Genomic DNA, 57,671 nt, shown 5'->3' with positions numbered 1-57,671 from the left:
CATTTTTATCAACATAGGCTTTTAGTTCCTTCAGCCGAGATGCTGAGGGCTCAGTTTCAGGATTGATACCTGAAACTGATACTTGGTTCAAGCCATATTCAAGCGCTAAATAAGCGAAAGCCGCATGTTGTGTCACAAAGTTTTTTTGCTTAGCATTTGATAAACCATCTTTGTAAGCTTGATCTAAGGCTTTTAACTTGGTTAAATAGCTTTCCGAATTTTTAGTGAAACTATCTTTTTTCTGAGGAAACTTTTTAATCAGTTGATCTCGGATTGTTTCAACTTCTTTGATGGCAAGACTTGGTGCTAACCAGACGTGGGGATCGTAGGCATGAGAATGACCTTCCTGCCCTGCCTCATCATCACCTTCATCTGATCCACCAAGCAATAAGATGCCTTCAGATGCTTTAATCACGTCAACGTTTTTCATGTCTTTAGTCGTTTTATGGACCCATGTTTCCAGATTTTCGTTATTATAAACGAAAGCATCCGAATTTTGGATAGCAGCAACATCCTTGGCTGATGGTTCAAAATCATGTGGTTCGACACCTGGTTTAACTAAAACTGTCACGTCTGCTTCTTTACCCACAACTTGTTCAGTAAATTCCTTCATCGGATAAAATGTTGTTACAATTTGCAATTTATCTGATTTTTTACTAGACTCATTGCCGCAAGCAAAGAGTGTCAACGCAGTTGTTGCGGCCAACACACCTAATAATAAATGTCTTTTCTTCTTCATTTTTCTCTTTCTTAATTTCATTTACCAGTTAATCATCTGTTCAAAAAATAAGCGAAAGCTAACTGATAACCTCCATATGATACCTTATGTATCCGTTAAATTAGTTTACTGGTTAAGTATATCACGACAAAAAAATAATGTCAACTGGTAAACATTATTTTTTTAAATTTGATTTATTTGAAGTCAATAGAAACTCACGAACTTGACTCATAAAGTAGAGAGAGCCAGTCAGGAGATAAATGTCATCTGCATGCCTAGGTGCCGTCACAAAATCTCGCCAGTCTTCTAACCAAGTGACATCAGAAATATCAGCCACATCGGCTGCTACAATCGTTTTTGGATAATCAAATGTCGTTAAGGTTAAGCTAACATTTGGAATCGTTTGTAGCAAGGCAATCATCTCATGAAAATCTTTACGTTGTAGGGCAGAAAAAAGAATATGAACTTTTTTCGAGCCATTAAACTCTGCTACCAATCGTTTAATGGCAGGTAGATTATGTGCACCATCTAAGATAAAACCATTCAAGTCTTCCATTCTGGCAGGCCAGAAGGCTTGTTTGAGCCCTTTTTTGATTTTTTCAGGTTCAATTATCAAACCTAATTTTCCTGCTAAAATCTCAAATACCTTGAGCGATAATGACGCATTGTCCTGTTGATATTGACCATGAAGACTTAAATCAAAAATTTGCCCTATCTCAGGGTGATAAATCGGTGCATTTTTCTCATATGCGACTGCCGCAATCACTTCATGGGCTTCCTCAGGAACACCCATGATATTTCCTACGACAACCGGTACATTTGGCTTTATAATGCCAGATTTTTCGCTAGCAATTTTAGCCAAAGTGTCTCCTAAAATATCTTGATGATCATAGCCAATCGTTGTGATCGCAGAAACTAACGGCGTGATAACGTTTGTCGAATCATAAAGTCCACCTAGGCCAACCTCAATCAAGGCAATGTCGACTGCTTGGTCAGCAAAGTAGTAAAAACCGATAGCCGTTAGGATTTCAAACTCTGTGATATTAACAAGATCAGGATTTTCATCCATCTTCAAAACTAGTGGCTTGATGACACCGACGATATGATTTAAATCGTCGTCAGAAATATAACGCCCATTAACCGCAATACGATCATTAAAAATTTCAATAAAGGGTGAGGTAAAAGTACCAACTTTCAAACCATACTGCTGGAGAATGTTTGACAAAAAAGTGACAGTTGAGCCTTTTCCATTGGTGCCTGCGACATGGACGGTCTTGATTTTGTTTTGGGGATTATCTAACTGCTCAAGTAAATAAATGATCCGTGATAGACCTGGTTTAATACCAAATTTGAGACGCGAATGAATCCAATCAATGCTTGCATTACTCACTTTTTTCGATGTCCTCTTTCAATTCCTCTAGGTTTAACTTGGCAAATAAATATTTCCGGTCTTGTACTGGAAAGCGCTGATCTAACTGATCCACAGCACCAACTTCAACAATCCCTTCAGAAATCACATAATCTATAACGTGACCACCAAAGGTATGATCATCTGTAATAAAATGCAAATGATAGCCAGCGACACTCACACCGTGAAACATTTCAGGTGTCCAAATCCCAACAATTGTCCCTGTCACATTGTCAACGGTGTATTCTGGTTGTCTTGTCGCGACATCTGCAAATCGTGCGCCTTCTTTGGCTTTAGGAATCATGCGGACGTGCATTTTTGCAAAAGTCCCGTGAATCTTGATAGAGCGAAATAAATTGGCGCCATCGTAATAAGTTTCAATACGCGTTTGGAGCTCCTCATTACTTGCTTCAAAACGTTGTTTAAAAATAACTTCTGCTTGGTGGAAAACAACCGCCGCATAAGGTACTTTAACATCAGTGCCTACTTCTGTAATTGTTTTATCGCCTCGCGCTTGGTAGGCTTTTCCGTCAAGTACAATCAGCTCACCATCTATTTCATCTAGCGTGCCAATTCCTAAATCACCTTGTTCCAGCAATTCACCAATCGTCAGACTACCCTCGAAAAGACCACTCATCAAAGCGGAAAGGGTATTATATTGAAAAAGTTTTATCGGTTCAGACATATTTCTTATTTTCCTTAGTAAGAACTTCTAGCAAACTTATTATATACTTGTTTAGCTAAAAAAGTGTATGCTTTAAATGGTTAAATGAGTATAGTAACGCCTAGAAGTTTATGACTTGCATCGCAATGCTTGTCAGTATCATGTTTATTTACGAAAAACTTGTGAATGCTCACAAGTTTAAGACTTATTTTACCATATTTATCAATAAAATTCATCAGGCAATATCGTTTCCCCTAATTTAATATTATCTTTATAGTCAATAGGTACATCAATCACGACTGGACCTGTTGTGTGCTCTATTTCTAATAATGCTTTCGCTAAATCTGCTTTGTTTGTCACGCGAATTCCTTTTGCCCCAAATGCTTCAGCATATTTAACAAAATCAACTGGGCCAAAGTCCACACCTGATGCACGGCCATATTTCATTACTTCTTGAAATTCAACCATGTTATAATGGCCGTCGTTCCATATGATATGAATTAAGGGTAAATTCAAGCGTACTGCTGTTTCAAGCTCCTGTGCTGAAAATAGGAAACCGCCATCACCTGAAATTGAGTAAACTTTCTTACCAGGGCGTAAAAGTGCTGCAGAGATACCCCATGGTAGTGCGACACCGAGCGTCTGCATCCCATTTGAAAAGAGGAGATGACGTGGTTCATAAGATTTGAAGTTCCGTGCCATCCAGATATAGTGGCTACCAACATCGACAGTCACCGTTTCATCATCCTTAACAGTATCTTGTAGTACATCAATGAAATCAAGTGGATGCACAAGATTAGGGTCAGCATTGCGGTCAAACTCATTTTTAGATAGCAGTTCATGCAAGCCATCCAGATAGTCAATACTGCCCTCCGGAATCTTATACCCCCGAATTGCAGGAATCAAATTTTCCAAAGTCTGTGCAATGTCACCAATCAACTCACGTTCAGGTTGATAATAAGTATCAATTTCAGCCAAAGCCTTGTCAATGACAATCACACGACTATCAATTTCAGCATTCCAGTTACGTGCTTCATACTCAATCGGATCGTAGCCAATTGCGATAACCAGATCAGATTTTTTAAGGAGCATATCACCCGGCTGATTTCGGAAAAGTCCGACACGACCAAAGAAATTATGAACCAAATCACGCGAAATTACACCTGCACCTTGGAAAGTTTCAACAACTGGAATATTCACATATTGTAATAGCTCACGAATCGCGTGCGTCACACTAGCAGATGATGAACCGCTACCCAGAAGAAAAACAGGCAAGACCGCATTTTTAATCGCCTGTGCCAGATAATTAATATCATCAATCGACGCATTCCCAAGTTTTGGCTCGTGCAAAGGCTTAATCGCCTTAACGTTCACCTTACTATCGACAACATCTTGGGGAATGGAGATGAAACTTGCGCCTGGTTTGCCCGCTTTTGATAAGCGATAGGCATTAGCCACAATTTCTGATAGGGTGTCTGCATCTTGGACCTCTGCCGAGTATTTGGTAATCGGTTCGAAAAGTGCCGCATTATTCATAGACTGGTGGGTCCGTTTCAAGAGGTCACCTCGCTTCACTTGTCCACCAAGCGCAAGTACCGCATCGCCTTCTGCAGTTGCTGTTACAAGACCAGTCGCTAAGTTTGACGCCCCAGGACCAGAAGTTGCAATCACAACACCCGGCTCACCTGTAATCCGACCAACAGCCTGCGCCATAAAGGCTGCATTTTGCTCATGGCGTGCGACAATCAGCTCAGGTCCTTTATCAACCAAAGTATCAAAAACCTTATCAATTTTAGCACCTGGAATCCCAAAAATGTATTTCACTTCATGATTAATAAGTGAGTCTACAATTAAATCTGCACCAAATTTTTCTTCTGTCATTTTTTAAATACGTTCCTTCTTGAAAGTTTAACTTCACAATGATTATTGTAGCAAAAAAGGCGTTAAAACGCCATTATCATAACTCATTAAATAAAGCTTGTGAATTTTCATCGTCAGGAACAAGCGATAGATATTTGCTTAGACTTGTCTTGGCATCATCTGTCCGACCATTTCGAATTAACATTTGGGTATAATCCAATAAAAACTCAGGATTGTCAGCCAAGACGCTCTGACTAATCTCGTCATAAATCGTCAATGATTTTTCGTCTTGGTCAAGTTCACGATAGGCTTTAGCAATATTCCATTTCGCTAAGACATGTTCTTCATCAAGCAGAGGTTCAAGCGCGATAACCGCTTCAAAATCATCTTGCGCCATGTAAAGATTGCTCAAAAGAAAGATTGTCTCATCATGTAAATCTGGTAAATCAAGTGCTTGCGTCAAATACTTTTCCGAATTTTCTAAATCGTGTAAGGCATAGGCAATTCGGCTAGTTAAGTGAATCAAAGGCACATCTGTTGGGTTCTTACTCAAGCCATCTTTAGCTACCGCAAAAGCAGCCTCAAAGTCATTATCTTCAATCAAGGCTTGTGCATATGGATAGGCATAGCCATCAAAATCAGGTGCTAAAGCATCTAATTGTTTAAAATAGTCAATAGCACGTGTGACTTCCCCAGTTGCAAAATTGATTTGTGCGAGCTCAAACAAGACATTATCATCATGATCGATTTCGAGTGACTTTTCTAGGAATTTTGTGGCATTTTCAAACTCCCCCAAAGAGGCATAAGCTGTGCCAATCCGCTGGTAGGTTGATATTTTGGTAAGTTCTAAAATCTGCCGTTGACTGAGTTTCGCAAAATGCGTAATCGCCTCACGCCATTTCCCTTGGTTATAGTAAAGCTCACCAATGGCAAATGTTACCAACGGAGAATCTGTCAGACTTGCCGCTTCCAATAATTTCTCAAGTGCTGCTTCCCAGACACCATCTGCCTGGTAAAGGTCAGCAATCATGACAAGCGCTGCGACATAGTTATCATCTGTTGCCTCTATTTTATAAAGCAATTCGAGCGCATCATCCAAATCGCCATCATCGAATTTCATTTCAGCAAGGTTGAGTAAAATATCTGTATTATCCGCATCTACAGTTGTAATTTTTTCATAAACCTGACGGCTTTCGTCCATGAAACCCATCATCGACAAATATTCGGCTAAATCGGTTAGCAAATCAAGACCATCAGTCTCAATCGCTTCCGCTAACTCTTTTGCCATATCTTCAAATTGACCTGCGTGAAGTAAGTCAACAACTTTTTCAGAATGCGTCATTATTTTTATCTTTCTAAATAAAATTCAAATCGTTCGCCGACATATTGAGATAACACATACTCAAAAGGCGTTTCATCGCTATTGGCAAAATAAGAAACCTGTGTCAAAGCCAAAATCGCTGAACTTTGTTTAATTGACAAGAAGTTGGCAATTTCTTTATTCACAATCTTAGCCGAAATAATTTGCTCACTTCGACCGATTTTTTTGCCAGCATTTGCCAAGGTGTCATAAAAATGATTGGCAATATCATTTTTTGCAAAATCTTCAATCAAACGATATGGAATACTCGCCACCTCGTAACAAATCGGCAACTCATCTGCATAACGAATTCGCTCCATACGGATAATTTGAGCGCCTTTTTTAAGCTGCAATTTATCACACTCAACTTCATTTGCCTTCGTTTTTTGATAGCTCAAAACCTTTGAGCTCGGTGTCTTACCTAAATTTTGAATAATCTCAGTGAAACTGGTCGTCCCACGCATTTTCTCACGAACACGATCACTCGCTACAAAAGTACCAGAGCCAACATAACGGGTTAAAATTCCTTCTTCAACCAGACTAGTCACGGCTTGGCGCAAAGTCATCCGAGACACACCAAATTGCTCCGCCATCACACGTTCGCTCGGCAAACGTTGTCCAACTTCAAAAACCCCTGTCTCAATTTGATGCTTAATTTCATCATGTATCCGTATATAAATTGCGGTCACTTCGTCTTCTCCTTCTTAACCGTAGCCGTTTTATCTTGACCATTAACTTGCTGTGATTTTTTCACCTTGCCTCGACTGATTTTTTTGATTGTCACCTTAGGCGCATCATGAATAAAAGCACTATTGACAAGCGTTGCCACAACCACTCCAAAAAAAGTATCCAAAACCCGACTAATCGCATAACCCACATAGGCATTTTCCGGAATGGTTAAGGCAATAATCAATAAAGTCGCGTTCGCACCTACTAGACCTGGGTGAAGATTAAATCCATCCATGATAACAATGTTGACTAGCACAAATAAAGGTATGAGAATAATTTGTACGACAAAGTTTTGATGACTCAGCAAATAAAAAAAGTAATAAACAATCGCAAGTGAACCACCTAACGTGGCGCCAATAAATCTCGCCTTAGATGCTTTAACCGTTGCCGAATAGGAATCTCTTACGGCAATAATTGCTGAAATCCCCGCCACCATCGCTGCCGACTGCCCACGATGAAACAAATGTGTAAAAACTAATATGATTAAAATAGCAATAGCTGTTTTAATCGTTCTAAGACCCAGACGAAAACGCCCAAACTGAAATGACATGATATCCCTTTCACTAGTCAGTAACTTATATTCAATTAACCATAAAAAATCCACAACTTTTAAGATTTTTTTGAAGCATTCTTGCTATATTTTCTGATGCATCACTTTTTTAATTTCCAATAGAGCTTGAATAATTTCTTTCTTCTTTATATCATCTAAATAATACACAGGAACACTCACGCTGACTGCCCCATAAGTATGACCTCGACTTGTAAAAGCAACACCTGTACAGTATATGCCCGGTTCATTTTCTTCTTTGTCGAAAGCGACTCCTTCTTGTCGTATAGCGTGAATATCTGACATCAAGTCTTCTAATGTGGTACGTGTTTTATCTGTCCATTGAACAAGATGTGTTCGATTGACATATGCTGTAATCTCTTCGTCTGATTTTTCTGCTAAGACGGCCTTCCCCATGGCGCTTGAATACAACGGCACTTGATCACCTACACGACTTTTCAGAGTGACTGCGACTTTTGCCTCCTTTTTAACGATATAAATCATCTTATCGTCTTGTTCAATCCCAACATGTATCGTCTGACCTGTTAATTCATGCAATTGCTTCAAGTAAGGTTCTAACACCTTCTCAAAACTATAATTGGAAATGGCATGATTACCGTAACCGATTAATCTTGCACCGATATCGAATCTCTGAGATACTTGATCACGAGAAACTAAATTTAACATCTGCATAGTGGTTAAAAGCTTAGAAGTCGTGCTTTTTGTCATCGCTGTTTTTTTAGCAATTTCAGTCGTTGTCAATGGCAGTTTGGCATCTCTTAATATGTCTAATATACCAACAGCCTTGACTAGCACACCACCATAAAGTTTTTCATCCTTCATTTTATCACCCTCTTTCTTATTATAAACTATTCCTTTAATTTTGGGGAGATTTTATATAAAAACTAACTTATGGATACGTTTTCTTATAAAAAAACTGAACAAATCTCATCTAAGAATTTGTTCAGTTATTTTGATCAGTTATAATGTGTATTTTGGTTTTAACCTTCCTTAATATTTTCAATTAAGTTATTATAAATTTTCACCCATGATGCCTGTCCAGCATACTTATCTTGCATATCTTGCGTAAATTGTTTGAATAACACTTTTATCTTTTCTGATTGATTGGATAATAAATTTTCAATTCCTGCATACGCTTGACCGACACGATAACTTTCCCATTCATTGTATGTTAAAGATTTAACCCTATCATCTGCAATTATAACCGAAAAAGTATCTGTTGTCAGAACCTTAACAATTTCTTTTTCAACATTTTGTTCAACAGTATAAGACAAATCCAACTCCTGTAATTGTGGTATGTCCTTGATAACCCATTCCTTATCAAGTAATTGACCGACTGTTACAGAAACAAATTTATCCGCTTGTTCGTTATAAATAACAATTTTTTGTTTCATATGATTGCTCCTTTATATTTAATGAATAAACAAACTCAAAATCAAAACGACGCTGAGACCAACAACTGAGTTGGCAAGCTCTAGTCCTCCCCAAGTTTTAAAAGTATCTTTCATCGAGATACCAAAAGTTTCTTTGAACAAGAGGAAACCGCCATCATACATCATCGTCATAGTGTTACTACCACAAGCAACAGCAAGCGCCATTAAAGCGGGATTAATATTATTGGTGGCAATCATAGGTGCTACAATTCCCGCTGCCGTAATCGCTGCGACTGCACCCTGACCTGTTAAGATGCGAATAATTGCTGTGATTAGCCATGCAATTATTAATGGTGAAACTGGTAATTGACCAGCTAACTCGCTAATTTTATCGCCAACACCTGTGTCAATAATAACTTGTTTTAAGATACCTCCAGCAGAAATTACAATTAATACATCTGAGATAGAAGCGATTGATTGATTCATCATGCGCCCCATTTGTTCATTATTCATACCACGACGGTAACCTAGTAAGTACATGGCTGCCAGTGTCGCAAGCAACATAGAAATTTCAGCACTACCAATGAAATTACAAATTTTACCTAAATCTGTTTTTTCACCAACAGACATCTTCACAACAGAGGCAGTAATCATAAGGATAGCAGGAATCAAAGGAATCAAGATACTAATACCAAATGATGGCAAATCTTTTTTAGTACCAATTTCTTTTGGTTCAAGACTTTCACGCAATGGTAAGTGTTCAAGACCAGGTAAAATTTTAGGTAGTAACAAACCACCAACTGCAATCGCCGGAACCGCAACAATAAAGCCAAAGATATACATTTGAGTCATATCTACCCCAAATGCACTAACAAGCGCCACCGGTCCTGGTTGTGGTGGGAACAGACTATGTCCAACTGTTGCACCAATAACTGTTGGAATTACCAACTTCATATAAGGAATGTTTGCTTTTTTAGCAATATTGATAATCAACGGTACAGCAATCAAGAAAGCGACTTCATAAAACATTGCAATACCAAAAATCATGCCAATAAACATCAAACCGATTGGTAAATATCTCTTACCACATCTTGCGATAACTGTATCTGCGATTTTTTGACTTGCACCTGAGTCAGTCATAATTCTACCAATTACTGCGCCAAATATAATGATTAAAGCTAAGTGTCCAAGGATACTGCCTAATCCTGCCTGTATAACACTGACAATCTTTTCAATTGACATGCCTTCCATAAAGGCAACAAAGATTCCAACCATGATTAAGCTCAAAAGATTATGTAACTTATATTTCAAATTCAGAACCATCAAAATACCGATTCCGAGTAGTACCCAAAATAGTGATAGATATATTTCCATTTTTTGTTTATTCCCTTACTAGATAAATTTAATCTTTCCCCTGTTTAACAATAGCTTCCCAAAGCCCTTGTAAATAGCTTGCTCCAATAGCACGATCATAAAGCCCGTAACCTGGACGACCTTCTTCACCCCAAATCATACGACCATGATCAGGACGAATATAACCATCAAAACCGTTATCGTATAAGGCTTTTACAACAGCGTGCATATCAAGAGAACCTTCAGATGATAAATGTGGTGCTTCAAAATGATCTGTCTGATTCAAGAATTTAATATTACGGATATGTGCAAATGGAATGCGATCACGTTTCGCAAATTCCCCTACAATTGCAACGACATCATTAGCCGGATCTTCTCCAATTGATCCTGTACAGAATGTAATCCCATTATATGGATTATCAACTGAAGTCATCAACCAATCCAAATCTTCACGATTCTTCACGATTCTTGGTAAACCAAAAACTGAGTAGGGTGGATCATCAGGATGAATTGCCATTTTAACATCACATTCCTGACAAGTATCAATGATAGCACTCATGAAATACTTGAAATTCTCACGCAATTTTTCCTCATTTACGTCCTTATAAGCCTCAAATAGTTCCATGACATGAGCTAAACGTTCAGGTTCCCAACCTGGTAGAACGACACCATTACTTTTATTAAGGACTTCATTGACCATTTCTTGTGGTGTTTTTTCAATCCCTGCTTTTTCATATTTCATCGTATATGAACCATCCGGTAATTGAAAATGCAAATCTGTTTTTAGCCAGTCAAATATAGGCATAAAATTATAACAGATGACTTTAACACCAATTTCTGATAAATTTCGAATGGTTTGCTTGTAATTTTCAATATATTGATCTCGACTTGCTAAACCAATTTTAATATCATCATGAATATTCACTGATTCAATGACTTCAAGTGTCAAACCTGCTGACTCTACTTCATCTTTCAAAGTTTTTATTTTTTCTTTTGGCCATACCTCACCGACTGGTACATCATACAAGGCTCCTACGACACCTTGAACTCCTGGGATTTGACGAATTTGTTCCAATTTCACATGGTCTTGGTCACTACCGAACCAACGTAATGTCATTTGCATTTGATTTCTCCATTCTCATATTTATTTTGATAATTCACGATGCAAGATTTCACGTACTTGCCCACTACCTGCTACTAACTCGGTGAAGTAATTTTCAATTTTTTCACCAATACCAGCTTCATATAAATTGACACCAAAGATTCTATCGTTACTCAAAATTGGTTGTAAAATTTCATGAGCATTGACCTTTTGCCCTAATTTTACGCTTGCTAATTGAGCCTGTAAGTTTTCTAATAACGGATCTGGGCTAAGTGTCATAGCGTTGCCATCATCATCTACTGCTAACAAGTAACGCAACCATGCAGCTAAAGTCAGCGGAATAAAAGTCAACTCACTTGTTTCATAATTGTCACTTGACATGTAAGCCTTGATTGTTTCGCCATAGCGAATACTTACTTTTTGGGACGTATCAGAAGCGATACGTTGTGGTGTATCAGGGATATTAGGATTCACTAAACGTAAATTGATTACCTCATCAATAAATTGTTTAGGATCAATGATTTTGGGATTGACGACAACTGGTAAACCTTCTACATAACCGACACGCTTAACTAACTCTGATAAATCTTCATCTTGCATTTCTTTATAGATTTTATTGAAACCTAGTAGACAACCAAAGATAGCAAGCGATGTGTGCAGAGGATTTAAGCACGAGCACACTTTCATCAAATCTGCATTATTGACCGTCTCACGGTCAGCCAAATAAACACCTGCATCTTCTAATTTTGGTCGACCATTAGGAAATTTATCTTCAATGACAAGATAATGTGTTTCTTCAGTATTAACAAACGCAGCAAAGCTCGGATTGTCAACTGTCATCCCTGAAATCCCATCTTTTGTCAATTGATTGGCAATACTCGAACTTGGGAGTGGTGTAATCCTATCAATCATTGAGTAAGGAAAAGCGACACGCGATTCATCCGATAGATACCATAAGAAATCAACGTTCAAATTCCACTTATCAATCCAGCCTTGTATAATCACTAATAAACTATCTTTAAAACGTTGTCCGTTATGTGAAAAATTATCTGTTGATACTAGGGCCAATGGTGCCGCACTGCTCTTATAACGACAATACATCAAGTAGGCTAATTGCCCCATTGTTGTTTTTAATTGTCTGAAATTTGGACCAACTTCAATATCTGATTTTGCCTCTGGTGTCAAGTTTCCTTGAACATCTTTTACCGCATACCCTTTTTCTGTGATGGTCACCGTCACAAATTGCAATGACGGATTTTGAAACACTTCCTTCATACGTACTACACTATCATGGTTACTTGCATTAAAGTAATGCGCTTCTGCTGTTGAAGCAATGAGCTCTTTATCAACACTCCCATCTGCTTTTAAAATTACTGATAAAGTCTGATTATCATTGGCATGGTAGCCTTTTTCAATCAACTCTTTTCCAAATGTATCAAAAACAACAACACCGGTTTCTAATTCACCTGAATTAATCAAATCTTGTGCAATTTTGGCATGGAAACAGCGATACAAATTCCCACCGCCTAAATGTGCCCATTGCAGTCTCTCAACTGTCTTTTTGCGCATTAATACTTGGTCAAATTTTGGTAATTTAACTTGGTTTTCCTCCAAAACTGCTGTATTGCTCATCCATTTCCCACTCATCATCAATCATCCTTTCTTTTATCGGTTAATCACACCTGGTAAACTCGCCATGTAGGCTTTTACTTGCGACTCGGTAAATATTGCAACATCTCCATATACCGTGTGTTTTAGTATCGCATTGGCTGTTGCAAAATCAACAATATTTTGAGGTGTCTCTCCTTTTAACAAACCATGAATCACACCTGATGCATAACTATCTCCTGTCCCAATTCGGTCAACAACTTGATAAATTGCTTGTTTGGGGCTTTGGTACAATTTGCCTTGGGTATACACACTTCCTTGTAAGCGATATTCTTCAGCAGAAATTGTTTCACGATTAGTTGAAAGTAACATCTTCAAATTAGGGTATTTAGATAGTAAACGGCGGTAAGCGTCTTCTAAATCAGAAATGCTATCATCTTGAAAAATGGCACGAATATCTAAAATGCCTACAGATAGCACATCAATCATTGGTAATAATTTTTTTAGTTTATCAAAAGCTATTTGTTTGTTTGACCATAATTTCTCACGATAATTATTATCATAAATCACTGTGATTCCCCGTTTTTTAGCTAACTGAACCAATAGGATGGTTGTCTGATAAAGATTATCTGATAAGGCTGGCGTAATACCTGATATGAAAACAGCATCTTGTCCATCTAACGCTTTACTGAGTTCTTCTTTACTCACGCTAACTTGCGCAAAACTTGAATACTTTCTGTCATAGATGATGTTTGATGCACGATTACCTGCTCCCATCTCAACAAAATAAATGCCAACTCGTCCCTCGGCACTTTTCACCTGTGTTAAACTTACCTGATGTGATACTAAAAATTGTCGTGCTGCCTTACCAATATCATCTGTTGGTAAGGCGGTTAGAAACTGTGTATCATTTCCTAAGTGAGATAGACCAACTGCGACATTTACCTCACTGCCACCAAAATTACTTGTTAATCTTCCCTGATCTTGAATAAATTCAGATCGATTTGTTGCTAATCTTAATAGCAATTCTCCAAAACATAGAACTTTTGCCATCTTACTGTCCTACTGCTTGTAAGTAAGCTGACTTATAAGCCTTGGCTTTTTCTGTGATGCCCTCATAATCATGATTAGCAAGTGGTGCCATTAAATCTCCCCCTACACCTACTGCCACTACACCATTTGCAAACCATTCCGCAATATTATCCAAATTGACACCACCTGTTGGCATGATATTCACACGTGGTAATGGTGCTTTGATGTTTTTTACATAGCTAGGTGAGAAACTACTACCTGGAAACAACTTGATAATATCGACACCAAACTTAAGAGCAGTATGAATTTCAGTTGGTGTTAAGCAACCCGGTAAATATGGAATTTGGTAGAGATTACACATTTTAGCGCTTTCTTCATCAAAGCAAGGACTAACTACAAATTTTGCACCGGCATTAATCGCCTCAATTGTTGTCACTTCTTCTAATACTGTCCCAGCACCAATCACAATTTCTGGTTGATTTGCATAGTCAGCTACCAGGGTTCTGATTACCTCGCTTGCATCCGGTGTGGTATAAGTAACTTCAATACCTGTTAGACCACCAGCAATTGCTGCATGACAAGCTTCTATAGCTTCTTGTACTGAATCAGCACGAACAACTGCAATAACTCCAGCTTCTTTCAACTGACAAAGTGTCTTTTGTTTTCTCATAACGCCTCCTATTGTTTCTTATTAAGAAACTCGATTTCCTTTTTATAAAACAATTATACAGTAAACGCTTTCATTGTCAAGTGGTAAATTTATTTTTTTTCGATTTTTTATCATTTTCTTATGATATTAAATTAAATCATAACAAAATTAACGCCTTGAAAAATAAAATTTGCATTATGGTATTATAAATGATACAATAGTTTTGTATTGTGTTTTACGCAGTATAAATTTAAATATTGAGTAAAGTTGATGCATCAATTTTATATCATTAACAAGGAGAACAAACATGGCTAACATTAAATCTGCCATCAAACGTGCTGAGTTGAATATCATTCAAAATGAACGTAATTCTGCTCAAAAAGCTGCTTTGCGCACTTCAATCAAAAAATTTGAAGCTGCCGTTGCTGCTGGCTCTGATGATGCGCAAGCATTGTATGTCGCTGCATCTGCTGCAATCGACAAAGCTCATTCCAAAGGTTTAATCCATAAAAATAAAGCTAACCGTGATAAATCACGTTTAGCTAAAAAATTGGTGAAATAAGTTTTATTTCACGATTTTGGATTAAGATTAAGACAGATACTCTTTACAGAGTATCTTTTTTTGTGTTATTTTTATGCTAAAATATAAGTTATGGATATCGAACATTATAGAGATTTGGCACTTCAAAAACAAAAAGTACATCGCCAGTTTTTGACGTCACTTAAAAAGAAAACACCTAAAAATCTGGATAAATTAACCAAAGAACTTCACGATGAAGTCTTTACAGAAATTGACTGTACCCAGTGCGCCAATTGTTGCAAATCGCTTGGACCACTCTTTACAGAAAGTGACATTGAGCGAGTTGCGAAACGATTACGCATGAAATTGGCTAATTTTGAGTCAGAATACCTCCAAGTCGATGAAGACGGTGATAAAATCTTCCAATGCATGCCCTGTCCCTTTTTAGGCTCTGATAATCTTTGTGATGTCTATGACGTCAGACCCAAAGCCTGTCGGGAGTTCCCGCATACAGATCGCAAAAAATTTCTTCAGATTAATCATCTGACGCTCAAGAATACCTTGATCTGTCCTGCGACTTATCTGTTTGTTGAGAAGTTGCGAGAACGATTAGCCTAAACTGCCCAAATCTTCAGGACATCTCTAAAAGTTCAGATTTATCCAAATCATGACTGGCGACATTCCTGACACTTCTCCTAGTTTTTCAACTGCTAAAAACTTGTTCAATCATTTAGACCGTAAGGATGAGCTCATGTTTGACATCAAACTAGAGCCAACATTTGATTTGAAATTGATATCAGAAATTCAAGCGAAACTATCCTTATTATCATAATTACCGTGGTTACGCGAAGTATCCTTACTATATTTCAGAAAAACACTAATTTTTATGCCACACATTTAGTCCCACCACCACTTTCAAACATCATAAAAACTCCTAGATTCTATCACTAAAATCTAGGAGTTTTCAATAGCAAATCAACCTATCAAGACTGCCCAAAAAACAGCTCAAAATCCTGCTCTGTCAGTCCAATCATAGGATCAATCGTCGTAACATTATCCTCTGTCAAAATATAGGATTCAGGCGCTGTTACATTTTCTGAGACAACCTCTTCTACGACTAATGAAGGTTCAACGGTTTCAGCAGCCTGATCACCATGCACCTCAGACTCAGGCACTTCTATGCCAAAACGCTCAACCAGATAGGTCTTGCGATTAGCACCTTGACGGGCGACGGCTGTCTGGAAACTCCTACTGTCACCAAGCAAAATCAAAGACTGCTTGGCACGCGTAATGGCGGTATAAAGGAGATTGCGCTCCAACATCCGGCTATAACTCGACACCATAGGCACGATGACACTCGGAAACTCGCTCCCCTGCGACTTGTGAATCGACATCGCGTAGGCAAGCGTAATCTTGTACCATTCGCCCCTCGGATAAATAACCTCATTACCATCAAAACTCATGACGATCTCGTCCTGCTTGGACTCGGTATACTTGGCAGGCACAAGATCGGTAATTTCACCGATATCGCCGTTAAAGACATCTAGCGCTGCTTCATTGACCAGATGCAGCACCTTATCCCCTTGCCGAAAAACAGTCTCCTGAAAAGCAAATTCCAAGCGCTCCTCTAGCGGATTAAATAATTCTTGCAGGACCTTATTGACATGATTAATTCCCGCAATGCCCTTATACATCGGAATCAGCACTTGTAAATCAAAGGGATCATTCCCACGTTTCAGCCAAGCGCTGGCAATCTGCCCAATGTAGTTTGGAATATTAGCCGCGTTACTCTCGATATAAGAACGATCTGGCTTCTTAGCCGTAAAATCAGGCGGGAGCTGACCATCTTTGATGCCGTGTGCCAGATTGGTAATGGTCGAGCCTTCACCCTGTCTAAAAATTTTGTCCAGTTTCACCGATGCAAAATCAGGAATCTTCAACAAATCTGCAAAAACCTGTCCTGGTCCAACAGACGGAAGTTGGTCGGCATCGCCAACTAGGATGACCGTCATGGACGGCGGAATAGCAGCAAATAATTTATTAGCAAGCCAGGTATCCACCATCGAAAATTCATCGACGATTAACAGGCTTCCTGACAAATCATTGCCAAAATCGTCTTCTAAATCATCCGAGTTCAGTCCCAACTGCCGATGAATGGTCGCCGCAGGTAAGCTAGTCAGCTCATTCATCCGACGTGCTGCACGACCAGTTGGCGCAACCTGAACGATTGGAAAGACATCATCTGTATAATTGTCTGGATTCAAGTCTACTTTGTGCAAAGCTGCATAGGCACGGATAATGCCTTTAATGACCGTTGTTTTCCCGGTACCCGGACCACCTGTCAAAATGAAAAATTGATGCGTCAGCGCCTTATAAATGGCATCTTTTTGCAAACTATCATAACGAATGTCAAGTGCTGCTTCTACTTCTTGGATAATGGTATCAAACTTATCCGCGTCAACTGTCTCACTGATACGATTGGCTAATTTACTCAGTCTTTGATGAATACCATCCTCCGCAAAGTAAAGGGAATTCTCAAATATTTTAGTATCGTTAGCTTGAAGTTTGCCATCAGATAGGAGAAAATTAATATTTTCAACCACTTGATTCGGCAATATTTCAACATTTCGGGCTGATTCTAATAAATCAATCGTCTTTTCCAAGAGATCTCGCGCTTCAATATAAGTATCGCCAATTTCTAGCGAATTAGTCAGCACCGTATGAATCAAACCTGCCTGAATACGTGCATCACTTGTCGCTGAAATCCCTTCGTCTTCAGCAATTTTGTCTGCTTTTTTAAAGCCAATACCTTTGATTTCAAAAACAAGTTGATAGGGGTTATCCTTGATCACCTCTAGCGTATCTTCTTTGTAAAGCTCATAAATCTGGAAATTAATCTTACTTGGTAATTCATACTTAGCAAGTTTAGAGAGGATTTTTTCCATGCCATGATTCTCAGACAAGCGTTTAACGAAAGCTTTCAATTTCACATCTGTTAAAACGCCTGATAGGCGCTCTGGTTCATCTAAAATACCATCAATTGTGTTCTCTGGAAATATAGCAACAATTTTTTCCGCTGTTTTCTGACCAATCCCTGGAAAATGCTCACTCGATAAGTATTTAACGAGTCCTGCACCAGAGGTTGGGACATTTTTCTCATAAGTCGATACCTTTAACTGTTCGCCATATTTAGGGTGATTGGTTAATTCACCATAGAACTTATAGCTCTCTCCCTCAACTACATCTCCAATGATGCCATTGACCACAATTTCACTATCTGAAAAATCAGTATTAGTATCTGTCACTTCCAGCAAAAGAACCTTATAAAAATTCGACGGATTACTGAAGAAAATTGCTTCAATCGTTCCCGTAACATAAAGTTTATCTACCATGCTTTTCATTCCAATGGGTTAAGGTATATTTATCTCCGTCATAATCGACGATAGATAGGGTATTGTTATTCAAACCAACGCCACCAGGTCTTAATTCGCCAATGGGCGTACCTGTCAGCATTTTTATCGTGCTTGACAAAAAAGCACCGTGGCTGACAACCAAAACGTTTTCATAGTTTTGCTTACTCAACCAATCCATAAAACGGATAAAACGACGGTAAACATCTCCTAAGTTTTCAGCACCGATTGGGTTACCCCAAAACTGTTCTGGATGATGTCGAAACGCTGCCATATTTTCTGGATCTTTTTGATATGCTTCATCAATTAACATGCCCTCAAAAATACCGAGATTCCATTCGAATAACTCGGTTTTTTTGACAATATCCTGTGACTGATGATTATGCTCTGATAAAATCGTTGCTGTATCAATCGCACGTTTTGAAGGACTTGAAAAGATAGCATCAAACTGGATGTCTGACAAATAATCACCAAGTGCCGCAATTTCAACTAAGGCTTCTGGTAGTAAAGGGGAATCCCCTGTCATCCCTTGGAGTCTGCGCTCTTGGTTCCACTGTGTTTTACCATGACGTACAAAATAAATTTTCATTTTAATTTATCTTTCTCATAAGTGTGAACGAGTTCCAAGCCTTGGTAATGTTGCTGTCTCAAACATTCGTAAATGACGATAGCTGCAGCATTTGATAGATTCAGACTTCTAACGTGTTCATCATTCATTGGGATTCTCAAAGCTTTTTCTGGATGTTCACGCATGAAAGGTTCAGGTAGGCCAGTATCTTCTCTCCCTAGAAGGAAATAGTGATTTGACTGTTCAGTGTAAAGACCTTTTTCTGAGTAATCATGTTCTGCAAATTTCGTAATCAGATGTAATTGAGCAGCCTCATCCGCATTAAAACAAGTCATAAAAGCTTCTAAATCGTCGTGATATGTGATATCGACTTTATGCCAGTAGTCAAGTCCCGCACGCTTGAGGTTCTTGTCTGTAACCTCAAAACCAAAAGGACGAATCAGATGTAGGTGTGTGTTCGTCGCTGCGCAGGTTCTGGCAATATTCCCTGTATTAAAATGGATACGTGGTTCAAAAAGTACAATGTGATTTGTCATAATAGATATTATTATAGCAGATTTTGCCATTTTTTTCAGAAACTATCACAAATTGACGAAACAAAAAGTGATAAAAATGATAAAAACTTATTTGCATGAGCTCTAGACGTAAGAAATGAGCAAACCTTACGGTTGAAAACTGTACGATAACGAATAACTTCCACAAAACTTGTTTTTTGTGGAAGTTCACGGCAGAGGAAGTGAGCAAACCTTACGGTTGCGAACTGTGCGATAACGAATAAATCACGCAAAAACTTGTTTTTGTGAAAGTTCAAGGCAGCTGAACCGTAGCAACCTTGCAGTTGTGAGGTGAGAGCTAACGAATAAATCACGCAAAACCTTGTTTTTTGTGGAAGTTCAAGGCAGCTGAACCGTAGCAACCTTGCAGTTGTGAGGTGAGAGCTAACGAAGAAATTACGCAAAAACTTGTTTTTTGTGGAAGTTCAAGGCAGCTGAACCGTAGCAACCTTGCGGTTGTGAGGTGAGAGCTAACGAAGAAATTACGCAAAAACTTGTTTTTTGTGGAAGTTCAAGGCAGCTGAACCGTAGCAACCTTGCGGTTGTGAGGTGAGAGCTAACGAAGAAATTACGCAAAAACTTGTTTTTTGTGGAAGTTCAAGGCAGCTGAACCGTAGCAACCTTGCGGTTGTGAGGTGAGAGCTAACGAAGAAATTACGCAAAAACTTGTTTTTTGTGGAAGTTCAAGGCAGCTGAACCGTAGCAACCTTGCGGTTGTGAGGTGAGAGCTAACGAAGAAATTCCACAAAAAAAACTAGAGTGCTCGGAGTCAGTCTCAGCAAGCACCCTAGTCGGTAGTTGAGATTTGCTTTAATCATAACAGGTTTGATTGAAACAAATTTCTATAAGAACAATATTATCAATTTATTAAGTTTTTGTCAACCATTTTTACTTATTAATATGAATTTTATTTCTCCATATCCTCCAAGCCTACACCGATTCAGAGTGACTAAATCAAAAATCATTAAGTATAGTCGGCAACACCTAGTAAAATTGATAGATGTCTAATTATTAGTTTTTAGATTGATAGTCACCATAGCCACTTTGCTCCAAATCAGCATACACAGCATCCATATCAAGGTAATTTGACCAAGTTGAACCATATGTTTTAGACAAGTCAGAAAGAACGACAGCATCTTTATAAATTTTGACATTTTGATAGCCAAAATAGGTATAAATCTCTTTTGTCTCAACATCGCCCTTTTTCTTGTTGTCCCAAGTGTCATCTTTTACCCAAGTTTGTGTTTTTATGATTTTGTAAGTGATGACTAATGACAAGCGTGTTTCATCATCATAACTATCTTCAGAAACTTTGATAAAAGATTTTTGTGGTTCAATCTTATAAGTTAAGTCATAAGTGCCATATTCACCTGCAGGTTTATCTTTATAGTCTTCTTTTACTAAATCAGGAATTTTGCTGTATAGGGTATCAACTTTACTTATGTCATTGACATCTTTCAATCCAAAAACCTTGACTTCAATAGTTTTATCAGTGACGGCTTTGCCCTCTGTCAATAGTGTATCTATATAATCTTGCGTAAATTCAAATTCTAACTCATCACCGTTAGACAAGGTGCCTGATACATCATCTGAGATAATTTCAAATTTATTATCGTCATACTTGACACTACCATTACCATTATAACCAGAGAATGTGATTTTTCCTTTAGTTAAAGAGCTAGCTGATACTTTCTTAGTTTTTTTGAGGCCTTTAACTGTGTATGTTTTATCAACTGCTTTTAAAGGGGTTCCCTTTTCGGGTTTGATTTTAAAGATTACTTTATCGCCGTTTTTCAAATTTGAGCCGGCATCAAAGGTAATCTTTAAACCTTCAGTCCACTTCATCAGTTTTGTCGCTTTTGACCGATATTTAACGTTTGTTAAATAATTAGAAAGAGAATTCATGCTGATAAGTTGATGTGATTCAACTTTAGAAAATCCTGCTTTAACAGCCATTTTTTCTGCAATGACTTGATAGACTTTTTCTGAATTATAGCTTGCATGACCATACCCGTCATAGCCTGAGAAAGTTACTTTGATATCTTTTGTAACATCAACTGGTCTCGTTTTAACAAATCCAAAAATGCCAACAGCAACGACCAAGATAGCTACTATTGCAATGAGCAACTGAGTCGGAATTTTCTTCTTAGTCTCAGATTTACTAGGTTGTGACTCTTGCCCTTCTATTCTTTCAGGTGACACATGTGTCATATTCTCGATTTTTTCAGAAGTTTTCTCAACTGTTTTATCCGAAACTGGCACTTGTTTTTCTGGTGCAGTTTTAAATACCGTATCAGTATTCTCAGCAGTCAATCCAGCAATTTTCTTAATTTGTTTTGGATCAAAACCATTTTTTTTGGCCTGTAAAAATTCTTGAGGTGTCAATTCTCGACCAACAATCGCTTTAAAAAGTTTGGCGTATTTTTCTTTTTTCATTTTGTATTCCTCTCAAGTCATCATTCCTGATAATTTACATTGTAAATGCTGATTTAAAGATAATTGTTGTGAAAATCAATACGAGAATAAATGTCATCACACATATAATTGCGCCACATGCCATCAGTGCTAATAATTTCGCATAAAAATCATCAAGTTTTAAATTGTTCTTAGCTGTCAAAATGATATAGTACAAAGCAATACTCATGATAGATAATGCCAAGATAAAAACGATGTATGATAGCATATTTAAACGAATTAATGACAAAATAGAGGCAATGACAATTAAAAATGTGGCTGGTATAAATAAACTAGTGTATTTATCTGCAACATTTGAAAAAGTCAATGGTGATTTAAGGACTTTCAATGCTACCCAAGTTGCAAAAAATAAAGTCAAGATAAAGAGTGCTGCTACAAATAGCAAGCCAATAAATGTGCCAAAACCAATTGGATTCTTTGTACTAATACCAACAAAACTGCCAAATTCTGAAAAACTAGAATTGACAATCGTTTTTTCATAAAATGCATGCAAATTCAAGGTTGATGACAAGGATGCAAACAGAATAATAATGCCTAATGTCAAATAAGTATAAAGAGAATTAAAGCCACTTGCCTTACTCATCGGGTGTTTCATCGTCTCAAGTACCCAAGAAAAATAATTAGAGGCAACTTGTACGCCATCTGAAATGACCTGATTATCCTTCAATTTTTCGATTACTTCTTTTTCTTTTGACTTAAAATCAGCAGTTTTGTTTTCTGTTGCTGATGTAATACTTTCGTCATCAGAACTTTCGACTGATGTGACTGTTTTGCCTGATTCATTTCCTTCTTTTGAAACAGTTTCTTCAACTATCTCAGCTGCCTCAGCAATTTCATCATCTGAAAATTCACCTGCAACAAGTGCTTGGGCAATTTCTGCCTCATTCGGTATTCTTGAGTGAATAGCCTCAAAGTATTCAATCCAATCTGTTTTGTTCATATGACGCCTCCTTGACATTTCTTTTCGAAAATATAATCAATTAACAACAATATAAATCAATCGACTATTCTAATTATAGTCAATATTTAAACAAAATTCGAGTTTTTGTTGAAGTTAATTTTTGATTAACCTTATATGATAAAATTATAACACAAAAAGGCATTAAATGCCTTGTTTATATCTATAGAAATGATTGGTTAACTAATTAGTACAACATTTTAAAGCATCAAAAGCGATAAATCCTCAAAAAACGCTGGATATGAAGTTTGAATTGCCTCTGAACGTTCAAGAATTACATCGCCGTCAGCGACTAATAATGCCGCAACTGCTGCTGTCATACCAATGCGATGGTCACCTTGTGTATTAATTGTTGCACCGTTTAAGTTCGTTTTTCCTTTGATAATCATGCCATCATCAGTCGGTGTAATCTCAGCACCCATATCATTTAGCATATCAGCGACAACCTGAATTCTGTCAGTTTCCTTGACTTTCAATTCTTCTGCATCTCTAATCACTGTCGTACCATTAGCTTGCGTTGCAAGCAGGGCAATAACAGGTAATTCATCAATCAAACGTGGAATGATATCTCCTGAAATTTCGGTGGGGTTCAGCTGAGAAGTTCTGACTGTCAAAGTCGCTGATTTAGCAACTTCATCCACATCAGATATAGTCAAATCACCACCCATGGCTTGGATGACTTCGATGATACCCGTCCGTGTCTCGTTAATGCCAACATTCTCTAGCGTAATCTCACTGTTAGGTACAGTTAAACCAGCTACCAAGAAAAAGGCTGCACTTGAAATATCACCTGGGACTGTCACATCAGTCGCAGTAAAGCTTTGCCCACCTTTGATGCGAATTTCTTTACCGTTAACAGAAATGTCACCACCAAATTGTTGAATCATGTCCTCAGTATGGTTACGCGTCTTTTCTTTTTCAGTGATAATTGATTCACCATCTGCCTGCAAGGCTGCAAAAATCAAAGCAGACTTAACCTGAGCTGAAGCAACCGGTAAAGTATAGCTAATCGGTGTCAACTGATCAGAACCTGTGATTTTAAGCGGGGGTAGATCACGGTCGGTTTGCCCTGAAATATCTACTCCCATTTGGCGTAATGGTATCGTCACACGATCCATTGGTCGTTTTGAAAGTGAATCATCTCCGAACATCTCTGCAGAAAAAGGCTGTCCAGCCAAAACGCCTGAAATCAGTCGGATTGATGTACCAGAGTTTCCCATGTCTAACCGCTCTTGAGGCGCACGTAAACCATCAAAACCAACACCATGGACAACAACTTCACTACCTTTATCTTCAATGGTCACACCGAGTTCACGAAAAACAGCCATGGTCGAAAGGACATCCTCGCCACGTAAAATATCGTACACTCTGGTTGTACCTTTGGCAAGCGAGCCAAACATAATTGAGCGGTGGCTGATTGATTTATCGCCGGGTACTTTGAACTTGCCCTTAAGTCCCGTCGCATTTGTCTGCAATTTCACTGTTATCTCCTCTTTTTCCTTCTATTACTGGTAAACATCATAACTAGAATTTTCCAAAATCAGACGCTTAGCGGTTGTCTGGTCCTTTTCCGTCTTGAAAGTAATCTGCAAAACACCGTTAATTTCAACACGTGTTTCATTAATTTTGATATTGATAATGCTAAGATCGTGCCCCGCAAAATAACCCAAAACTTCGTGAATCACGTCCGATTTATCTGGCACACTAATAAAGAGGTCATAGAAGTTTTCCATCGCCCCTTTGTGAATGGGCATCTGAGCTCTGAGTTTGCGTGCATTATCAAAAAAGTTCCAAATTTCAGCACTCTGTCTTTGTAGTATCAACTGCTTAACATCTGCTAGTTTCTGACTAAATTGATCGATTTGGTAAACGATATGATCTGAATTTGACATTAAAATCTCAGTCCACATATCAGGCGAGCTTTCTGCAATCCGAGTCATGTCTCTAAAACCACCTGCCGCTAGATTTTCTGTAAAGGGCATGATTGCTGCAAAATCATGGGCATTATCTACTAAACTCGCTGCGACAACATGTGGGAAATGACTGGTAACCGCCGTCATCGCATCGTGCTCTTTTGCTGTGAGTTCGATAAATTTTGCCCGTGTGTTGACAAGGACTTCTTTAAGTTCTTCGACATCTGCTGGTTGTGATAAAGTAGATGTCGTTAAAATGTAATAGGCATTTTCAAATAAAAGTTCATCTGATGCGATGACACCTGATTTATGTGAGCCTGCCATAGGATGCCCACCGATAAATCGAATGGCTTTATCTTTAAAAATCTCTTCGGCAGCAGTTACAATTTCAAGTTTAGTCGAGCCAGAATCTGAAATCAGGACATTTTCTTTCAAGGGTAATGTTGCCAAAATTTTCAGAAACTGAATGGATAACTGAACAGGAAAGTTCAAGATAATGACATCCGCTTTGACAGCTAACGTAGCAAAATCATCTGATACTTCGTCCACAATCCGTTCTTGAATAGCAAAGTCTCGTGGTGCTTGACTCCGATTATAGGCCGCAACATGATAGTTTGGATGACCTGATTTGATTGTTCGTGCTAGTGAGCCACCAATAAGCCCTAAGCCTGCAATTAAAATATTTTTTTCTAGCATCTAGTTATCTCCACCATGAATTTTGGTACGGCCATGTGGCGTTTTTTCATTTAGTTTATCATTTGGTCTCAAAAGCCATGCTGAATGATGTTGCTCAAAGCCGATATGCGGATAATAATCCTCAGCTTTCTGAGCGCTTTCTATCCGAAATCGGTCTACAGTCAGCAAGTATGGTGCTGCGATAAAGGGCAATCACATCATCCATGTTTAAATCATTACCTATTTTGTAAGTAATCATCTTAAAATCCTTTGATATAGTCGTTATGACGTGCGATATTTTCTTTAAGTTCTGCCAAGTTATCAGAGGCAAATTTCTCTAATATTTCAGTTGCTAAAACCGTCGCAACGACGTGCTCCGCAACAACTGCTGCTGCCGGCACTGCGGTCGGGTCAGAACGCTCAACTTGTGCTTGATATGGCTCGTGGTTTTCGGTATCGACTGACATCAAGGGTTTGTAGAGTGTAGGAATGGGTTTCATGACCCCTCGGACGACGACCAATTCACCATTAGTCATACCTCCCTCAAAACCACCGAGGTTGTTTGATTTACGGGTATAGCCATCTGTTTCTGACCAAGCGATTTCATCCATAATTTTGCTACCTGGTTGATAGGCTGCTTGAAAGCCAACACCAAATTCAACGCCTTTAAAAGCATTGATAGAGACGACTGCTTGGGCAATTTTGGCATCTAATTTTCTATCCCATTGGACATATGAACCCAGACCGACTGGCAGGCCACCCGCAACAACTTCAACGACACCACCGATGGTATCACCGTCTTTTTTAGTTTTATCAACTAACGCTTTAATGTCTTGTTCACGCTCTGGATTGACGATAGAAACTTCTGATTCGCTAGCACGTTGACGTATTTCTGAAACCGTTAAGTTATCTGGTACATTGACTTCAATGCCACCAAAAACCGTCACATGACTGGCAACGTCAATATCAAGTTCAGCTAAAAGTCGTTTTGCCACAGCACCGATTGCCACGCGCATCGTTGTTTCACGCGCACTCGAGCGTTCTAGAACATTTCGTAAATCACTAAAGCGATATTTCATGCCACCGACCAAATCGGCATGCCCTGGACGTGGTTTAGTTAGTTTGCGTTGTGATTTAAACTTGTCTTCAACATCATCGGCACCCATGATGTTGGTCCAATTTTTAAAATCTTTATTGGCAACGTTTAAGGTGATTGGGCTGCCCATAGTCAGACCATGACGAACACCTGACGTAATCTCAACTTGATCGCTTTCAATGAGCATACGACCACCACGACCATAGCCACCTTGGCGACGTTTGAGCTCAATGTTAATATCTTCAGAACTCAAGGGTAGTCCTGCAGGTATTCCCTCAATAATAGCCGTTAAACGCGGCCCGTGACTTTCTCCAGCTGTAAAATATCTCATTATCGTTCTCCAATTTTCGCAATATTACTACAATTATAACAAAAAAGCAGCTCAAGTGCTACTTTTACTCATGAGACGATTAACAAATACTAGTATCTTCACCACTTGCAATCGTCTCTATTGCTCAAGTTTGATAATAGCTATTAATTTCGATATAGGACTCAGTAAGGTCACAGCCATATACTTTATGATGATGCTCTCCTGTGTTCATCTCAACTTTAATTTTGATGTTCTTCTCTTTTTTCAAATATAGTCGAATTTTTTCGATATTGTCAACTATTTCATTCTCGTTTTTAAATATCTGATATGTACCAAAATAAATGACAATATCTTTTTTACTTAGTAAAATGTCAGCTGTCTTTCCGATTGCCATGATAATTCTTCCCCAATTAGGGTCTCCACCGTATACAGCAGTTTTGACAAGCGGTGAATTGATAATTGATTTTCCAATTTTTTTCGCTTCCTCTTTAGAAATACATTTAGAAATTTCTACTTCAATTAAATGTTCTGCACCTTCCGCATCTTCTAAAATATTTTTAGCCAATTCTAAACATAATGCTGATAATTTTTCAGAAAAGACCTCTAAATCGACTTGAATGGCATTATTTGCCATTAAAACAACCGTATCACTTGTTGATGTATCTGTATCAACACTGATACTATTAAATGATTTGGAAACACTTACTGAAAGAAAATCGTCAATTTTATTTTCCGGAATTATCGCATCTGTCAAAATATACACTAGCATAGTTGCCATATTAGGTTCAATCATGCCGGATCCTTTAGCAATTCCTAAAATTGACGCATCACCCACTTTTCGGGATACAATTTTTAACTTATTATCTGTCGTCATGATAGCATTGGCAAAATCAAGCAGATTAGATTCGGATAATGACTCAGAAACATCCGCCATCCCATCAATAATTTTTTCAATTGGTAACTGCGGACCGATAATACCAGTTGAAGAAGGTAAAATATCAGCTGGTGAAATTTCAAGTTCCCTTGATAATTGTTTGACAATTTTATTGGCATTCTCATAGCCCTCTGCGCCAGTAGCGACATTGGCAACACCACTTGTCACAACTATCGCTTGTAAAACATGATCAGATACAGCTGCTTTACCGATAGGAATTGATTCTCCACAAAATTGATTTTTAGTGAACATAGCTGCTGAAGTACATTTTGTTTCTGAAAAAATAATACCTAAATCTTTCTTCGCTTTTTTTATCCCAACATGCTTACCTAAAAATTGGAAACCCTTTGGTATGTCATTGTTCATCTTCATTTTATTATGCCTCAATCTTTCATTTTATAAAATGCAATATCATCCTAATCAAGTAATGCTATACGAAAACATACCTACCTTTCATCTTTTTATAAGTATACTTTTAATAATGATACACCAAAACGAATAATTATGCAAATATTTTTAATAATTATTCATTTTGCTTTTCGCTTTAATAGCTAGCCTATTAGAACTGAATTAAAAAAACTCAAGGCAGCTAAACCTTGAGTATTTAATCAAAAACCATTTAAATGCAAAATGCAATTTAGCTCAGCCACTCAGGAACGTCAGTCATAGCAATTTCATTAATGAATGCTTCACCGATTTTTGGCACTAAAACTGTTTTAACTTTTGCGCCACGCGCTTTCTTATCTAAAGTGATAGCTTTAGCCAGACGCGTGATATCCCAACCATCAAAGGTGATTGGTAGATGGAACTTAATAACCATTTCTCGAATCTTTTCAGTCAAGCCTACTTCTACTAAGCCTTTAGCCTCCGCAATTTTAGTGATTTGAATCATGCCAATCGCAACGCCCTCACCATGCATGACCTTACCGTAACCGGCGGTTGCTTCAACAGCATGACCAATAGTATGTCCAAAATTCAGGTAGAGCCGCGTCCCATTATCTAACTCATCTTCTACGACAACTTTTCGTTTGACATCACAAGAATGGTAAATCAAGGCTTCAGCATGGTCTAAAAGATTATCAACCTCACCAGTCATCCCTTGCAAAATAGTCCAAAGTTCCGCATCTGCAATCAAACCACACTTAATGACCTCGCCCATGCCCTCATAGAGTTCACGTTTGCCTAACGTTGCCAAACAATCTGGGTCAATCAAAACGCCGTCAGGCTGCGTAAAAGTCCCTACCATATTTTTGGCATAACTAGTATTGACACCTGTTTTACCACCAACTGATGAATCCACTTGAGCAGTCAAACTGGTCGGAATTTGCAAGAAATGAATGCCACGCATATAAGTTGACGCCACAAATCCTGCCAAATCTCCGACAACACCACCACCAAGTGCCACAACACCATCAGAGCGTGTCATACCAAAATCCGCCAAAAACTGATAGGCTCTATCAACTGTCGTCAAGTTTTTAGATGCTTCACCCTCTAAGAAAGCAAAAACTGCAACTTCAAACCCTGCCGCCTCAAACGATAATTTAACTGTTTCAGCATACAATTTTCCGACATGGTTATCTGTGATGATAACCACTTTCTGCGGTTGCCAAAGTTTGGCTGCCCATTCCCCTGACTTTGATAAACTTGCGCGTTCAACGATAATATCATAGGGATGGTCAGGTAAATTCACATGTAATGTTTTCATAAATAGCGTTTCCTTTCAACTTCAACTTTCAGATAGAGGGGATGGCGCGGATTACCCGCTTTCGTCGGTGGCGCAAAATGAAAGACCTTAATGTCTTGCTCAGCTAACACCTTAAGAATCGCATCACGTCCCTGTTTAAGCGCCTCATACTTGAGATCACCCCAAGCACCCCACACTTCTTTAAGCTCATTTTTTATCAAAAACTCCTTGATTACTGCGACATTTTCCTGCGACAAAATGACATCAAATTCATCCAAATTCGCCGCATCCGTCGCACGCTCAGGGTAAGTGTTGAACACTACCCAGCCATCATAGCCCAACTTTTGACTCGCCGCAATCACCCGATTAACCGTTCTATCGCTCGTTTCATCTCGTGCTGCCGAAGGATTCATGCAAATAGCAACCAGAGGATTTTTCGATAATTTTCCTAAGCCGAAACGATAGGGTTTGTATGCTCTAGGTTCGACCCACGTCGGTGCTTGGTTTTCTGGATAGTTGACAACAATTGTTGTGACTTTTGATTTACCCATATATTTTTTCTTCCAATTTTTTCAAAATCATATCTGTCGGCATCTCCTGACCTGTCCAGAGTTTAAAGCTTTCTGCTGCCTGATATAAGAGCATACCTAAGCCATTAACAGTTGGATTACCTTGAGACTTGGCATAGGTCAGTAAGGGCGTCTCAATTGGCTGGTAAATCACGTCAGCCACTAGCATGTCCTTGGGTAATTGTAAGTCCATTGGGATAGGAAGACTCACACCATCCATGCCAAGACTCGTTGTATTGACTAACAAATCACCTGTCAATTCTGTTAAATCTGACAACGGTTTGAACACAATGTTTCCTGGATAATCAGAAAACAGCTCAGGTTTGTAGGTTCTGTTATAAACAGTGATTTGACCTGCACCTTGTACCGCTGCCTCTGCAATAATCGACCTTGCTGCACCACCAGCACCAATAACGGTGATAGTACTACCTTTGACCTTAAAGTTTTTCAGGGACTTAAAGAAACCTGCACCATCCGTTGACGTGCCGAAAAGCTTGCCATCTTGATTGACAATCGTATTGATGGCACCTGTCAGCTTTGCTACTTCAGATAGTTCATCCATATAGGGCACGGCTGCCTCTTTATAGGGCATAGATAAATTGACACCATACATATCAAGTGTCTTGATACTCCCAATGACAGAGCCTAAATCAGTTTCTGGTGTTTCGAAAGCAAGGTAAACACCATTTTCATCGACATGGTCAAAGGCCAAATTATGTATAAAAGGTGACAGCGAGTGCTTGATTGGGTTCGCAACCACCGCCGCAAGTTTTGTATAACCGTTAATCTCCATACAGCTATTCTAGCGTAATTTTCGCAATTTTTCAATAATTCACCAGTCTTTAGATAATAAAAAAAGCCAATCAAACACAAAAGTTAATTGGCTAGTTTGTATTAAAACAACGAGGTCGAATGCGCGTGGCTTAATTTACCACTATGAATTTTTGTCATGATTTGATTGACAGCATGTGGGCCTTCTTTAAAGCCTTCAACGATTAAACCGAGCTTGCCATCATAGTTGGCGGTATCTCCGATGGCATAGATATTTTCACAACTCGTTTGATAATGGCTATCAACCATGAAATGCTGACGTTTCATCTCAAGATTTACCGACCAAGCGCGGATATCTTTATTATTGCTGAGGAAACCATGCTGCACAATCAAATGGTCCACTTCCAACTCACGGTCATCAGATAACGCGATGCGCAAGCCCTCTTGATAATCTGAAATACTGCGAATGGTCACAGGCGTCACGACATGAACGTCAGAAGCATGCAATTTATCGACAGATGATTCATGCGCTCTAAAGGCATCCCGTCTGTGAATGAGGCTAACAGATGCTGCTACTTCAGAAAGCATCAAAGCCAAGTCAATGGCAGAGTCACCGCCACCTGCAACCGCAACTGTTTTTCCTGCATACTGCTGCTTATCGGTTACACTATATCCCAATTTAGTGTCATCAAACTCTGACGGTTCATCAGTTTTCAAAGGTTTTGGTGCAAATGAGCCATTGCCTGTTGCGATAATGACAGCTTTTGTTAAATAGCTAGACTTAGTCGTTGTCACTTGGTAAACGCCTTGATTTTCTGTCGGCGTGATGTCAACGACTTTCTCAGATAGGCGGATTGGTACACAAAATTGAGCGGTTTGCTTGACTAGATCAGCCACGAGCGTTTCAGCCTTGACTGCGAAATAGCCTGGCACATCATGTATCGTTTTTTCTGGATAGAGGGCGGTTAATTGACCGCCGGGTACTTCGAGTGAATCTATAATTTGGACTTTATTTTTACGCATACCGGCGTAGAAACCTGCGAATAAGCCACTAGGTCCTGCGCCAATAATCGTTATGTCATATATTTCTTTTGTCATTTTTGACCCCTTTTTGATATAAATGTCAAATATATTTTACCATATAAGGGGGTGGTCGTTGTTGTTATTTGTCTTGAAGATGTTTGTTAGGTACCTTTACTTCTTTTAGTTTTTGATAATTTTCTCATCAACTAAAACAACCTTAACTGCTCAGGCTCCGAATTAACCTGCTTATAACCAGCAACAATATCAGCCATCCGATACAAGATACCATACTTCTCACATTCCGCAGCAAAGAGTGCTTGTTTTCGCGCCATATCAGGCACATTGCACTGGTAGCGATTGCCATACATGGTGAAATATTCCCGCTCAAGCTCAGGGAAATATTGCGCCAATTTCTCAAAAAAATGATCCCGCTGAACATCTCGCAAAGTCACGCCAAACAGGCTATAAATAAACTTAGCACCGTGTTCATGGGCTAAGTTCACGATATTTATGATATTCTCATCGCTATCCGTGATCAAGGGTAGGACAGGCATGAGCAAGATGCCTGCAAAAATGCCATTATCGCTTAGCTTGCGAATCGCTGCAAAGCGTTTTGAGCTAAGGCTTGCTGACGGTTCAATTTTTCTGGCTAGGACATCATCACTGGCAGTGATAGACAGCTTGATAATACAGCTCGATTTTTCAGAAATGCGTTTCAGAATATCAATATCACGCGTGATCAAATCGCTTTTCGTTTCCAAGGAGACACCAAATCCATAGGTTTCAATTAGCTCTAAAGCGCCCCGTGTCACCTGTAATTTTTTCTCATAGGGATTGTAACTATCTGACATGGCGCCAAGCCCAATCACACCTTTAGGAATTTTTCGACCTAATTCCTTGGCTAAAATCCCTAGACCGTTTTCCTTGACCCGCACGCGATCAAAATCGTCAATAAAATATCTGGCACTCCGACTATCACAATAGATACAGCCATGATTGCAACCCTTATATAAGTTAATATTATAGTCAATGCCAAACCAGAGATTGCCGTCAAATTTCACCTTTTGTAAAATCGTTTTAGCTGGTATATAATCCATCTTGCCTTCCTACTGAATCGGGTGTCGAATAACCGTTTTTAATTTTTCAGGTGCTACTCTTCTGGGATCGCTCAGATAAATTTCATGGTGCCGTCGTGTTGCTGAAATGTCTACCCTATGACCAGATGCCACGATAAAGTCATCCAAAGTCTTTATCGTTGCAGGCTCGTCATCATAACTGCCAATGTGCATGATTTGCCCACACAAGCCCTCTGACAGCATTTCCAAGCGTGCCAGTGACACATCTAATGTCGGTTTCTTTTCCTGCACGATTTCACGAAAATGTTCAAAAACAGCCACCGTGACAAAATCAGGTTGGCGGATCATGGCAGTCCAGTTAAACTGATCTTTATCTAAATGACCTGAAAATGGACTGGCATCATTTGGCAGCCACCATAAGCCCTCAAGCGGCGCCACAACATAGTCAAAATAGCCGTCGGGTGCATCGTTTTGCTTGGGACTCATCTTAATCGTATAAGATAGGGCGTAGAGAAGGTCAAGCGCTTGTTTATAAGTAGCGCTCGTATTGGGATCGCCCTTGCCATTAACCATGATAAAAGGCATTTCTGGGACATCAATAATCGTCGGGCTAGTTTTGGCTTGATAAAATTCTTTTTGCGTTTTTTTAAAATCTACTTTTTCAACGGTCATTTGACTGTCCTCTATCGTTATTGATTGGCTTTGATCTGCTTTCTCAATTTCTTCATCGCCCAGTCATAATGGCTAGGGGCAGCGGATATAAAGTAAGCACCGAGTGAGGTCGTACCTGTCCAATCAAACATTTTCTTAGTGAAAAGTTCTTCATTTGAAAATGTGTCTGCCAAGGTCATCACGTCTTGATGACTTGCCTCAAATAATTGTTTAGCCTCATCAAGTGGTGTTGACTGGTGCTTTTCCCAAAATTCCTGATTCATCTGACCATAGGATTTCCAAGTATAGGGTGCTGGTAGAAAAGGTTCCGCCTTGCCATTTTGATTAGCAGTTACCCATTTTAAGAGCAACTGATGCCATTCATAGAGATGAATGAGCACATCTCTTAGATTTTTATCCCGCTGCCAATGCGCCTCTGTCATTTTTTCAGTGACTTCAAAATTAAATGTCTGGTTCTCATCTGGCAGGGTCTGCATCAATTTCTCTAATTTCAAAAACTGTGTGTTTCCCGCTTCAAGTAAGTCTGTCTTGCTTGTTGGTCTACTCATTATAATTTTCCTCCATTTTTTTAATCATTGTTAATAGCTCTTGTTTCAAGGCAAATGGTTCTATCACTTTCACTGCTTGTCCAAGTGATAAGATATAGCTATAGAGCCATTCTGTTTTTGGGAACATTCCTTCAATTAATAATGTCTTATCCGAATATTTTTGAATAGTATCTATCGGAAAATCGTCATAAATTCGATACCCTAGCTGTAAGGACACTAGCATTTTTAAATGGATCATTTCAGGCGTTTGCGGTTTCAAACTGTTAACGACTTGAACATCAGACGATCGATTTTCAACGGATTGTTCAGTTGTTTCAAGTTTGGTTATTCGACTAAGTTTAAATATCCGGACTTCTTGTTTATTTAAACAATAAGCTTTGAGGTACCAACCCATGCTTTTAAAAATGAGTTGTGTCGGTTCCACCGTCCTGAAATTCATCTCACCTTTTGAGTTATGGTAGTTAAAAGTTACTACTTTCTGACTTAGTATGGCCGTTTTTAACTGTTCAAAATCATGTGTGCTAAACCCGTACCAAGTGCTAAAATCAATCGCCAACCAAGGGGGATCTTGTATGCCAAATAGTGCTGTCAATTTGGCTAATGTCTCTTCATTTTTTGGATCAAAATTAATAGCACGTGTCGTTTGCAAGGCCTGTAAAATACTTTTTCTTTCATCGGTATCTAACAAAACTTTGCTCAAAACAAAATCAGATAAAAGACTGACGCCACCACGCTTACCTCGCTCAGTGTAGATTGGAATCCCTAGCTGGCTCATTCTATCAATATCGCGATAAATCGTGCGAATGGACACATTGAACTTTTCACTCAGCATTTTGGCTGTCATATGTTCATGATTTAACAAAAGATAAGTGATACCAAAGATACGATTAATCTGCATTATTTCCGCTTTCAAGCCGGTATAACTAGACAACACGGCATACTGTTTCACTTCTTATCATTATCTTATCATAGGATAAGTGACAAGGTATGTCATATTTGAAAAATCTTTTTTTATTCTCTTTATTCTAAGTATAATATGAAAGAAAACACCTGTCAACAAAAAAACTATCGCAAGATAGTTTTATCCTAAAATTATTTACCAAAGAAATCAGCAGCAATTTGTTGACCTTGGTCAATTTTAGCCCACTGCTGACTTTCAGTTAAGGCATTGCCATTATCACATGATGCAAAACCACATTGATGAGATAAAAAGAGTCTGTCTTTTGGAATGATTTGACTTGCTTTTTCAAGTAGGTCCAAAACACGTGTCTCATTATCTAAAGTTGCTGTTTTACTAGAAAGTAAACCTAGCACAACTTCCGTCTCAGTACGGTCTTTGAACACGTTGAGTGCTGAAAGATCCCCTGCTCGCTCATCATCCCACTCTAAAAAGAAACGGTCATACTTTTGCTGTCCTAAGAAAAGATTAGCGATCGTCTCATAAGAGCCTCCACCCATGTTACGAGAATCGTAATTGCCACGACAATTATGCGTCCAAACTTTGAGCCCGAGTCGATGACCATAGTCGATGACTTTATTATTAAGGTCAATGAATGTTTGCGCGAGGTTCTGGATACTCGCTTGGTCAATATGTCCACCAGTGAAAGGTGAGTTAGGATTATCTGTTGAGAACATCTCCCAGAGGCAGTCGTCGAACTGTATGATTTTGCCTCCGATTGTCGCATAGTCACTCAAAAATTCTTGGTAAGCGTTAGCTAAATCATGTTTAAAAATCTCAGCTTCCTGATAATAAGAGTCGTTAGACTGGTCAAGATTTTGCTCACGCGAAAACGACCATTCCCCGAAGATATGTGAGGGTGACGGAATACACAATTTTGTCGTCTGTTCCTCAGCATCTGCTTGGATTTCTTGGTAAATGTCGATGAAATGGTGGTTGTGACCGCTGAGTTTATCATCGAAAGCTAAGGCAATATCACGACGTGTTTCATAGGTCTGCGTTTCGTCGAAATCTCTGAAAAAATAGCCGTGTTCTGCGATTAAACGCCGCACACCTTTCAATCCCCAGACAAAATCTAAATGCCAGAGCGACTTTGAAAACTCACCGTCTGAAATAATGCTGAGCTTGTGGTCGATTTGTTTTTGAATGACATCTTGAATGGCTTGAGTTTCACAAGCTTGATAACCTTCAAAATCGTTATAGAACGGATATTGAATGTCATCACGTTTTTCGATTTGGCTCTTATAAGCCAACAAGTTTTGTGGCCTTAACAGACTGCCTACAATTTGAAATTTTTCACTCATTTTCTGATTCCCCTTTTTCCTGTTTTATTTTTGAAATGACCTAGTCAATCAGTCAACACAATTATTTTTTGGATAATTTTATTATAGGGTAAAATATGTCGGTTGTATAATACTGAAATGTTGACCAAAGATATAGTTATAGACTATATAAAAAACGGTTGATTATTGCTTTTGATATAGTTTATGCCAATAATAAAAAAACCATCTTGCGACAGTTTTTTGAGTCACTTAAACCCCAACTTCCATATCTTTTTTCATCTGTTTCTTAGCCGTCGCCATCATCAAGCGAATGCGGTTGAGTTGGTTGACAACAGAAACGGATGGATCATAGTCAATTGGTGTGATATTAGCTCGTGGGTATTGACGACGGAGTTCTTTGGTCATGCCTTTACCGACGATGTGGTTAGGCAGACAGCCAAAGGGTTGGAGACAAACGATGTTATCGACACCGTCTTGCAAGAGCTCAATCATCTCGCCAGTCAAGAACCAACCTTCGCCGGTATGATTCCCAATCGAAATAATTTTCTCTGTATCGGCAGCCAGTGCATCAATCGAATGAATCCCATCAAAGCGGCTTGACGCTTTCAAGGCTTTATTCATTGGTTTTTCAACCATTTGAATGATATTAATGAAGGCACGTGCGAAATACTTAGCTTTTTTACCCATGTCCAAATGATCTGACTTCCAAATCTGGTTATAAAGAGAATAGTTCATAAAGCCAATAATATCCGGCACGACAGCTTCTGCACCCTCTGCTTCGATGATGCTCACAATATCATTATTAGCCGTTTTCGAGTATTTCACAAGAATTTCACCCACAACACCGACACGCGGTTTTTGAATGTCTCGTAAAGGCGTTTCGTCAAATTCTCGTATGATTTGTTTCATGTTGCGATTAAACTCAAAAATCGAACCAGTCTTCATATTATGCTTGGCCTTAGCTAGCCACTTGGCATGTAGCGCATCAACTTGCCCCTTAGTCATTTCGTAAGGTCGCGTCCGATAGACAACGCGCTCAAATAAGTCACCATAAAGCGCACCAATGACTATGCGCACCATCAAAGGCACCGTCAGCTTGAAACCGTCCGACTTCTCAGTCCCCTTATTCCCCATCGACAAGGACACAACAGGCACCTGACCAAAACCTGCGTCTTTCAAGGCCTTGCGCAATAAAGGAATATAGTTGGTCGCCCGACAGCCGCCACCCGTCTGAGTCATCAAAACAGAGGTATTATCAACATCGTAGTCACCAGATTCCAGTGCATGAACCAACTGCCCGATGGAAATGATGGCAGGATAGCAAGAATCGTTGTTGACAAATTTGAGACCAGAGTTGATGGCTGATTTGTCTTCCGGCAAGAGCACCACATTGTAACCAGACTGTCTGAATGCCTCGTCTATTAACCCCTCTTGATGAATTGGTGATAGCATAGGCATCAAAAGTGTATGTGTCTTTTTCATCTCCTTAGTAAAGACAGGATGATGCGCTACAATTTCTGACATCTGTTCTTCAGATACCTCAGGCAACTGTCCACGTTTATCACGTTCATTGACCGCAGCCTTAAGTGACCGCAGACGAATTCGAACAGCCCCCATATTGGAGCCTTCGTCGATCTTCAAAACGGTATAGAGTTTATGGTGGGCTTGCATGATTTCTTCAACTTGGTCAGTCGTTACCGCATCTAAGCCACAGCCAAAACTGTTGAGCTGAACGAGTTCCAAATTTTTATTTTTGGCAACGACGCGAGCAGCGCCATACAGACGAGAATGGTAAACCCATTGATTGACCACACGTAACCCACCAACTTCTGATAAGTGCGCAATCGCATCCTCAGTCAAGACATGAAAGCCTTCCTGGGTAATGATATCTGCAATTCCATGATTAATTTCGGGGTCCAAATGATACGGACGGCCAGAAAGCACAATCGCTTTTTCGTGGTTGAGGTTAATCCGCATCATCAACTCTTCTGCTTGATTGCGAATGTCCGCTTTGAAGTCATCCATCACTTGGAAACCATGCGTAACCGCTGCTTTAACAGCATCAAAGGTCACATCAAAAGCAGCAAGCGCCTCATATAAGTTCTTCGCCATATTGTCAGCATCCGCTAGATTGATAAAGGGATGAATGTAGCCAACCTCACCATTACGAATTTCATCAATATTATTTTTGATGACTTCCGGATAAGACTGAACAATTGGACAGTTATAATGATTTTGCGCACTGGCATCTTCCTGACGTTCATATAAAACAGACGGATAGAAAATCGTTGGTACATCTTTTTGAATCAAGGTCATGATATGACCATGACTGAGTTTGGCAGGATAACAAACCGTATCAGATGGAATGGTTTCAATCCCTTTTTCGTAGAGTTCCTTATCAGATTTCGGTGACAAAACCACACGGAAACCTAAATCTGTCAGCATGGTATGCCATAATGGATAGTTTTCATACATGTTTAGGACACGAGGAATACCAATTTCACCATTGACAGCTTTTTTCTTGTTGAGTGATTTAAATTTGAAAAGTTTTTTATACTTGTAATCAACGAGATTGACTTTTTTTTCTGCTTTAGCAACCTTGATTTGCATGGCTTTTTCAGCACCACGCTCACAACGATTACCTGAGACAAATTTAGAACCATCATTAAAGACAGTCAAAGTCATCTTGCACATGTTCTCACACAAGCCGCAAGTTGTAAACTCTTTCATCGTTTTAAATTGCTCTAAGTCTGACAATGTCAAAATCGTAGACGGTGCTATGTCATCTAACGCATTTTCCATGGCAATCAAGGCACAACCATAGGCACCCATCAAACCAGCGATAGAGGGACGGACAACCTCACGCCCTGAAATCTTCTCAAAGGCACGCAAGACGGCTTCATTATAGAAAGTCCCACCTTGCACGACGATTTTCTCTCCGAGGTCTTCAGGTCGTTTGACTTTAATGACCTTATACAAGGCATTTTTAATCACAGAATAAGACAAGCCTGCAGAAATATCACCAACTGTCGCGCCTTCTTTTTGAACCTGCTTAACCTTAGAATTCATAAAGACCGTACATTTTGAGCCAAGGTCCACAGGGTGTTCAGTCAGAAGCGCCGCTTGCGCAAAGTCTTTAACATCATAGCGCAATGATTTAGCAAATGTTTCAATGAATGAACCACAGCCCGAGCTACAAGCTTCATTGAGCTGGATACTAGATAGCGCACCATCTCGAATCGTCATGGCTTTCATATCCTGCCCACCAATATCGATGATAAAATCAACACCAGGTTGGAAAAACTCAGCAGCCTTGTAATGCGCCATGGTCTCAACTTCGCCAATATCCACTTTAATAGCTGCCTTAATCAGCTGTTCACCGTAACCTGTCACAGCTGATTTAGCAATATAGACATCCTCAGGTATCTCCTGATAAAGGAGGGTCATAACCGCTAAAACAGAATCCAACGGATCACCATTGTTTGAGCCGTAATGCTCAAACAAAATATTGCCCTCATCATCAATCAAGACAACTTTAGTCGTCGTTGAACCTGCATCAATCCCTAAATAGGCTGCGCCATGGTGGCTAGCAAGCGGTTTATGATCTGCTGCTGCCTTAGCGTGCCGGCTTCGAAACTCGGCCAAAGCTGTTTCATCTTCGAAAAGAACCTCTAGCGTATCTTGGGGGATGAGGTTTTCGGACTCATCTTGTTCAAGTTTACTGATAATTTCTGTCGCCGTAAACTCTGTCGCATTTTCCTCATCAAGGGCAGCACCCATAGCGACAAAAAGCTGGGGATGTTCTGGAAAAACAACATTTTCGGGCTTGATGTCTAGCGTTTCAATAAATCGTTTGCGGAGTTCACTCATAAAATAGAGCGGTCCACCTAGAAAAGCAATGTTACCTGTGATTTTACGACCTGCTGCAAGTCCTGCAACCGTCTGATTAACGACAGCTTGGAAAATACTAGCAGCTATGTCTTCTTTTCTAACGCCTTCATTTAGTAATGGTTGAACATCCGTTTTGGCAAAAACACCACAACGACTGGCAATCGGGTAAAGATTATCATAGTTTTTAGCTAACTCGTTAACACCCGCCGCATCAACTTTGAGTAGTTCGGCCATCTGGTCAATAAAAGCACCCGTTCCACCAGCACAGGAACCATTCATTCGCTGCTCCATGGCACCATCAAAGAAAGTCATTTTCGCATCTTCGCCACCCAGTTCAATCATGACATCAGTTTGTGGGATAAATTTTTCAATGGTTAAGGTTGAGGCAATCACTTCTTGAATAAAGGTTGCACCAATCACATCAGAAAGCCCCATACCGCCCGAACCCGTGATTGAAAAGGCAAACTGTATATCCCCTAACTCAATCATCATATCCTTGAGTACTTTAATCGTTGCCGTCTTAACATCAGAAAAATGACGTTCATAGCGAGAAAACATCATACCGTAGTTATCATCGAAAACGACCATTTTTACTGTTGTGGACCCAACATCAATACCAGCTTTATACATTGCATCCTCTTTCTTATCTAGCTCTTTCAAAAACAACAGACTGTTGTTTATCATATATATTTCAATTTTACAAGTAATTTGACTTGTGTGCAACCACTAAAATGTGCTAAACTGTTAGTAAAACAACACTAAACAACAAAATGTTGGATAACCTTAGCAACTTTCAGAAAGAAAATAAAAATATGCCAAAAAAAGTTGATTTACGTATCAAACGAACAAATAAGTTAATCACTCAAGCCTTCATCAAATTATTACGCTCAAAAACCTTTGATAAAATCACAATCAATGATATTTCTGATGAGGCCATGATTAACCGTGCAACTTTTTACAGTCACTTCAAAGATAAATTTGATTTATTTGAGCAGATCATTGATAAATTTTTGGGTGAGTTTGCTGCAGTCCTTGACGAAGAAAATCTCATTGAAAAAAACTCTGTCAATGTCAAAAAGATAGAGTGCTCCCTCACCAAATTCTATGAGTTTGTTCAGGAAAATCCCGATTTGGCACGCATTATCGTGACACATAGTAACAAAGAAATTTTATCCGAGCGTTTATTAGCCATCTTATCCGAACGATATTCAGAAATTTTTAATGCTTTGGATGTTCGAAATGACAATTTAAAAATTCCAACTGATTTTGTGGTTTCTTATATCACAAGCATCTTTACTGGCACCTTAAATTGGTGGATTGGACAAAAAAATAACGAGATAACCGCAAGCGAATTTGCTGCGCTCGTCATTAAGTTGATATCAAATGGTCATTTGACTGTGCTTGGCGTTAATATTAATCGAGATTGACACATCAAGAGAAAAAACTTGACACGACTGATAGTGTGTCAAGTTTTTTGATTTAAGCGATCATCAAATCTTTGACTAATTGAACAAAGACAGCTGTACCAACAGGTAAACTATTATCATCAACTTTAAATTCTGGAGAATGATTAATATGACCATAGCCGTCTTTTGCCTCGCCACCACCTAGGGCAAAGAAACAACCAGGTTTTACATCTGTATAAGCTGAAAAATCTTCTCCACCCATCATGTCTGGGACTTCAAAAATGCCGCTTTCGCCAACAATTTTAGTAGCGCTTTGACGTAGCGCATCCATTTCAACAGTCGAATTGACGACTGAACTATAACCATAGATGAAATCAAAGTCATAGGTTGCACCGTAAGCCTCACAAATACCTTTAACAGTTTGCTCAATCATATCTCGCATTTGTGTCCGAATTTCAGGGTTACGTGTTCTGATGCTGGCTTTAATTGTCGCTGTATCAGGAATAACATTATTTGTATGTCCTGCTGAGAATTGTCCCCAAGAGATGAGGCCCGCGGCCAACGGTGAAATACGTCGCGCAATGATGTTATTACAGTTTGAGATGATTTCGGCACCAATCGTAATCACATCAACTGATGTTTCAGGGGACATGGCATGGGCTCCAACACCATGGATTGTCAAATCAAGCGTATCAGATGAGGCTGTCAAGGCGCCATATTTATAACCGATAGCACCAGTTGGAATCATGGGGAAAATGTGCAAGCCAAAGACTTGATCAACATCATCCATGACGCCTGCTTTGACAAACTGTACTGCACCACCAGGTGGCACTTCTTCTGCAGGTTGGAACAGGAATTTAATCGTCCCAGCAATCTCTGCCTGCATAGGTGCCAACATTTTAATGGCACCTAAAAGTATTGATGTATGTGTATCATGCCCACAAGCATGCATGACACCATCATTTTGTGAAATAAAACCAACGTCTGTTTCTTCTTGAATTGGCAAAGCATCGATGTCAGCACGTAGGGCAATTGTTTTGCCAGTCTTGCCACCCTTTAAGATTGCAACAACACCTGTTTCAGTTGGTCGTTGCAACTCCAAATTGGGGAATGTTTCTAAAATAGAGATGATATAGTCTGTTGTTTGATATTCGTGGAATGATAATTCTGGATGCGCGTGTAGATGGTGACGCCAAGTTACGATATCTTGCACAGGAACTTGAGCGAGTAAAGATTCAGTAGTCATTAAAATTCTCCTTAAATTATACAAGGCCTATTAAGCCGAGCCTATTTCAATTTGATATGAGGTACTAAGTGTAACCTTAGGTAGTCTCCTATTTAAGTCATATTTCATGGTGCTGGTCGCTAATTGCTTATAGTTCATGTTCAAGTAATTCCTCAGTCTCAGTCATGACTGGTGCTTCATCAATTGGTGCATAGTGTTTAGGCAAAAAACGAATTGCAAGCGCAAAAAGTAAACCAACAACTAAAAATGATGTGAAAACACTAGCATAGCCACCTGTTTTTTCGACTAGAAAGCCAATCGAGTAAGGTGCAATAAAACCTCCTAATATACCTCCCATTGCCACACAAGCATAGCTTGGCGCAAATTCAGCAGGTTTGAATCGCTTCAAAGGTAAACTTAGAAGTGTCGTGAAAGCAATGGCATATGATAAATCACCAATCGCAAAACAAATCGTCATCGGTATCATATTCATGGCACCACCATGTGGGATATGAAAAGCCGTAAAGAGCGCAACTGATCCCAAAATCGCAAAAACGGCGATAACATCGCGTTCTCTATCCGCAAAAAACTTACCGACAAGATAGCTCCCACCTAAGGCACCAATCAGAAAGAATGCACCCGCAACAGAAGTCATTTTGCCTTGCTGTGTCAATGTAAAACCAACTTCATCACTCGTTAAAAATGAAGGAGTCCAGTTAATCACGCCATACATCACGGCGTTAACAAAAAAGTCACAAATAAGCAACAGCCAAACGATTTGATTAGATAATATTTTGCCAAGTGACACTTTAGTCACATATTCGCCATTTGTATTTGTCATCTGTGCATGATCAGAATTTGGAATAATAGCAACTAATACCAAACCAATCACTAAGGCAATAACGGTCAAAATGATATAAGTTTGCTTGTAGCCTAAATTTTGCACGGCAGGTGAAACAAAAATCGGTCCTAAAATACTCGCAATACCAGATGATGAAAGTAAAATACCATTGGCAAATGTTCTCTGAGAGACGGGTACATTGGCTTGCACTTCTTTACTGACACTCTGAGCATAGCCTGAATGCGCAAGTGCCCCAGATAAGAAACGGATCAAAACAAAATAAATCACCGATGTCCCAAAGCTAAAGAGTGCCGCAAATAGGCCTAATGCAAAAATGCTTGCTGTTAAAATTTTCTTTGAACCAATCTTGGTATTTAGAAACCCAATCGGTACTTGCATGATAGCATAGCCCAGAAAAAAGGCACTCATGATAAGGCCTTTTTGCGAAGGAGATATACCCAAATCTTTTGACATCGGTACTAAGCTGATACTAATTGATAATTTATCAATATAAATCATCGTATAGCCTAGGAACATCGTGGCGATCAAGATAACAGTCTGTAACCCCGTTTTACCCCCTGATGATGTCTGAGTTGAACGTGTATTAATCATATGTAAAATTTCCTTCTAACTAGAAAAGAGTGTTTGTTATATTGTGAAGATTTAACACAACTATTATTGTAACACTTTTTTATTAGAATTGGAAATAATTATCATTAGATGGATGATGGAATAGTCTTATTAAAAACTCATAATTTAACAGATTGTAGGATGAAATAACCTTTTTCTTTAGAAATCACTTCACAATTACCAAAGACTTCTGTCATCTTCTTTTTAGCACTGGGTGCACCTTGTTTTTTCTGAATAACAATGGTCAATGTTCCCTGTTCACGCAAATGTTCGTAAGCGCCTGAAATGACACCATGCACAACATCTTTTCCAGCACGAATCGGTGGATTAGAGACGATATGATCAAAAAGACCTGAAATATTGGTATAGAGATTGGACTGGAAGATATCTGCTGTCACACCATTTTTAATGGCATTTTTCTCTGCAAGTGCAAGAGCTCGCAAGTTAACATCTATTAATGTGGCGGTCACGCCCTGTACTTTCGCTAAGCTCAATCCCATGGGTCCATAACCGCAACCAACATCTAAAAGGGTGGAGTTTTCTGGAAAATGGACGGCATTCAAGAGGACCTGGCTACCAAAATCAATGGCTTTTTTACTAAAGACACCAGCATCCGTCGTGAAGGTCATTTTTTGACCGAGCAAGACTGTTTCCAATTCATGTAGGTCGTGCGCAGCATCTGGATTTTCATCATAATACATTTTTTGGAATTTTTCAGACATGTGTTTTAGCAAGCTCCCGTGATTTGACATCGACCGCAATTAGCGAAGTAATTAGTTCATACCCGTCTTGTGAAAAATGAACGCCATCTGGACCAACGAACTCGTCAGAACCTGGGTAAACCGTCATCGCATGGTTGAGGTCAACGATTTTGGCGCCGGTTTCCTCAGCGACAGTCTTGGTGGCTGCGACATACTGTGCGACATTTGCATTACTGCGGCCAAGCATTTCATGTGTTTCGGCAATGGCCACTTCATTCACGTACGACGGTGTTAAAATTGATGTTTTGTCAGCACCCAAGGCAGTGACAAATGTGGTTAGATTCGTAATAAAATCGGCAACTGAAACATCATGGTGAGCAGCCGCATCGTTAGCACCAAAGAAAATATAGTTATAATCTGCTTGAGCTGCCACGACTTGGTCCAATCGTTTCAAGGCATCTGACGTATCCTCACCAGGCACAGCGAACAACTCGACCTGTCCGGGAAACCCCATACGAGTCAGAAAGTCTTCTGTCCAGTTTTTCATGTCAAGTTTCGCTGAAATTGAGTCACCAAACACTGCTACTTTCATTTTTTATCCTCTTTTCGTTTTATTTCTATCCCTATTTTAACACAGGACGATGATTTTATCTCTTTTAGATATTGAGAAACAATTCAGCAAATAATCTATAGTGATTAAATGCATCAACACTAATTTAATAGATTTGTAAGCGCATTCTGGCAAAACAGGTCTTATTGTGGTAAAATTATTTTTATGGAAACTGAACTGATTAATTATGAAAAAATTACCCGCCATATTTGGCAAAATCTCTATAAAAAGACGATACCGCCTCTGACTGAGGCAGAACTTGATAATATCAAATCAATCAATGATGAAATCAGCGTTCAAGATGTCAACGATGTCTACTTGCCGCTAGTCCAACTTATCCGTATTTACAAGAAAACGATGAGCGACCTCAGCTTTTCTAAGGGGCTATTTCTCCAGAAAATTGCTGAAAATCAACCCTTTATCATCGGCATTTCAGGCTCCGTTGCTGTCGGAAAATCGACAACAGCACGCTTGTTACAGTTACTTTTAACACAGTCGTTTAAGACGTCAACTGTGGAACTTGTGACAACGGATGGTTTTTTATATCCCAACCAAACCTTGACGGAGCAAAATATTCTCCACCGAAAAGGGTTTCCCGAGTCCTATGATATGGAAAGCTTGATTCGCTTTTTGTCTGAGATTAAGGCTGGCAAAGATGTCGAAATTCCAGTTTACTCCCATGAAATCTACGACATTTTACCTGAAAAAAACTTAGTCAAATCTCCGGATATTTTGATTGTAGAAGGCATCAATGTCTTTCAAAGCACACTCAATAAACGGCTGTATATCAATGATTTCTTCGATTTTTCAATCTATGTCGATGCAACAGAAGCCAATATCGAGCGTTGGTATTTAGAACGCTTTAAAACACTATTAGAGCTTGCCAAAAAAGACAGCACCAACTACTATCATCAGTTTACAACTCTCTCCGCTAATGAAGTGCTAAAAATGGCGCGCGATACTTGGAAAAAAGTCAACTTGGTAAACCTACGAGAATTTATCGAACCCACACGAAGTCGCGCAGAAGTCATTTTACACAAGGATAAACGCCATAAAGTCGATAAAATTTATTTGAAAAAATACTAAAAGGTTTGATACTAGGTATCAAACCTTTTTTCTATTGGAATATCTCTCGAATCGTAAGCATTTCCGAAAGGCTCAGTTGACCAGGCGCACTAGTCGTGCCCACAGAGGCAAAGGTCCAACTACTGCCAAAACTATCGCTTGCCACTCGCGTGATTTTTCCAAGCTCACCCATCGCCATGGTCACTAACGTCAAGTCCGAATGTTTTTCCGCAAAACGTAAGGTTTCAGTCATCAGTCTCAGGACATCTGATTGCTGCTGTGGCATACCGGCAAATTTAATAATTTTTGCGCCTGACGCTATCATTTTTGATAAAATCTCTGGTAGATTTTGAGGGATTTGCGTAAAATCATGGTAGGACACGACGGTATTTTCAGGCAAAACAAGCCCTGGGTATTTTAATATTTCAACATCAACGTAAGTAAATTCAGCCGAAAATTGATGAATGACTCTAGTGTAATCTTCTGCTGAGATAATAGGCTCAGCTTTGTCTTCTGTTCGATATGTAAATATAATCTCTTGATTGGGAAACTGAGCCTTAATGTCTTGTGCTGCTTGCTTTAGATCAGGTATAGGCATGAAGTCTGCACGCCATTCGACCAAGTCGGCGTTAGCGTACTGGGCCGTATCGAGTTTAGCGATTTCGCTCAGGTTTTTTGGCATAATCGGAACTACTATTTTCATTTGTTATTTAACCTCTAATACAAAGACTTTGAGATAGTCAGACTGGGCGTCCGCAGGGTTGGTCGCAAAGTCTGCTGGTAATCTAAATTCTGAAATGATTTCAAATTTTTGAGTGCCGAAACCTTTACGCAATTCGTCTAAAAAGTCTGTACGACTCAATCTGGCGTGATTAGTTGAAGCAATGATTTTACCGTGACGGTTTAAAATTGGAAGCGCATCAGTAATGAGCTGGTGGTAATCTTTGGCGACTGAGAAGGTCATTTTTTTATTGCGCGCAAAACTTGGTGGGTCGATGACGATGAGGTCAAAACCTAGTTTTTTTCTAGCGGCATACTTGGCATACTCAAAAACATCCATGACATGAAATTTGTGGGCATCAAGTGATAGGCCGTTGGCTTTGAAATGTGTCTCGGATAATTCTCGCGAGCGTTTAGCTAAATCAACTGATGTCGTTGACTTTGCGCCTCCCATTGCCGATGCAACAGAAAAAGCTGCGGTGTAAGAAAACAAATTTAAGATATCTTTTCCGGCTGCCAAATATTCAAGTAAGGCGCCTCGTACTTCATGTTGATCTAGGAAAATACCTGTCATGAGACCGTCATTTAGGAAAACTTGGTATTTAACACCATTTTCTAAAATGATAAATTTTTCTGGTGCCACTTTGCCGTAGATATGGCTAGAAATCGGTAATTTGCTTTCAAAACGAACCTTTTCATAAGCGCCTAGAATTTCTGGAAAAACAGTCTGAAAAGCCGATAAAATCTCATCTTTAAGTGTATAAATGAAAGCATTATACCAGCTGAAAAGGGCATAATCACCGTAGATATCAATAGTCATGCCACCAAAACCATCACCATCTTGATTAAAAATGCGATAGGCTGTCGTAGATGAATCTTGCGCATAAGTTTTGCGTTTGTTTTTAGCATCTGTCAGGAGTTGGCTAAAATCAGCAGATGTGACTGTCCAACCAATCCCTTTATTTTGGCGTGAAAAATAAGCCTTGCTGACAAATTGGTGCTCAAAATAGAGGTCAGCAAATCCCTCAGTATAACTATTACCAGGAAAATCACGCGCATCAAGCACAGCAATTCCTTGGGAAATCTTTTTAGCAGCGTATTTATTTATCGTTAATTTAGTCATTACTCTAAATTATACACAAAAATCAAGTTTATTGCTATGGTTTGAGGGATGATAAGGCTAGTTTTAGGATAGATGACACATTTAAAACACCGATTTTTTCATAGTTTCTGACAATAGATGCATCAATATTTGCGAAAAAGACTAAAAAAGCGTAAAATGAAAGGAGATATTTTAGGGAAAATTTTGTCGTCCAATGAGGGTTGTGCCTCTGAGGTTGACTATTAAAAGGAAACTACTAACTTGTTAAAGAAATTTTCAAACATTGTTTCGACACGGCTTGGATTTACAGCTTTTTTAGTCATTCTATTTTGGCTCAAGACTTTATTTGCCTACTTTTTTAAATTTGATTTGGACTTTGACAACTCCTTTCAAATCTTTTTAGCAATCATCAATCCGATTTCAAGTTCACTTTTACTGATTGGGCTTGCACTTTATGCAAAAAACACCAAGCTTTACTATATTTTATCAATGGTCATCTATATCGCTTTGACTGCTCTACTTTTTGCTAATTCGACCTATTTTGGTGAATTCACTGATTTCATTACCATCAATACGATGTTAGCAGCTGGTAAAGTTTCTGCGGGACTAGGTGAATCTGCTATTAACTTATTCAATTTAGGTGACCTCGTCTTTATAGTTGACTTTGTCTTAATTGCTATTTTGATGTGGCGTAAAGTCATTCGGTTTGACCAAAGGCCATTTAACAAACGCGCAAGTTTTGCGATTACATCCCTTTCAATTCTAGCCTTTACGGTCAATCTCTTTATGGCTGAAATTGACCGCCCTGAACTTTTGAGTCGTGGGTTTTCTAATACTTACGTCGTCCGCTACCTCGGTCTCGTCCCTTTTACAGTTTATGATGGATTTAATACCTATAAAACAAATCAGGTTCGTAAAGAGGCTAAAGCAACGGATGTCAATGAAGTCAAGAAATACATCACGGACAATTACGCCAAGCCTAATCCCGAGACTTTCGGGATTGCTAAAGGCCGAAATGTTATCTACATTCATTTGGAAAGTTTCCAACAATTTTTAATCAACTACAAACTGAAAGTTACAGACCCTGAAACCAAGGTTGAAAAAGACTATGAAGTAACACCATTTCTCAATTCACTTTTCGGCTCAAAAGAAACTTTCGCTTTTGACAACTTCTTCCACCAAGTCAAAGCTGGCAAGACATCCGATGCTGAAACATTGATGGAAAATTCCTTCTTTGGTTTAAATCAAGGCTCATTTTTCGTCAGCAATGGTGGAAAAAACACCTTCCAAGCAGCGCCTGATATTTTAGGGCAGGTTGGCGGCTACACCTCTGCTGTCTTTCATGGCAATGTCGGTTCATTCTGGAATCGGAATGAAACTTATAAACGCTTAGGTTATAATTACTTCTTCGACCAAACTTACTTTGATGTTGATAAATCTAATTCTTTCCAATATGGTCTACATGATAAATACATGTTTGGTGACTCTATTAATTATTTGGAGCATTTGCAACAACCTTTCTACACGAAGTTTATCACGGTATCCAATCACTATCCTTATGTTCAATTTAACGGTGATGAATCAGGATTCCCATTAGCTAATACCAATGATGAAACAATTAATGGTTATTTTGCAACAGCGAACTATCTAGACTCTGCTGTTAAAGAATTTTTTGACTATCTCAAAGCATCTGGTGTATATAAGAACTCTGTTATTGTACTTTATGGCGATCACTACGGGATTTCAAACTCTCGGAACCCTGACCTAGCAGAATTATTAGGTAAGGACAAGGAAACGTGGTCCAATTATGACAATGCCATGCTCCAACGCGTTCCTTACATGATTGTCGTGCCTGGGATGGATAAAGGTCATGTCGATCATACTTATGGTGGTGAGCTTGACAATCTCCCAACGCTGCTGCATCTCCTGGGCATCGATAATAGCAAATATCCTGAGCTTGGGCAAGATTTACTGAGTCCAGACCATCGCAACTTACTCGCGATGCGAGCAACCGATAACTGGGTGTCTCCGACATTAACCAATTATGCTGGTAGAATTTATAAAACGCAGACAGGAGAAGAGATTACCAATCCTGACCCGACGACCAAAAATGAAATTGATACGAATAATAAAAAGACTGAGGAGCTACTGAAGATTTCAGATGCGATTACGACGGGGGATTTAATTCGTTTCTGGCCAAATGATGGTCTCAAGACAATCGACCCAAATGAATATTCTTATGTTAAAGGCTTGCAAAAAGCTAAGGCAATTGAGAAGAAATTAGGGGACAAATCTACTTCTCTCTATTCTTTAAATGGCGATAAATCGACGAAAAAGCTCTGGAAAACAGAGACTTTCAAAGAACTGCATCCTGAACTTGCGACAGAAAAGTCAAGTGAATCAAGTAAAAAATAATAACAAAAATAGATTAGCTCAAATCAGCTAATCTATTTTTTATTATTGCATGTCATGACTACTGTAGTAACCAGCCACCGTCTACCGAAATTAATTGACCAGTTATGTAATTCGCATCAGAACTGGCTATAAAAACAGCTTGATGCGCAATGTCATCACCTGTCCCACGTTTGGATAGGGGCAAGCGATCAATTAAGGCTTGGTAAACTGCTGGGTCACTATATTTTTTTCTTGTCATATCGGTATCGATACTACCTGGTAAAATCGCGTTGACACGAATCCCTTGCTTACCTAAATTTTTGGCAAGGTTTTTCGTTGCTTTATTCAGCCCTGCCTTACTGACACCATAGATGAGATTATGTGTCTCATCAAATTTAGAAGCGATGGAACTGATATTGACAATACTGCCAAAATCATCTTGTCTGGATACAAATTGGGCAGCGAAAGCCTGCGATAACAGGATAGGGGCAATCAAATTGACCTGAAACACGCGGTGAATATCAGTCAAATCACTATCTGCTAGACTGGTCGGGGCTGATATACCGGCGTTATTGACCAAGATATCGACTGGCTCCCCACCTAATAAATCACTGGCTTGATTAAAAACTGCTCCTGCATCTGTCAGAATAGTCAAGTCTAAAATCAAACCTTTAACTGTCTGTAAGTCATTAGCCTGAAACTGTGATAAAGCTTGAGCTAATGTTTCCTCACGTGTCGCAGTGATGACAACTCTAGCGCCTTGAACTGCAAAGCGACTGGCAATGGCAAAGCCAATGCCGCGAGAGCCACCAGTAACAAGGACATTTTTGCCTTTAAAGTCTTGACTCATAATACTACTCCTTTCTGGAATTTCACTTTCTGAAATCTTGAAACTCGACCTACACTAACACGCCAATCAAACAAGGTCAATTACATGTTTAAGCTCGTACAAAATCCCCTAATATTCTAGCCAAAAACTGTTGTGTCCGCTCTTCTTTTGGAAACTCGAAGATTTCTTCTGGCCGACCTTGTTCAACGATTACACCACCGTCCATAAAGACAACTTCGCTTGCGACTTCTTTAGCAAAGCCCATTTCATGCGTGACCACAACCATGGTTTTCCCGGCTTTAGCTAGAGACTTCATAATTGCTAAAACATCACCAACAAGCTCTGGGTCAAGCGCACTCGTTGGCTCATCAAACAATAGTACTTTAGGTTCAGCTGCGATAGCGCGAGCAATACCGACACGTTGCTGCTGCCCACCAGATAACTGGCTCGGATAATGATGCGAAAACTCACGCAAACCGACTTTTTCTAGCACATCCTGAGCAATCGTTTTAGCCACATTTTTGGATAACCCAAGACCATAAATCAACCCTTCTGTGATATTTTGCTCAGCCGTTTTATTCGCAAACAAATTATAGTTTTGAAAGACAAAGCCAGTATGTTTACGAATACCTTGAATATCTTGCTTTGTCGCCTTAGCAATCTCAATCGTCTCACCGTCTAGCTCAATTGTGCCGGAATCCGCTGGCTCTAAAAAATTAATACTACGTAAAAGGGTCGTCTTCCCCGATCCCGAAGGGCCCAAAATGACGACCACATCGCCTTGGTTGACAGTTAAATCAATCCCCCTCAAAACCTCATGACTGCCAAATTGCTTGTGCAAGTTACGAATGTTCAGCATATAAAACTCCTTTCTCGATCGTGACTTTCTCATTATGTTGCTTTTCCATTTGCTTTAGAGGCATGCGTCTGTCTAGGGCGACATAATCGGCTAACTTTTTGAAAACGACCTGAATCGCCGTACACACCAAAATGTAGATAGCGAAGATAACCAGATAGCTTTCGGCATAATTATAGCCATAACTGGCCTGAATTTTGGCAATTGCGGTGATATCTTTTACAGTCATGACAAAAACAAGTGAGGTTCCTTTAACTAGCGTAATCGCAAGATTACACAAGTTGGGCAAGCTTGAAACCAAGGCTTGCGGTAAAATAATCCGAGCATAAATATGAAAGGTTGACAGATTAGCCACCTTGCCTGCCTCAAACTGTCCCCCATCGACAGCAAGTAAAGCCGAGCGAAAAATCTCAGCGACTGCTGCAATGGCAACAAGTAGAAAAACGGTACAGGCATAAAATAGAGGGTTAACCTTAAAGATATCAATTGCGATATCATGCGCTTTAAAAAAAGCATTAAGAAAACTTGGTACAAAACTGTAAAAAAGTAGAATCAAAAGAATCAAAGGTGTACCACGAATAATCAACGTATAAAGTCTAGCCAATTGACTCAGGACGGGTATTTTTTTGAGCCGTGCAATCGCAAGCAACAATCCCAAAGGCAGTGCTGCAATTAAGGCGAAAAAAGTGATGAAAAGTGTCATTGGGACACCTTTTAAACTTTCGATAAAGGTTGCGATTAAATAATCAATAGCCATTACGTTTGTCCTTCCAATCTTTGTCCTTTATGTCGACTTAATATTTTTTCAAGTTGTAGACTACCACCTTCTATCACAAGCGCTACTACCCAGTAAACTAAGGTTACCGCCACATAAGTCTCTAAGCCAAAATTCCCTAAATTTCTTGAAATGATATTCTGCGCCTGCCCCATAATATCAACATAGCCAATCATATATGCCAGTGAGCCTTCTTTTAACAAGGTCAAGAGATTATTAGCGATATTAGGAAGCGCAATGACTAGAGCTTGGGGTAATATGATTCTGAAAAAGGTTCTGGTCTCAGATAAACCACTCACCAAACCTGCCTCAGTTTGCCCCTTAGGAACAGCCAGATAGGCGGCCTCAAAAGTCACTGCGATATTAGCTGAAAACAAGAGAACAAGCGCGCTGATAACGAAAACACTTTTTGGCCAACCGTTGATATCTACCAAAAAGATAGTCTCAATCAGTTTGGGAAAGGCATAGAAGACCAAAAAGATTAGAACAATCGGTGGGGTACAGCGCATCGCCGAGATATAATATTGTGCTATTTTATACTTGACACTCCCTGTTTGTAAATGCCATTTTGCAAGAATAGCGCCTAGAATTGCCCCAAGAAATGCTGTCAAAACAACGATTTCTAGCGTTTTTGGAAATTTTGAGAGAATATCCGGTAAAACTGACCAGACGCGCTCTAGATGAAATGGAATCATAATCTTTACCTCACAGGCAAGCTAGTCCTTTATGTACGAAAAGACATCCTCACCGAAATACTTCTTAGACAGTTTTGTTAGCGTCCCATCAGCCTCGAGTTCTTTTATCGCTTTATCATAAGCTTTGGCAAAAGACTCATTTGTTGCATTTTTATGGATGATTGGATAAGTTGGAATTCCTTTATAAGGCACGTAAGACAGTTTGCTCGCATAGTCATGGTAAGGACCGTCAGCTGCAAGTACTGAGTTATCAAAGCTGAGTTTAATGTCGAAGAATCCATCGTAACGGCCTTCTAACAGCCAAGCGTAGGCATCACTAATCGTGAATTGATCGGCTGCATCTAATTTAATCGGGGTCTTAGGATTGATAGCGTTGAAATCTTCAATGACCTTATATTGGGCATTTTGTGGGCTAATTGGAATGAGCTTGCCGTTTTGTTTCGCAAAATCTTCAAGATTGCTATATTTGGCTTTGTCTGCTGTCCGATAAGTCAAGCCAATGACAGATGCCGCGATTTTTTCTTCTGGAATAATGAATTTCTGTTCACGTTCTGGCGTTTTCCAAGCACCTTTAGTTCCGATATCGTATTTGCCAGATTCCAAACCAATCAGTAAATCTTCATCACTTGTTGGATTATAGTTGAATTTATAATCTGGTAGTTTTTCGTCCACCGCTTTTAAAACTTGAACTTCAAAGCCATCTGATTCGCCCTTGTCATTGACAAAGTCATAGGGCTTATAGCTTTGCGTGTGTGCGACTTGAAGGACTTTTTCGACTTTTGCTTTCGCACCGGTAGTGGGTAATTTTTTACTTTGTATTGTTCTGACAGCAACAATTGCACCAACAGCAACCACAACTGCTGCACCAATTAGGATTTTTTTATTTTGATAGAATTTTGTCATAGATCATCTCCTTATTTGAACTTCTAGGTAAAGTGTGCGGCTACGATTATTCGCACCCTTTCAGTATCATTCTTTATTGATTTGCTGGTGCATTTAAACAGTAATTGGTTGTCTGACTGCGGCTTTTCTTGCAGCTACCAAATGTTTCAGGTCAATGTCACGTGGAACTGTGCAGTCAGCACCGATTAAGAAACGGGTATCATCGCCAAAGGCATTGATAATCTCTTGGGTTTCTGCCACAATATCATCTGTTGTACCTCGATAAAGGACGTCTTTTGTCGTATTGCCAAAACCACCTAGTAGCACTCGATTCGGGAATATTGCTCGACCTTGTGATAAAGTAACCCCTTCAACAGCTGTCGCCCAATTCATAATATCTGCGGGATAGTTTGCGAAATCTGTTAAGCGATTACTAGCGCCTTCATAACCGCAAATATGTAAAATGTTAGTGCCACCTGCTGCTTTAGCTGCTTTTAGGACAGCAATATCACTCGGTTTAATAAATTGATTAAAGATAGTTTGATCACTTATGCTTTGGATGTTCTGTGTACTATAATAAATCCCGTCGGCACTACCTTGCTTGATAACCTTTGCTACTAAAGTAGCGATGTCATGACTGACGATATCAAAGATATGCTGGATACTCTGTTCACTGTGCGTATTGACAAAATTAACCAACTGGTCATCACCGCCCAAGGCAAATTTAAGGTAGGTCGCAGGAGCAAAAATATTGTAGAAAGAAAAAATATCTTCACTAAATTGCGCATGTTGTGCTTTGACTAGTGCAACTTGCTCTGTTATCCAGATATGGTCATGTCCGATTGATGTGACTGTTAACAACTCAGCATCGCTAGCCGTGCGCCATTTTGAGGCATTTGGATAGTGAAAATAACCGTCGCTCATCAGTTTGATAAAATCTGGCTTAAAGTCTGAGATGAACTTTTGATGTCCCGTTACATTATCAGCGATTAAATCAGACTGACTAGTAGCCTCGTCTAATTCATCTTTGAAAAAGTGGTACCAAAAACCTGTTGGAATTCGGTCAACTGCTTGACCATCTAAAACGGCTTGAAATCTTGCTCTCTTTTCTGACATTGTCAAATCCTCCTAAAATATGGTGTTGTTACCTATTGCTTGTTATTATTTTAACCGCGTTTCCTCATGTCTGACTTTCTTTTTTTTAATTCCGGTGTTAATATTTTTCAATACCGTTTATTTATGAGAATAGATCCTGTAGAAACTCGCTATTGTTCATAAAAAAAGTAAGCCCTAGGGCTTACTTTGGAATAGTTATTTTTTGCGTCTAATGACTATCATAACCATAGCGATATTTAATTAATCAAAAGTGCCATAGCCGGACGTACAGGCTGCCTACCATTGTAAACAGGATTACGGTAGCTGATATCCCCTGCTCTTACAGCACCTGCTCCCCTAGAGTTAACGGCAACTGAGCGGAGCCAGAATTGATTATCCAAACTGCTACTGAAATTCAGAAGGTCTGAAATCTTATCTGTCGGTGATGCAGGCATGCCCATATGAACATGAATATCCCCATAGCTAAGCGCAAAAGCCTGTTTGGTACCTGTGACCTCTAGCTCTGTTGCAAAATGATCATCCATATAAGAGTTGAGCCAAGAAGCGCCACCTCCGTTATTGCCCCAAGTTAAATTATTAGCTGCATTATACTCAGCTAGAGTCGGGTTGTGTAGATTAACGGCTTGAACATGATCAGTGTAGTTAGCCGCAACGGTCGACATATAATAATGGTCAATCGCACCTCTAAGTCCTGTTCCTACAGCCAGTTCATAACTATTCGTACCATCTGAATTAAAATAGTTATCAGGGTTGGTGGTGTCATCTTTGAAGTGTGAAATGTAAGTAGCCATACCACTGTCACCCGTAGCCTCATCTGATGTCAATGCCTCCATTTTAAGTACCAGTGCCTGTAAACCATTCGTGACATTATTATCCATATCATCGTCAATAATTTGCCACCAGCTATTGGCAACCCAGACGGTATCACCTTGGTCACCTAGAGTATTATTACCATATTTCGTTCCTAAATCATTATTGGTTCCTGCCTCAGTGACAGGTAATCCCCATTTGGCATAGAGCGTTATATTACCTGTAATTGGTGTGTTAAAGTCAAAGGCAGTTGTTAATTCTGGATCAATATACCAGCCTCTGAAGATAAAATCATGTTCCGGAATAGGACCAATGGTAGATACACCAACTATCTCATCATCTTTTTCTGGGGCTGTTGGCTCTGAAACTATTGCCCCATGTTCAACATCTTGTATCGTTGATGTCGCATCCGGAAATGCACCACCTTTTAAATCAAAGGTAACTTGATAGACATGAGGTACTGTTTTACCATAGAAAACTTGATGACCTGTTGTCTCTTTAGAAAAACTTGTAAATGCATCACCAGTAAATGTTGCATTATTATACCAACCTGAGAAATCATAACCTTCAAATGTTGGACTTGGCAAATAAATTGTCTTAACGCCAGAAATATAACCATCTGGGTCTAAATCTGTGACTTTTTCTCCGTTGATGTAGTAAGTAATCGTGAAGTTGTTAGAAACACCTGGCTCACCTTTGTCA

General features: G+C 39.3%; 53 protein-coding genes (1 of these 53 running past the window's edge). 6 read left to right on the top strand and 47 right to left on the bottom strand.

Annotation, left to right across the window (positions count from 1 at the left end; all coding sequences use genetic code 11):
* The 14 genes from RR45_RS05580 to RR45_RS05515 all read right to left on the bottom strand — a co-directional run.
* A protein-coding gene (locus RR45_RS05580; RefSeq protein WP_031365504.1) for a metal ABC transporter solute-binding protein, Zn/Mn family crosses the window boundary here: on the bottom strand, positions 1-739 show its 5' portion. The gene continues 773 nt to the left of window position 1, outside the view; 739 of the gene's 1,512 nt are visible here — the first part of the coding sequence; it begins with the start codon at positions 737-739; its stop codon lies off the left edge, out of view.
* Positions 740-893: 154 nt separating this feature from the next.
* Positions 894-2,108 (bottom strand): bifunctional folylpolyglutamate synthase/dihydrofolate synthase, encoded by a 1,215-nt coding sequence (locus RR45_RS05575; RefSeq protein WP_031365503.1) that lies wholly within the window; start codon positions 2,106-2,108, stop codon positions 894-896.
* Entirely contained in the window at positions 2,101-2,811 is a 711-nt protein-coding gene (gene budA, locus RR45_RS05570) for an acetolactate decarboxylase (RefSeq protein WP_031365502.1), read from the bottom strand. Before budA ends, RR45_RS05575 begins: the two co-directional genes overlap by 8 nt.
* Before the next feature lie 201 nt (positions 2,812-3,012).
* Positions 3,013-4,671: an acetolactate synthase AlsS gene (alsS, locus tag RR45_RS05565; protein WP_031365501.1), complete on the bottom strand. Its 1,659-nt coding sequence runs from the start codon at positions 4,669-4,671 to the stop codon at positions 3,013-3,015.
* 76 nt (positions 4,672-4,747) lie between these two features.
* Positions 4,748-5,992, bottom strand: coding sequence for a tetratricopeptide repeat protein (locus RR45_RS05560; protein ID WP_031365500.1), 1,245 nt, complete (start codon positions 5,990-5,992; stop codon positions 4,748-4,750).
* Positions 5,993-5,997: 5 nt separating this feature from the next.
* Positions 5,998-6,699, bottom strand: a complete 702-nt coding sequence (locus RR45_RS05555; protein ID WP_031365499.1) for a GntR family transcriptional regulator — start codon at positions 6,697-6,699, stop codon at positions 5,998-6,000.
* Positions 6,696-7,289 (bottom strand): FUSC family protein, encoded by a 594-nt coding sequence (locus RR45_RS05550; protein ID WP_031365498.1) that lies wholly within the window; start codon positions 7,287-7,289, stop codon positions 6,696-6,698. The genes RR45_RS05555 and RR45_RS05550 overlap by 4 nt, the downstream gene beginning before the upstream one ends.
* Before the next feature lie 84 nt (positions 7,290-7,373).
* Positions 7,374-8,129, bottom strand: coding sequence for an IclR family transcriptional regulator (locus RR45_RS05545; protein ID WP_031365497.1), 756 nt, complete (start codon positions 8,127-8,129; stop codon positions 7,374-7,376).
* Positions 8,130-8,287: 158 nt separating this feature from the next.
* Complete coding sequence (locus RR45_RS05540; protein WP_031365496.1) at positions 8,288-8,701, bottom strand: hypothetical protein; 414 nt, start codon at positions 8,699-8,701, stop codon at positions 8,288-8,290.
* A gap of 18 nt (positions 8,702-8,719) precedes the next feature.
* Complete coding sequence (locus RR45_RS05535) at positions 8,720-10,054, bottom strand: gluconate:H+ symporter (RefSeq protein ID WP_031365495.1); 1,335 nt, start codon at positions 10,052-10,054, stop codon at positions 8,720-8,722.
* 28 nt (positions 10,055-10,082) lie between these two features.
* On the bottom strand, positions 10,083-11,156 hold the full coding sequence (uxuA, locus tag RR45_RS05530; protein WP_031365494.1) for a mannonate dehydratase: 1,074 nt from the start codon (positions 11,154-11,156) through the stop codon (positions 10,083-10,085).
* A gap of 21 nt (positions 11,157-11,177) precedes the next feature.
* Positions 11,178-12,785 carry a mannitol dehydrogenase family protein gene (locus tag RR45_RS05525; RefSeq protein WP_072353615.1) on the bottom strand — a complete coding sequence of 536 codons (1,608 nt, stop codon included), beginning with the start codon at positions 12,783-12,785 and terminating at the stop codon, positions 11,178-11,180.
* A gap of 15 nt (positions 12,786-12,800) precedes the next feature.
* Complete coding sequence (locus RR45_RS05520; RefSeq protein ID WP_031365492.1) at positions 12,801-13,796, bottom strand: sugar kinase; 996 nt, start codon at positions 13,794-13,796, stop codon at positions 12,801-12,803.
* Position 13,797: 1 nt separating this feature from the next.
* A complete protein-coding gene (locus RR45_RS05515; RefSeq protein WP_031365491.1) occupies positions 13,798-14,445 on the bottom strand; it encodes a bifunctional 2-keto-4-hydroxyglutarate aldolase/2-keto-3-deoxy-6-phosphogluconate aldolase in 648 nt (215 codons plus the stop codon).
* 286 nt (positions 14,446-14,731) lie between these two features.
* On the opposite strand from RR45_RS05515, the gene rpsT reads away from it, so the two are divergent.
* The 3 genes from rpsT to RR45_RS11200 all read left to right on the top strand — a co-directional run bounded on the left by rpsT (position 14,732) and on the right by RR45_RS11200 (position 15,776).
* On the top strand, positions 14,732-14,986 hold the full coding sequence (gene rpsT, locus RR45_RS05510; RefSeq protein WP_031365490.1) for a 30S ribosomal protein S20: 255 nt from the start codon (positions 14,732-14,734) through the stop codon (positions 14,984-14,986).
* A 90-nt stretch (positions 14,987-15,076) separates the two neighbouring features.
* Positions 15,077-15,562, top strand: a complete 486-nt coding sequence (locus RR45_RS05505; protein WP_031365489.1) for a YkgJ family cysteine cluster protein — start codon at positions 15,077-15,079, stop codon at positions 15,560-15,562.
* Positions 15,563-15,611: 49 nt separating this feature from the next.
* A complete protein-coding gene (locus RR45_RS11200) occupies positions 15,612-15,776 on the top strand; it encodes a hypothetical protein (protein ID WP_167362592.1) in 165 nt (54 codons plus the stop codon).
* Between the two features lie 151 nt (positions 15,777-15,927).
* Here RR45_RS11200 and recD2 read toward each other — a convergent pair whose 3' ends face one another.
* The 20 genes from recD2 to RR45_RS05405 form a co-directional block, all read right to left on the bottom strand.
* The gene (gene recD2 / locus RR45_RS05500) at positions 15,928-18,336 is read right to left on the bottom strand and encodes an SF1B family DNA helicase RecD2 (protein ID WP_031365488.1); all 2,409 of its coding nucleotides are present in this window, start codon (positions 18,334-18,336) and stop codon (positions 15,928-15,930) included.
* Positions 18,326-18,943 carry a histidine phosphatase family protein gene (locus RR45_RS05495; RefSeq protein ID WP_031365487.1) on the bottom strand — a complete coding sequence of 206 codons (618 nt, stop codon included), beginning with the start codon at positions 18,941-18,943 and terminating at the stop codon, positions 18,326-18,328. The genes recD2 and RR45_RS05495 overlap by 11 nt, the downstream gene beginning before the upstream one ends.
* Positions 18,940-19,458, bottom strand: coding sequence for a tRNA (cytidine(34)-2'-O)-methyltransferase (locus tag RR45_RS05490; RefSeq protein WP_031365486.1), 519 nt, complete (start codon positions 19,456-19,458; stop codon positions 18,940-18,942). The genes RR45_RS05495 and RR45_RS05490 overlap by 4 nt, the downstream gene beginning before the upstream one ends.
* A gap of 1,029 nt (positions 19,459-20,487) precedes the next feature.
* Positions 20,488-21,912, bottom strand: coding sequence for a hypothetical protein (locus RR45_RS05485; protein ID WP_031365485.1), 1,425 nt, complete (start codon positions 21,910-21,912; stop codon positions 20,488-20,490).
* A gap of 34 nt (positions 21,913-21,946) precedes the next feature.
* Positions 21,947-22,891 (bottom strand): DUF6574 domain-containing protein, encoded by a 945-nt coding sequence (locus tag RR45_RS05480; RefSeq protein WP_031365484.1) that lies wholly within the window; start codon positions 22,889-22,891, stop codon positions 21,947-21,949.
* A gap of 218 nt (positions 22,892-23,109) precedes the next feature.
* Entirely contained in the window at positions 23,110-24,390 is a 1,281-nt protein-coding gene (gene aroA / locus RR45_RS05475; protein ID WP_072353614.1) for a 3-phosphoshikimate 1-carboxyvinyltransferase, read from the bottom strand.
* A 24-nt stretch (positions 24,391-24,414) separates the two neighbouring features.
* Positions 24,415-25,518 (bottom strand): prephenate dehydrogenase, encoded by a 1,104-nt coding sequence (locus tag RR45_RS05470; protein WP_072353613.1) that lies wholly within the window; start codon positions 25,516-25,518, stop codon positions 24,415-24,417.
* A complete protein-coding gene (locus RR45_RS05465; RefSeq protein ID WP_031365481.1) occupies positions 25,519-25,710 on the bottom strand; it encodes a hypothetical protein in 192 nt (63 codons plus the stop codon).
* Between the two features lie 47 nt (positions 25,711-25,757).
* Positions 25,758-26,924, bottom strand: coding sequence for a chorismate synthase (gene aroC, locus RR45_RS05460; RefSeq protein ID WP_031365480.1), 1,167 nt, complete (start codon positions 26,922-26,924; stop codon positions 25,758-25,760).
* A 124-nt stretch (positions 26,925-27,048) separates the two neighbouring features.
* Complete coding sequence (gene argJ, locus RR45_RS05455) at positions 27,049-28,209, bottom strand: bifunctional glutamate N-acetyltransferase/amino-acid acetyltransferase ArgJ (RefSeq protein ID WP_031365479.1); 1,161 nt, start codon at positions 28,207-28,209, stop codon at positions 27,049-27,051.
* 265 nt (positions 28,210-28,474) lie between these two features.
* Positions 28,475-29,542: a 3-dehydroquinate synthase gene (aroB, locus tag RR45_RS05450; RefSeq protein ID WP_031365478.1), complete on the bottom strand. Its 1,068-nt coding sequence runs from the start codon at positions 29,540-29,542 to the stop codon at positions 28,475-28,477.
* A complete protein-coding gene (locus tag RR45_RS05445) occupies positions 29,539-30,072 on the bottom strand; it encodes a DUF1643 domain-containing protein (RefSeq protein WP_031365477.1) in 534 nt (177 codons plus the stop codon). Before RR45_RS05445 ends, aroB begins: the two co-directional genes overlap by 4 nt.
* Positions 30,065-30,883, bottom strand: a complete 819-nt coding sequence (gene aroE / locus RR45_RS05440; RefSeq protein ID WP_031365476.1) for a shikimate dehydrogenase — start codon at positions 30,881-30,883, stop codon at positions 30,065-30,067. Before aroE ends, RR45_RS05445 begins: the two co-directional genes overlap by 8 nt.
* Before the next feature lie 101 nt (positions 30,884-30,984).
* Positions 30,985-31,959 (bottom strand): NAD(P)/FAD-dependent oxidoreductase, encoded by a 975-nt coding sequence (locus RR45_RS05435; RefSeq protein ID WP_031365475.1) that lies wholly within the window; start codon positions 31,957-31,959, stop codon positions 30,985-30,987.
* Positions 31,960-32,090: 131 nt separating this feature from the next.
* Positions 32,091-32,981 carry an SPL family radical SAM protein gene (locus tag RR45_RS05430; RefSeq protein ID WP_031365474.1) on the bottom strand — a complete coding sequence of 297 codons (891 nt, stop codon included), beginning with the start codon at positions 32,979-32,981 and terminating at the stop codon, positions 32,091-32,093.
* Between the two features lie 9 nt (positions 32,982-32,990).
* Positions 32,991-33,632, bottom strand: a complete 642-nt coding sequence (locus RR45_RS05425; RefSeq protein WP_031365473.1) for a GyrI-like domain-containing protein — start codon at positions 33,630-33,632, stop codon at positions 32,991-32,993.
* A 17-nt stretch (positions 33,633-33,649) separates the two neighbouring features.
* Positions 33,650-34,180 carry a ClbS/DfsB family four-helix bundle protein gene (locus RR45_RS05420; protein WP_031365472.1) on the bottom strand — a complete coding sequence of 177 codons (531 nt, stop codon included), beginning with the start codon at positions 34,178-34,180 and terminating at the stop codon, positions 33,650-33,652.
* The gene (locus RR45_RS05415; protein ID WP_143188746.1) at positions 34,173-35,129 is read right to left on the bottom strand and encodes a helix-turn-helix transcriptional regulator; all 957 of its coding nucleotides are present in this window, start codon (positions 35,127-35,129) and stop codon (positions 34,173-34,175) included. The genes RR45_RS05420 and RR45_RS05415 overlap by 8 nt, the downstream gene beginning before the upstream one ends.
* Positions 35,130-35,272: 143 nt before the next feature.
* A complete protein-coding gene (locus RR45_RS05410) occupies positions 35,273-36,442 on the bottom strand; it encodes a cobalamin-independent methionine synthase II family protein (protein WP_031365470.1) in 1,170 nt (389 codons plus the stop codon).
* Between the two features lie 228 nt (positions 36,443-36,670).
* On the bottom strand, positions 36,671-40,942 hold the full coding sequence (locus RR45_RS05405; protein ID WP_031365469.1) for a 2-hydroxyacyl-CoA dehydratase: 4,272 nt from the start codon (positions 40,940-40,942) through the stop codon (positions 36,671-36,673).
* A 182-nt stretch (positions 40,943-41,124) separates the two neighbouring features.
* On the opposite strand from RR45_RS05405, the gene RR45_RS05400 reads away from it, so the two are divergent.
* Positions 41,125-41,739 (top strand): TetR/AcrR family transcriptional regulator, encoded by a 615-nt coding sequence (locus tag RR45_RS05400; RefSeq protein WP_031365468.1) that lies wholly within the window; start codon positions 41,125-41,127, stop codon positions 41,737-41,739.
* Between the two features lie 52 nt (positions 41,740-41,791).
* On the opposite strand, the gene RR45_RS05395 is transcribed toward RR45_RS05400, so the two are convergent.
* From RR45_RS05395 to RR45_RS05380, 4 genes are all read right to left on the bottom strand, one after another.
* The gene (locus RR45_RS05395) at positions 41,792-42,964 is read right to left on the bottom strand and encodes a M20 metallopeptidase family protein (RefSeq protein WP_031365467.1); all 1,173 of its coding nucleotides are present in this window, start codon (positions 42,962-42,964) and stop codon (positions 41,792-41,794) included.
* Between the two features lie 127 nt (positions 42,965-43,091).
* Positions 43,092-44,396 carry an MFS transporter gene (locus RR45_RS05390; protein ID WP_072353612.1) on the bottom strand — a complete coding sequence of 435 codons (1,305 nt, stop codon included), beginning with the start codon at positions 44,394-44,396 and terminating at the stop codon, positions 43,092-43,094.
* A gap of 137 nt (positions 44,397-44,533) precedes the next feature.
* On the bottom strand, positions 44,534-45,136 hold the full coding sequence (locus RR45_RS05385; protein WP_096823163.1) for a class I SAM-dependent methyltransferase: 603 nt from the start codon (positions 45,134-45,136) through the stop codon (positions 44,534-44,536).
* On the bottom strand, positions 45,129-45,707 hold the full coding sequence (locus RR45_RS05380) for a GDSL-type esterase/lipase family protein (protein ID WP_031365464.1): 579 nt from the start codon (positions 45,705-45,707) through the stop codon (positions 45,129-45,131). Before RR45_RS05380 ends, RR45_RS05385 begins: the two co-directional genes overlap by 8 nt.
* Positions 45,708-45,890: 183 nt before the next feature.
* Between RR45_RS05380 and coaA the strand changes: the two genes are divergently transcribed.
* Positions 45,891-46,811: a type I pantothenate kinase gene (gene coaA / locus RR45_RS05375; protein WP_031365463.1), complete on the top strand. Its 921-nt coding sequence runs from the start codon at positions 45,891-45,893 to the stop codon at positions 46,809-46,811.
* A gap of 31 nt (positions 46,812-46,842) precedes the next feature.
* On the opposite strand, the gene RR45_RS05370 is transcribed toward coaA, so the two are convergent.
* Positions 46,843-47,493 carry a type I 3-dehydroquinate dehydratase gene (locus RR45_RS05370; RefSeq protein WP_031365462.1) on the bottom strand — a complete coding sequence of 217 codons (651 nt, stop codon included), beginning with the start codon at positions 47,491-47,493 and terminating at the stop codon, positions 46,843-46,845.
* Positions 47,494-47,496: 3 nt separating this feature from the next.
* Positions 47,497-48,633, bottom strand: coding sequence for a class I SAM-dependent rRNA methyltransferase (locus RR45_RS05365; protein ID WP_031365461.1), 1,137 nt, complete (start codon positions 48,631-48,633; stop codon positions 47,497-47,499).
* A gap of 240 nt (positions 48,634-48,873) precedes the next feature.
* On the opposite strand from RR45_RS05365, the gene RR45_RS05360 reads away from it, so the two are divergent.
* Positions 48,874-51,027, top strand: coding sequence for an LTA synthase family protein (locus RR45_RS05360; RefSeq protein ID WP_031365460.1), 2,154 nt, complete (start codon positions 48,874-48,876; stop codon positions 51,025-51,027).
* Positions 51,028-51,085: 58 nt separating this feature from the next.
* Here RR45_RS05360 and RR45_RS05355 read toward each other — a convergent pair whose 3' ends face one another.
* From RR45_RS05355 to RR45_RS05325, 7 genes are all read right to left on the bottom strand, one after another.
* The gene (locus tag RR45_RS05355) at positions 51,086-51,856 is read right to left on the bottom strand and encodes an SDR family NAD(P)-dependent oxidoreductase (RefSeq protein ID WP_031365459.1); all 771 of its coding nucleotides are present in this window, start codon (positions 51,854-51,856) and stop codon (positions 51,086-51,088) included.
* 88 nt (positions 51,857-51,944) lie between these two features.
* Positions 51,945-52,694 (bottom strand): amino acid ABC transporter ATP-binding protein, encoded by a 750-nt coding sequence (locus tag RR45_RS05350; protein WP_031365458.1) that lies wholly within the window; start codon positions 52,692-52,694, stop codon positions 51,945-51,947.
* Positions 52,678-53,448 carry an amino acid ABC transporter permease gene (locus tag RR45_RS05345; protein WP_072353611.1) on the bottom strand — a complete coding sequence of 257 codons (771 nt, stop codon included), beginning with the start codon at positions 53,446-53,448 and terminating at the stop codon, positions 52,678-52,680. Before RR45_RS05345 ends, RR45_RS05350 begins: the two co-directional genes overlap by 17 nt.
* A complete protein-coding gene (locus tag RR45_RS05340; RefSeq protein WP_031365456.1) occupies positions 53,448-54,161 on the bottom strand; it encodes an amino acid ABC transporter permease in 714 nt (237 codons plus the stop codon). The genes RR45_RS05345 and RR45_RS05340 overlap by 1 nt, the downstream gene beginning before the upstream one ends.
* Positions 54,162-54,182: 21 nt before the next feature.
* Positions 54,183-55,064 (bottom strand): transporter substrate-binding domain-containing protein, encoded by an 882-nt coding sequence (locus tag RR45_RS05335; RefSeq protein WP_031365455.1) that lies wholly within the window; start codon positions 55,062-55,064, stop codon positions 54,183-54,185.
* A gap of 93 nt (positions 55,065-55,157) precedes the next feature.
* The gene (locus RR45_RS05330) at positions 55,158-56,159 is read right to left on the bottom strand and encodes a uroporphyrinogen decarboxylase family protein (RefSeq protein WP_031365454.1); all 1,002 of its coding nucleotides are present in this window, start codon (positions 56,157-56,159) and stop codon (positions 55,158-55,160) included.
* Between the two features lie 236 nt (positions 56,160-56,395).
* Positions 56,396-57,671, bottom strand: a 1,276-nt coding sequence (locus tag RR45_RS05325; protein ID WP_179295327.1) for an InlB B-repeat-containing protein, incomplete at its 5' end; no start/stop codon positions are given.

This window comes from Pseudolactococcus chungangensis CAU 28 = DSM 22330 (assembly GCF_002441885.1).
In the GTDB taxonomy this organism is placed as follows: domain Bacteria; phylum Bacillota; class Bacilli; order Lactobacillales; family Streptococcaceae; genus Pseudolactococcus; species Pseudolactococcus chungangensis.
This window is presented reverse-complemented; position numbering and strand designations above follow the sequence as displayed.

Coding starts and splice junctions, on each gene's coding strand:
- budA (WP_031365502.1), bottom strand. CDS start 2,811: ATGTCTGAACCGATAAAACTTTTTCAATATAATACCCTTTCCGCTTTG.
- alsS (WP_031365501.1), bottom strand. CDS start 4,671: ATGACAGAAGAAAAATTTGGTGCAGATTTAATTGTAGACTCACTTATT.
- RR45_RS05560 (WP_031365500.1), bottom strand. CDS start 5,992: ATGACGCATTCTGAAAAAGTTGTTGACTTACTTCACGCAGGTCAATTT.
- RR45_RS05550 (WP_031365498.1), bottom strand. CDS start 7,289: ATGTCATTTCAGTTTGGGCGTTTTCGTCTGGGTCTTAGAACGATTAAA.
- RR45_RS05545 (WP_031365497.1), bottom strand. CDS start 8,129: ATGAAGGATGAAAAACTTTATGGTGGTGTGCTAGTCAAGGCTGTTGGT.
- RR45_RS05540 (WP_031365496.1), bottom strand. CDS start 8,701: ATGAAACAAAAAATTGTTATTTATAACGAACAAGCGGATAAATTTGTT.
- RR45_RS05535 (WP_031365495.1), bottom strand. CDS start 10,054: ATGGAAATATATCTATCACTATTTTGGGTACTACTCGGAATCGGTATT.
- uxuA (WP_031365494.1), bottom strand. CDS start 11,156: ATGCAAATGACATTACGTTGGTTCGGTAGTGACCAAGACCATGTGAAA.
- RR45_RS05525 (WP_072353615.1), bottom strand. CDS start 12,785: ATGATGAGTGGGAAATGGATGAGCAATACAGCAGTTTTGGAGGAAAAC.
- RR45_RS05520 (WP_031365492.1), bottom strand. CDS start 13,796: ATGGCAAAAGTTCTATGTTTTGGAGAATTGCTATTAAGATTAGCAACA.
- RR45_RS05515 (WP_031365491.1), bottom strand. CDS start 14,445: ATGAGAAAACAAAAGACACTTTGTCAGTTGAAAGAAGCTGGAGTTATT.
- rpsT (WP_031365490.1), top strand. CDS start 14,732: ATGGCTAACATTAAATCTGCCATCAAACGTGCTGAGTTGAATATCATT.
- RR45_RS05505 (WP_031365489.1), top strand. CDS start 15,077: ATGGATATCGAACATTATAGAGATTTGGCACTTCAAAAACAAAAAGTA.
- RR45_RS11200 (WP_167362592.1), top strand. CDS start 15,612: ATGACTGGCGACATTCCTGACACTTCTCCTAGTTTTTCAACTGCTAAA.
- recD2 (WP_031365488.1), bottom strand. CDS start 18,336: ATGGTAGATAAACTTTATGTTACGGGAACGATTGAAGCAATTTTCTTC.
- RR45_RS05495 (WP_031365487.1), bottom strand. CDS start 18,943: ATGAAAATTTATTTTGTACGTCATGGTAAAACACAGTGGAACCAAGAG.
- RR45_RS05490 (WP_031365486.1), bottom strand. CDS start 19,458: ATGACAAATCACATTGTACTTTTTGAACCACGTATCCATTTTAATACA.
- RR45_RS05485 (WP_031365485.1), bottom strand. CDS start 21,912: ATGAAAAAAGAAAAATACGCCAAACTTTTTAAAGCGATTGTTGGTCGA.
- RR45_RS05480 (WP_031365484.1), bottom strand. CDS start 22,891: ATGAACAAAACAGATTGGATTGAATACTTTGAGGCTATTCACTCAAGA.
- RR45_RS05470 (WP_072353613.1), bottom strand. CDS start 25,518: ATGCTAGAAAAAAATATTTTAATTGCAGGCTTAGGGCTTATTGGTGGC.
- aroC (WP_031365480.1), bottom strand. CDS start 26,924: ATGAGATATTTTACAGCTGGAGAAAGTCACGGGCCGCGTTTAACGGCT.
- argJ (WP_031365479.1), bottom strand. CDS start 28,209: ATGAAGATGAACAATGACATACCAAAGGGTTTCCAATTTTTAGGTAAG.
- aroB (WP_031365478.1), bottom strand. CDS start 29,542: ATGAAAACATTACATGTGAATTTACCTGACCATCCCTATGATATTATC.
- RR45_RS05445 (WP_031365477.1), bottom strand. CDS start 30,072: ATGGGTAAATCAAAAGTCACAACAATTGTTGTCAACTATCCAGAAAAC.
- aroE (WP_031365476.1), bottom strand. CDS start 30,883: ATGGAGATTAACGGTTATACAAAACTTGCGGCGGTGGTTGCGAACCCA.
- RR45_RS05435 (WP_031365475.1), bottom strand. CDS start 31,959: ATGACAAAAGAAATATATGACATAACGATTATTGGCGCAGGACCTAGT.
- RR45_RS05430 (WP_031365474.1), bottom strand. CDS start 32,981: ATGGATTATATACCAGCTAAAACGATTTTACAAAAGGTGAAATTTGAC.
- RR45_RS05425 (WP_031365473.1), bottom strand. CDS start 33,632: ATGACCGTTGAAAAAGTAGATTTTAAAAAAACGCAAAAAGAATTTTAT.
- RR45_RS05420 (WP_031365472.1), bottom strand. CDS start 34,180: ATGAGTAGACCAACAAGCAAGACAGACTTACTTGAAGCGGGAAACACA.
- RR45_RS05410 (WP_031365470.1), bottom strand. CDS start 36,442: ATGAGTGAAAAATTTCAAATTGTAGGCAGTCTGTTAAGGCCACAAAAC.
- RR45_RS05405 (WP_031365469.1), bottom strand. CDS start 40,942: ATGTATAAAGCTGGTATTGATGTTGGGTCCACAACAGTAAAAATGGTC.
- RR45_RS05400 (WP_031365468.1), top strand. CDS start 41,125: ATGCCAAAAAAAGTTGATTTACGTATCAAACGAACAAATAAGTTAATC.
- RR45_RS05395 (WP_031365467.1), bottom strand. CDS start 42,964: ATGACTACTGAATCTTTACTCGCTCAAGTTCCTGTGCAAGATATCGTA.
- RR45_RS05390 (WP_072353612.1), bottom strand. CDS start 44,396: ATGATTAATACACGTTCAACTCAGACATCATCAGGGGGTAAAACGGGG.
- RR45_RS05385 (WP_096823163.1), bottom strand. CDS start 45,136: ATGTCTGAAAAATTCCAAAAAATGTATTATGATGAAAATCCAGATGCT.
- RR45_RS05380 (WP_031365464.1), bottom strand. CDS start 45,707: ATGAAAGTAGCAGTGTTTGGTGACTCAATTTCAGCGAAACTTGACATG.
- coaA (WP_031365463.1), top strand. CDS start 45,891: ATGGAAACTGAACTGATTAATTATGAAAAAATTACCCGCCATATTTGG.
- RR45_RS05370 (WP_031365462.1), bottom strand. CDS start 47,493: ATGAAAATAGTAGTTCCGATTATGCCAAAAAACCTGAGCGAAATCGCT.
- RR45_RS05365 (WP_031365461.1), bottom strand. CDS start 48,633: ATGACTAAATTAACGATAAATAAATACGCTGCTAAAAAGATTTCCCAA.
- RR45_RS05355 (WP_031365459.1), bottom strand. CDS start 51,856: ATGAGTCAAGACTTTAAAGGCAAAAATGTCCTTGTTACTGGTGGCTCT.
- RR45_RS05350 (WP_031365458.1), bottom strand. CDS start 52,694: ATGCTGAACATTCGTAACTTGCACAAGCAATTTGGCAGTCATGAGGTT.
- RR45_RS05345 (WP_072353611.1), bottom strand. CDS start 53,448: ATGGCTATTGATTATTTAATCGCAACCTTTATCGAAAGTTTAAAAGGT.
- RR45_RS05340 (WP_031365456.1), bottom strand. CDS start 54,161: ATGATTCCATTTCATCTAGAGCGCGTCTGGTCAGTTTTACCGGATATT.
- RR45_RS05335 (WP_031365455.1), bottom strand. CDS start 55,064: ATGACAAAATTCTATCAAAATAAAAAAATCCTAATTGGTGCAGCAGTT.
- RR45_RS05330 (WP_031365454.1), bottom strand. CDS start 56,159: ATGTCAGAAAAGAGAGCAAGATTTCAAGCCGTTTTAGATGGTCAAGCA.